Genomic DNA, 46,585 nt, shown 5'->3' with positions numbered 1-46,585 from the left:
GGTGCGGGCGGGGGTGCCGTCGGGGGTCTCCTCCGGCTCGTCGAGGAGCTCGAAGATGCGCTCGGCCGACGCCACGCCGGAGATCAGCATGTTGGACATGCCGGCGATCTGCCCAAGCGGCTGGTTGAACTCGCGCGAGTACTGGATGAACGCGGTCACGGCGCCGAGGGTCATCTGCCCGTTGGCCACGCGCAGGCCGCCGACCACCGCGATGCCCACGTAGCCCAGCCAGTTCACCCACTGCATGATCGGCATGATCATCCCCGAGTAGAACTGCGCCGTGAACGCGGCCTCGTACAGCTCCTCGTTGCGCTCGTCGAAGCGCGCGGCCATGTCCCGCTGACGGCCGAACACGGTCACCAGCTCGTGCCCCGTGAACGACTCCTCGATGTGCCCGTTGAGCCGGCCCGTCTCCCGCCACTGCGCGGAGAAGAGCGCCTGGGACTTCTTGCCGATCACGCCCACCACCACACCGGCCACCGGCAGGGCGACCAGGGCGATGAGCGCGAGCTGCCAGGACAGCCAGAACATCATGCCGACGATGCCGATCACGGTCAGCACCGAGTACACGAGCGAGGCGAACGCCTGCTGGAGGGCCTGCTGGACGTTGTCCACGTCGTTGGTGGCGCGGGAGAGCAGGTCGCCGCGCTGCCCGCGGTCGAAGTAACTCAGCGGCAGCCGGTTGATCTTGGCCTCGATCTCCTCGCGCAGGCGGAAGACGATGCGCATGACGATGTCATTGAGCACGCGGCCCTGCAGCCACATGAAGGTCTGCGCCACCAGGTACATGCCCAGGACGATGAGGATCAGCCGGCCCAGCTCGGTGAAGTCGATCCCCTCGCCCGGCGTGAACGCCATGCCGGAGAGCATCTCTGCGGCCTGGTCCTCGCCCTGGGCGCGCAGCCCGTCGATGACCTGCTCGCGGCTCAGCCCGCCGGGCATCTGCGCGGAGACCACGCCGCCGAAGATCACGTCCATCGCCCGGCCCAGGACGTGCGGGGCCCACACGTTGAGCACGACGGCGACCAGCACCATCAGCGCGACCACCACCAGGCCCAGCTTCTCCGTGCGGAACAGGCTCATGAGCCGCTTCGCGGACGGCCAGAACGCCTTGGCCTTGCGGGCCGGCCCGCCGCCCCAGTCGTCGGTGGCGCCCTGCTCCTGGATCTCGAGGATCTCCTCGTCCGTCAGGTGCTCGCTCATGCCACGTCCTCCGCGGTCAGCTGGGAGTCCACGATCTCCCGGTAGGTCTGGTTGTCCGCCAGCAGCTCGGCGTGGGTGCCGCGGCCGACCACGCGGCCCTCGTCCAGCACGATGATCTGGTCGGCGTCGGTGATGGTGGCCACCCGCTGGGCGACGACGATCCGAGTCACCCCGGCCGCCGCGCGGTCGAGCGCCGCCCGCAGCCGCGCGTCGGTGGTGACGTCCAGCGCGGAGAACGAGTCGTCGAACACGAGGATCCGCGGCTCGGCCACGAGGGCACGCGCGATGGACAGGCGCTGGCGCTGGCCACCGGAGACGTCCGTGCCGCCCTGGGAGAGGCGCGAGTCCAGACCGGAGGCCGCCGTCTCTGCCTTGCCGGTGGTGCGGGCGCGCACGAAGTCGGCGGCCTGGGCCGTCTCGAGGGCCGCCCAGATGCGCTCGTCCGAGGCGTCCGGGGCCCCGAACTGCATGTTTTCCCGCACGGTGCCCGAGAACAGGTACGGCTTCTGCGGCACGAGGGCCACGGCCTCGGTCAGCTCGGCCCGGGCCAGGTCGGTCACCGGCACACCGTCCACGAGCACCTCGCCGGACGTCGCGTCGTACAGCCGCGGCAGCAGGCTGATCAGCGTGGACTTGCCGGAGCCGGTCGAGCCGATGATCGCCGTCGTGGTGCCGGGGGCGACGGCGAAGCTGACGTCGTCGAGCACCGGCGCCTCGGCGCCGGGGTACTGGAAGGTGACGTGGCGCAGCTCCACGGCGCCGTCGCGACGCGCGGGGGTCACCGGGCGGACCGGCTCAGCGAGCGTGGGGACGGTGTCCAGGACCTCGCCGATGCGGCGGGCGGAGATCACGGCGCGCGGGAGCATCATCATCATGAAGGTGCCCATCATCACCGCCATGAGGATCTGCAGCAGGTACTGCATGAACGCGGTGAGCGCGCCGACCTGCACGAGCCCCGCGTCCACGCGCTCGCCGCCGAACCACAGGACGGCGGCGGTGGCGAGGTGGAGGATCATCGTGATGACCGGGCCGAGCAGCACGAACAGCCGGCCGATCCGCACGGACGTCTCCGTCAGGGCGGCGTTGGCGTCCGTGAACCGGCGTGTCTCGTGGCGCTCGCGCACGAACGCGCGGACCACGCGGATGCCCTGGATCTGCTCGCGCATCACGCCGTTGACGTCGTCGATGTTGTCCTGCATCCGCTGGAACAGCGGCATGAGACGGGCGACGATCCACGCCACGATCACCAGCAGCACCGGCACGGAGACCCACACGAGCCAGGACAGGCCCGGGTCCTCGCGGATGGCCATGATGATGCCGCCGACCGCCATGATCGGCACGGCCACCATGAAGTTCAGGGCCATGAGGGTGAGCATCTGGACCTGGTTGACGTCGTTGGTGCCGCGCGTGATGAGGGTCGCGGCGCCGAAGCGGCCGAGCTCCTCCGCGGAGAACGCGTCCACGCGGGTGTAGACGGCGCGGCGCAGGTCCCGGCCGACGCCCATCGAGGCCTTCGCCCCGAACCACACGGCGGCGATCGCGGCGACCACCTGCACCAGCGCGACGCCGAGCATCACGAGGCCGATGTCCCAGATGCGGGCGGTGTCACCGCGGGCTACGCCCTCGTCGATGATGCGGGCGTTGAGGCTGGGCAGGTACAGCATGGCCAGCGTGCTGATCAGCTGCAGCACGACGACGGCCGCGACGGCGCCGCGATAGCGCCGGCCGTGACGGCGGAGCAGGGTCCAGAGCATGGGGCTCCCAGGGAGTCGGGATGGGCGCGCGGCCGCGTGGGGCCGCAGTGAGGTGGGCCGACGTGGGCCGGGTTCATTGTGCCCCAGCCGCGGGCGAGGAGGTCGGGCAGCAGCCGTCGTCGTCGGACGCCGCGGGCGCACCCCGGACAGCCGGCTGCCGAACCACCCGCTGGCGGACCCGTACGAGGACTGAGCGACGCCAGACGGGGGGCGTGAGCCAGACGTTTCCGCGGCTGAGGGTCCCTCAGAACAGCACGAACATCTGGCTCACGCCCCCGGAACGCCTGGCTCAGCGCCCGAAGAGCCTCGCGAAGAACCTTGCGGCCCCGGCACGGCCCGCGCGGGCTGCGTCGCGCTCGGCATCAGGGTGACGGCCATCGCACCACTGCGCCGCGGGGACGACGGCCTTGAGGGACTCGACGTGCCGGCCGCATCCGGCCCAGGTGGCCCTGCGGCAGACGGGTCAGCGCGCCGGACGGCACATGAGGGATCCTTTCGGCGAGGGGGCTTCGGGGTGGCCGGTCAGGCCAGGGTCATGAAGAGCTTCTCGAGCTCGGCGACGGTGAGCTTCTCCTCGTCCTCCGCCTTCTCGGGGTCGGCGAGGCAATACTGCATGGCGGATGAGACGACCGCGAAGCCGGCGCGATCCAGCGCGGTGGAGACGGCGGAGAGCTGCGTGACCACGTCCTTGCAGCGACCCTCGCCCTCGACCTCGCGGATGACGGCGTCCAGCTGGCCGCGGGCCCGCTTGAGGCGGTTGAGGATCTTGCGCTGGGTCTCGGCGTCGGCGGTGCGCACGGCGACCTCCTTTGTCACGGTGGCGGGGAGGGGAATCATATCCCCAGGGGTATCCGGCGACGTCGCCGGATGTCACACGAGGAGACCGATGAGCTCCCGGACGAGGATCACCAGGCCCATGGCCAGCACGAACCAGCCGAAGCCCTTCTTCAGCGCCTTCTCCGGGACCCGCTTCATGAGCGGAACGCCGATCAGCGCACCGACCACGGCCACACCGGTGACCCACAGCAGCAGGTCCCACGGCAGCGTCACGCTGGTCAGGTAGCCGCCGAGGCCCGCGAAGGACTTCATGGCGATCACCAGCAGGGACGTGCCCACCGCAGCGGACATCGGCAGGCCGCCGAGCAGGACCAGCGCAGGGACCACGAGGAACCCGCCGCCGGCGCCGACGATGCCCGTGACGAAGCCGACGACGACGCCCTCCAGCAGGATCTTCCCGAGCGGGTGGCGGCGGGGCTCGACGTCAGCCGAGGCCTCCACTGAGGGGGCGGCCGCCGGCTGCGTCTTCTTGGGCCGGATCATGGCCCACGCCGTGAAGAGCATCATCACCGCGAAGGCGATCAGCAGCAGGGTCCCCGGCAGGAAGCCGCCGACGACGCCGCCCAGGAGGGCACCCACCATCGAGGCCGCGCCGAAGATCAGGCCGGTGCGCCACCGGACGGTGCCGTGCCGCGAGTGCAGCAGCACTGAGACCAGCGAGGTCACACCCACCACGAACAGGGAGCCCGCGATGGCCTGCTTCGGCTCGAGGCCGGCCACGTACGTCAGCAGGGGCACCATCAGGATCGACCCGCCGCCACCCATGAGGCCGAGCAGCAGGCCGACCACGAGGGCCAGGGCGAGGACGATCCACATCACGGGTCAGCTCCGCTTCCCCGCGCCGGTGGGGATGCGGCCGATCACGTCGCCCGCGGAGCGCTCCTGCGCGGGGCGGTTCCACGGCATCTTGGCCAGCACGGACGCCATGGCGCACGTGTTGGACACGGCGGAGAAGGACAGGCCCGCGCCGATCGCGGCGGGGATGAGGCCGAACCGCTTCGAGCCGACCTGGGAGGCCACGGCCCCGACCAGCGCGATGGACCCGGCGGTCATGCGGACCTGACGGTCCATGGACCAGCGGTTGCCGCTGCGGACGACCTCGCTGCCGGCCTCGGCGTAGGCGGAGATGCCGCCCTGCAGGACGCGCGCGGAGGTGAAGCCGGCCTGGGCCAGACGGTCCTGGGCGGTGCCGGCCCGGCTGCCGGACTGGCAGACGAGCACCGCGGTGCCGTCCAGGCGGGCGGCGACCTCGTCCGCGTGCTCCTGGAGCAGGTCCAGCGGCACGTTGTAGGAGCCGGCGATGTGCTCGGTCTCGAACTCGCCGGGGGTGCGCACGTCCAGCACGACGGCGTCGGGGCGGGCGGCCAGCTCGGCCTTCAGGTCGCGCGGGGCGACGGGGGACAGGGTGACGCTCATGGGAGGGGCTCCTCGGGGTTGGTCTGGGGGTGTGTCAGGACTGCTGCCAGGCGGCGTAGCTGCCCTCGAGCTCGATCACGTCGAACCCGGCGCGGCGCAGCGCCTGGGCGGCCACGATGTTGCGCAGGCCGGACTGGCAGAAGGTCACCAGGGTCTTGTCCTTCGGCAGCTCCTCCTGGTGGAAGAGCACCTTGCCGGCGTTCAGCTGCCGGGCGTCCGCCACGGTGCCGTGGGAGAACTCGGTCTTGTTGCGCACGTCCACCAGCACGGTGTCCTGCTCCGCGCCGACCTCGCCGGCCTCGATGCGGGACCGCAGCTCGTCGGCCTGCACGGTGGGCACCGGCTCCAACGTGAGGCCGTCCACGGAGGTGGTGAACGCGGCGGCGGCGTCGACGCCCACGCGGATCATGTGGTCGCGCATCGTGTGCGCGTCCTCGCGGTCCTCGGCGAGCAGGACGAGGGCGGCGTCGTCGCTCTCCGGGTCGTAGGCCCAGCCGGCGTGCGTGGCGACCTTGCCGCGGGACGGAAAGGCCAGCGCGCCCGGCACGGTGCCGGCGAGGATCTCGTCCACACCGCGGGTGTCCGCGAACACGGCGCCCTCGGCGAGCGTCGCCTGCACGCCCCCGGCGTCCAGCTCCTCGAGCTCGGGCAGCTCGCCCAGGATGGCTGGCCCCTGCTTGTTCTGGCGCTTCATGCGGGCGAAGTAGGCGTGGGCGTCGGGCTGGCCGTCGAGCAGCTCGTCGATGAAGCCCTGCTCGTCGTCGTTCTTCAGGTAGTCGGACCACCACGCGTACTTGCGCTCGTAGCCGACCGTGGTGGAGGGCAGCGCGCCGAGTGCCTTGCCGCAGGCGGAGCCGGCGCCGTGGGCCGGGAACACCTGCACGTGGTCCGGGAGGGTCAGGAACTTCGCCTTGAGGGAGGCGAAGAGCTGCTGGGCGCCCTCGAAGCGGGTGTCGACGCCGCCGGCGGCCTCGTCCAGCAGGTCCGGGCGGCCGAGGTCGCCGGAGAACACGAAGTCGCCGGTGAGCATGTAGCCCGGGGCGTCCGCGAAGGCGCCGTCGGTGACGAGGAAGGACAGGTGCTCGGGGGTGTGGCCCGGGGTGTGCACGGCCTCGACGGTGATGTTGCCGAGCGTCACCGTGTCGCCGTCCTTGAGGAGGTTGCCCTCGAAGCCGTAGGCCCAGTCCTCGCCGCCCTCGCCGGACAGGTGGATCTGGGCGCCGGTGGCGTGGGCCAGCTCGCGGGTGCCGGAGAGGTAGTCCGCGTGGATGTGGGTCTCGGTCACGTGGGTGATGGTCATGCCGTTCTTGGCGGCCAGGTCCAGGTACACCTGGATGTCGCGGCGGGGGTCCACCACCATCGCCTCGTTCTTCGCCTGGCAGCCGATCACGTAGCTGGCCTGGGCGAGGTCCTCGTCGTAGATGCGCTCGAGCAGCATGGTTCTCCTCCGGGTCGGGGGGTCTCGATGTCCATCCGATACCCCCTGGGGTATGTCGAGAACGAGCGTAGGGTATACCCCCAGGGGTATGCAAGAGAGAGGGTGAGCCCGGGCGGCGACGGGAAGGGACGGCACGGTCGGGAGACGTCGCCAGGGGGCGTGAGCCAGATGATTCCGCTGCGGATCGGGCGTCAGAACGGCAGAAACGTCTGGCTCACGCGGCGGGGGGCGTGAGCCAGATGATTCCGCTGCGGATCGGGCGTCAGAACTGCAGAAACGTCTGGCTCAGCGCCCGGGGTCCTCAGAGCAGGGGACGCAGTGGTACCAGCAGGGCCTCGACCACGCGGGCGAGGCCGTGACGGTCCTCCCAGCGCGGGGTGTCGATCCGGACGGCCCGCTGGGCGTCGAGAGCGAAGATCTCCTCCATCCGGGCGGCGAAGTCGCGGTCCACGACCACCACGTTGGACTCGTAGTTGAAGCCCAGGGAGAGGCGGTCGACGTTGGCCGAGCCCACGGTGGACCAGATGCCGTCCACGGTGGCGGTCTTCGCGTGGATCATGCTGGCCCTGTACAGCAGGATCGTGATGCCGGCCTCGAGCATCTTCCCGAAGAAGCCGCGCGAGGCCCAGTCCGCCACGATGTGGTTGGAGTCCTCCGGCACCATCACCTGCACGTCCACCCCGCGCCGGGCCGCGTGCAGCAGCGCCTCGAGGACCTGCTGGTCCGGGATGAAGTACGGCGTGTTGATGAGGATGCGGTGCTGCGCCCGCTGGATGGCGTCGAGGTAGCTCAGCCGGATCGGGTAGACCAGGAGCGGCGGCTGGTTCGCGGCCACGGTGACGCGCGGGTCCCACGTGTCCGGGGGGCGCCAGGACATCTGCTCGCCCGCGCGGTGGTGGGCGTTCCACTTGATGGAGATCGACTGGCCCAGCGCCCACACCGCCGGGCCGCGCTCACGCACGTGGGTGTCCCGCCACAGGCGGGCGTAGTCGTCGCCGATGTTGAAGCCGCCGGCGAAGCCGACCTCGTCGTCCACCACCATGATCTTCGAGTGGTTGAACCCGCTGTGCCGGACCACGCCTCGCCAGATCGGGCGGGCGAAGGCCGGCAGCCGGAACACGTGGATGCGCGGGTCCAGCTGACGGTAGAAGCGGGGCGGGACCACGAGGTTCCCGAACCCGTCGTAGGAGACGTAGACCTCCACGCCGCGCGCGGCCGCCCGGTTGAAGGCGTCCATGAACCGCTGGCCCGTGGGGTCGCCCTTCCAGATGAAGGTCTCGAACTTGATGATCCGCTGCGCTCCGTCGATCGCGGCGATCATCTCCTTGTAGAGGTCCTCACCCGAGGTGAAGATGCGCAGCTCGGAGCCCTCCACGTGGGCGTCAAACACGCCGGGGTTCGGCGCGGGTCGGCGCACTCGGCCGCCGCGCTTGACCATGTCCACGCCGGTGAGCCCGGCGGCGACCGTCAGCGGCAGTCCCACGAGACCGACGCCCGCGGCCACGGCCGCTCCCCGGAGGAGACGACGGACCGGCAGGCGGGACAGGGACGGCAGGGACGGTCGACGCATTCGCTCAGTCTACTCAGGGCCCCGTCAGCGCGGATCGGTCGAGCGGCGCATCTCGGTCCAGGCCGCGCTCACCTCGGAGCGCATGCGCACGAGTTCGATCGCCGTCTCCTGCAGCCTCCGGGCGCTCTCGCTCTCGGGGATGTACTGCCGCACCGGCTGGGCCTGGCCCTCCGCGGAGACGTCCACCATGACGGCGATCGAGTGCGCCACCAGGCGGGACTCCGCCCCGGTGCGTCGGCTCGCGTAGACGCGCAGCGCCACGTGCATGGACCGCTCCGTGGTGTTCACCAGGAGGGCCTCCACGCGCACGAGGTCGCCCACGTGGATGTTCCGCACGAAGCGCACGCCGCCGCCGAACACCGCGACCACGGATTCATGGCCGGTCCAGCGGGCGGCGCAGACGGCGGCCGCCTCGTCCACCCAGCGCAGGATCGCGCCCGCGTTGATGGTGCCGCCCACGGTGGCCTCCGCGTTGGGGGCCAGGAACGCGAGGGTGCTCATCTCCTCGGGGGCCTCCCCGGGCGCGGGGAACGGCAGTCGGGCCATGCCGCGCTCGACGGCGCGGCGGGCCACGGTGGAGCGGCGGGCCTGTTCGTCGCGCTCGATCTGGCCGGGGGTCGAGGGCTCCCAGGCCGGCACGGTCACGGGCACCCCGTCCTCCTCCGCGGCGTAGACCACGAGGGACGAGGTGGCGACCACGGGGTCGCCGTCGTCGTCGCGAATCTCCGGCAGCAGCAGGCGGGTCTGGACGTGCACCTCGGCGCCGTCCGTGTGGACCACGCGCGCCTGCACCACGGCACGGCGGTCCACCGGCACGGGGTGCCGGAACTGGGTGTGCCCCATGTAGCGGGCACGCACGAACGTCCCGGCCCAGCTCGCCGCGACGGCGTAGCCGGCCTTCTCGATCCAGGAGACGACGGTGCCGGCGTCCACCAGGCCGGTGGGATGGTCGAAGCTGTCCGCCCGGAATTCGAGGGCGAGGGCTCCGGGGGGTCTCATGCCGTCGAACGTATCACCCGAGTCCGGGCCCTGTGCGGCCGGTCACGCCCCGTCCAGGAGTCTGCGGGGAACCTCCCGGCCGCGCCCCAGGCGGGTCCGCGCACGGGGGACAATGGACCCATGACCGCCTTCGACCGTCTCCCCCTGCCCGCGGAGCCCCAGACCCCCCACGACCGCCTGCGCCGCCGCACCGAGGCCGCCGTCGCCGAGCGCGGGGAGGCCGCCGTCGCCGGGCTGGCGGTGCGCCTGATGACCGGCGCGGCCACCCCGGAGGACGTCACCTCGGGTGCCGCCCGCGCCCTCACCGGCGACGACGGCGACCTCAGCCCCGCCGCGACCGGCGCGCTGGCCCTGATGCACGCGTGGCACCGCAGCGCGCTGCCCGCCCTGACCGGGGCGCTCACCGCCCCCGAGGCGGACGTCCGCTCGGCGGCCCACCTCGTGCTCGCCTCCCGCGCCGGCTCGCTGCGCCGCGATGCCGCCGTCGACCGCACCCTCGTGGACGCGGTGCGGGCCGGTTGTGCCGACCCGGACCCGGAGGTCCGCGCGTCGGCCGCGTCCGCACTGGGTGCCCTCGCCCGCCCCGAGGACCTCGAGTCCGCCCTGCCCGTGCTCACCGGCATGGTGATGGACGTGGACGCGGACCTGGCCGCGGCCGCCGAGCTGGCCCTCGAGCAGCTCGCGATCCGCCTGGACCGGCCCGGCCTGCGGGTCAGCCTCGAGGGCTGAGGCGACGCCCGTGCAGTGCCCCCACTTCGACGTCGGCGAGTGCCGTTCCTGCCCGCTGATGGGCGTGCCGTACGCCCGGCAGCTCGCGGACAAGCAGGCCGCGGTCCTGGCCGCCCTGGCGGACGCGGTCGACGCGGACACGGTCGTGGCCGAGCCGTTCGCCTCCGCGGAGGCCGGATTCCGGAACAAGGCGAAGCTCGTGGTCACGGGGTCGGCGGCGGCGCCGCGGCTGGGCATCCTGGACCCGCGCCAGCACCCCCGGCATCACGACGGCGCCGGCGTGGACCTGCGCGACTGCGGCCTGTACGAGGCCGGCATGGAAGGCGTGTTCGACGCGTGCGCGGCGGCGGTGACGGCGGCCGGGCTGGAGCCCTACGACGTCGCCGCCCGCACGGGCGAGCTGAAGAACGTGATCGTGACGCTCTCCCCCGACCGGGAGGCGATGGTCCGGTTCGTGCTGCGCTCCGCCGACCGGCTGGACGCGCTGCGCGCGGCGGTGCCGGGGCTGCTGGACGACCTCGCGGCGCGCGGGACACCCGCCGCCGTGGTGAGCGCGAACCTGCTGCCCGAGCACGTGGCCCTGCCCGAGGGCGACGAGGAGATCGTGCTCGCCGGCGGGCCGACCCTGCGGATGGAACTGAACGGGATCGGCCTGCGGCTGCGCCCGCAGGGGTTCTTCCAGACGAACACCGCGGTGACCGAGGGGCTGTACGCGACGGCGGCGGCGTGGGTCGCCGAGGGCGGTGTGCCGGCGTCGGCGTGGGACCTGTACTGCGGGGTGGGCGGGTTCGCGTTCCACCTGGCCCGGGCCGGCGTGCGCGACGTGTGGGGCATGGAGTCCTCCGCCGAGGCGGTGGCCGCGGCCCGGGAGACGGCCGCGGAGCTCGGCCTGGCCGACCGGGCGCGCTTCTCCGACGGCGACGCCACCTCCGCGCTTTCGTTCGAGAAACGGCGGGCTCCGGAGGCGCTTTCGTCCAAGAAACGGCGGCCCCGCCCGGACGCCGTCGTCGTGAATCCGCCGCGGCGGGGCATCGGCGCCGAGCTGGCGGACGCGCTGGAGGACTCGGGTGTGCCCACCGTCCTGTACTCCAGCTGCAACCCGGCGACGCTCGCGCAGGACCTGGCCCGGATGCCGAGCTATCGGGTGGCGCGGGTGCAGGTGTTCGACATGTTCCCCCAGACCCGGCACGCGGAGGTGCTCACGCTGCTGACCCGGCGGTGACGGAAGCCGGGGCGCGTCACCGCGGGCTCCCCGCCCGACGGTTCCGCTTCTTCAACTCGACGAAGACCTGCAGCAGCGTCAGAGCCGACGGCGCGAGCGCGGGTTGCGTGAGCACGAGCGGTTGCGCACGGGTCAACCCGCCACCCTGCAACGGCCGTCCCGAGTCCCACCGGTTGGCCTTGCGCAGACCACCCTCGTTCCACAGCCGCTCGTCCACCTTGAGCGCCACCTTCATCGTGTGCTCCGACTCTGGCGCCACAGCACGGACTTCCTTCACGTCCGCCCAGTCCACGGACCAGTCCCGCGTCCACACCCGTCGCTCATCGAACGTGACATGCCGAGGCCGGAACAGACCCATCGTCGCGGCGGGAAGCACCGCCAACGCCAGCGCCAACCCGATGAACGACGCCACACGCCACACCCCGAACCCGGCCGAGACATCCTCCGGCGGCCGGAAGATCACCCACACGAACACCGCGATGCACACCACGACGATCAGCCACAGGAGCAACCACCGCGCCGGACGCACCCGCGCCTGCACCGGCAGACTCGCCAGGATCTCCTCCCGCGTCGCCTTCTTCCGCAACCGCGTCGGCTTCGCATCCATCACTTGCTCATCATCCAGTTCATGAGCCCTTCGCCCCCCGGCCATCTCCGCCGAGTGTGTCCTGCTCGTTCCCGGGCCACGCTTCCGGCGCGCGGGGGCACACGTCCGCCCCGTCGGCACGACCCTATTCCCGGAACCCACCGCGCCGCAGCGACATCACCGCAGCTGAGAACCGCTGTGATGTCGCTGCGGTGCGGTCGGCCGGAACGACGGCGCGCTCGCTGCGGTGAACATCGCCGCGGCACTCCCCGTGCGGCCCCACTTCCCCGCCCGTAGGCTGGTTCCCATGTCGCAGACGCTCACCCCCGCCGCTCCGCAGGACCTGAACGCCCGCCGTCACCGGCTCCGCCGCTACCGCGCCGTCATCTTCGACATGGACGGGGTCATCACGGACACCGCCGGCGTGCACGCGCAGGCGTGGAAGGAGCTCTTCGACGGGGCGCTGCCCGCCGTGGGCGCGCTGCCCGCCAACGCCGCCGTCGTCGCCGCGGACCCGGACGTGCTGCGTCCCTTCGACGCCGCCGCCGACTACCTGCACCACGTGGACGGGCGCCCCCGCGAGGACGGGGTCCGCACGTTCTTCGCCTCCCGCGGCCTGAGGGTGCCGGAGGCCGACGCCCCCGAGGCGGACGCCGCCCCGGAGCTGACCGTCCTCGCCCTCGCCGAGCGCAAGCAGGGCTACTTCGAGCAGGTCCTCGAGCGCGACGGCGTCCGCGTGTTCCCGGAGGCCCAGGACCTCCTCGAGCGGCTGCGGGCCAAGGGTGTGCCGGTCGCACTGGTCACCAGCTCCAAGAACTCCCGCGCCGTGCTCACGGCCGGCGGCGTGCTGGACTTCTTCCCCGTGATCGTGGACGGGAACACCGCCGTCGAGCGCGGGCTGCCGGGCAAGCCGGACCCGGCGATGTTCTGGGAGGCCGCCCGCGAGCTGGGCGTCGACGTCGCGGACGCGATGGTCCTCGAGGACGCCGTCTCCGGCGTGAAGGCCGCCTCGGACGGCCGCTTCGGCCTCGTGATCGGCGTGGACCGCGAGCCCGAGCTCGGCAAGGGCCGACTCAAGGCGGCCGGCGCCCACCTGGTGGTCCAGGACTACGGGACCCTGCATCTGGAGGACCGCACCACCACCCCGTTCGACCCCGCGTGGGTGCTGCGCTGGGACCGCTTCGACCCGGCCTCCGAGGGCACGCGCGAGGTGCTGTGCACCCTGGCCAACGGGTACTGGGGCACCCGCGGCGCTGTGCCCGGCACGCACATCTCCTCCGTCCACTACCCCGGCACCTACATGGCCGGGGTGTTCAACCGGCTGACCTCGATGGTCCAGGGCCGGGTCGTGGAGACCGAGCACATGGTCAACATCCAGGACTGGACCCCGCTCGTGGTGACCCCGCGCCACGGCCGCCCGCTGCTGCCGGGTGAGGAGAACCTCGTGGAGTACGGCCAGGAGATGGACCTGCGCCGCGGCGTGCTCTCCCGCACCATGACCTTCGAGGACGAGCAGGGCCGGCGCACCACGGTCCACACCCGACAGTTCACCTCGCTGGCCAACCGGCACCTCGCCGCGATCGAGCTGACCGTCGTGGCGGAGAACTGGTCCGGGGACCTCACGGTGCGCTCGAAGATCGAGGGCCGCGTGGCCAACCTCAACGTCTCCGACGACCGCACCCTCGCCAACCAGCACCTCGAGCCGGTCCAGGCCCGGGAGATCGACGGCGAGACCGTCCTGCTCGAGACCGCCACCAACCAGTCCGGCATCCACGTGGCCGTGGCCACCCGCACCCGCCAGGTGGCGCCGGTGGGCCACCACGAGCCCATCCGCCGCCCCGTGGACGGCTCGGACCTGGTGGTCGGCCAGGACATCCTCCTCCACGTGGACGAGGGCGTGCCGCTCGTGCTGGAGAAGATCGCCGCCGTCGCCACGAGCCACGACCACGCCAACGCCTCCGTGTGGGAGTCGGCGGTGAAGGACGTCCAGCGCGCCCAGAACTTCCGCAACCTGCTGACCCTGCACGAGCAGCGCTGGGGCACCAACTGGGACCGGTTCTCCGTGCGCATCGACCTGGCCGAGCCGTACCGGCATCAGCGCCGCTCCACGGCGGCGGAGGCCGGCGGCGAATACGCGCCGCCCGTCGTCGACGCCGGCCACTCGGCCCCGGTGGGGTCCGCGGTCCCGATGGGCAAGGACGGCGCGTCGCTGCGCCAGCAGCTCGCCCTGAACCTGCACACGTTCCACGTGCTCCAGACGGCCTACGGCCGCCGCCGGGACCTGGACGCCTCCGTGGGGGCACGCGGCCTGCACGGCGAGGGCTACCGCGGCCACATCTTCTGGGACGAGATCTACGTCTACCCGATGCTCACGCTGCGCCGCCCCGAGATCACCCGGGGCCTGCTGATGTACCGCTACCGGCGTCTCAACGAGGCCCGCGCCAACGCCCAGGCCGAGGGCTGGGCCGGTGCCATGTACCCGTGGCAGTCCGGGGCGGACGGCTCCGAGGAGACGCCCACCGAGCTGTGGAACCCGCGCTCGCGCATGTGGATGCCGGACAACTCCCACAACCAGCGGCACGTCTCCCTGGACATCGCCTACTCGGTGCTGCGGTACATCGAGATCACGAAGGACACGTCCTTCATCTCGGACTACGGCGCGGAGATGCTCGTGGAGATCTCCCGGTTCTTCATGTCCATGACCCTGCACAACGCCGTCACGGACCGCTACGAGATCCACGGCGTCATGGGCCCGGACGAGTTCCACGACGGCTATCCCGAGACCCCCGGCTCCGGCCTGCGCAACAACGCGTACACGAACGTGCTGACCTCGTGGGTGCTCGCGGAGACCGCCCGCCTGGTCCGCTGGCTGGACACGATCGACGACGGCCTGCCCGAGCTCATGGAGATCTCCGAGGAGGAGATCGAGCGCTGGGAGGAGGTCAGCACCCGCCTGACCGTGCCGTTCTTCGAGGAGGGCGAGGAGGCCGGCATCCTCGCCCAGTTCGAGGGCTACCAGGACCTGCTCGAGTTCGACTGGGAGGCCTACCGCGCCAAGTACGGGAACATCGGCCGCATGGACCTGATCCTGCAGGCCGAGGGCGACGCCACCAACCGGTACAAGCTCTCCAAGCAGGCCGACACCCTCATGCTCGGCTACCTGTTCTCCTCCGAGGAGCTGGACCGGATCCTGCGCCGCATGGGCTACGAGCTGCCGCAGGAGGCGTTCGAGCGGATGGTCACGTACTACGAGGCCCGCTCGACGCACGGTTCCACGCTCTCCCGCCTGGTGCACGCGTGGGTGGCGGCCCGCACGGACCCGGACCGGTCCTGGGACCTGTTCACGGAGGCCCTCGAGTCGGACCTCTCGGACACGCAGGGCGGCACCACCAAGGAGGGCATCCACCTGGGCCTGATGGCGGGCACCGTGGACACGGTGATCCGCTGCTACGCGGGCCTCGAGACGCGCGACGACGTCGTCCGGCTGCACCCCCGCATGCCCGCCCAGCTGCCCGGCGCCCGCTTCACCATCCGGTTCCGCCAGCAGCCCGTGGTCATCCACATGACCCAGCGGGAGGTGACGGTGGCCGCGGGCGAGGGCATGTGGCACGACGTGCCGATGATCATCGCCGGCCGCGAGCACACCCTCTCCCCCGGCGAGAAGCTGACGGTCCCGCTGGACTGAGGGCCGCCGTCGTCGGCCACCCCACCCCGTCCCTTTGGGGGCGAAAGTGGGCGGTATCCCGCGCGGATACCGCCCACTTTCGCCCCCGGACGCGGGAGGACGCGGGAGGACGCGGGAGGACGCGGCTGCCGCCCCGGCTCAGCGCAGCGGCAGCTCGGCGCGGACCACCCAGCAGCCGCCCAGCGGGCCGGCCGTGAGGGTGCCGCCGAACACGGCCACGCGCTCGCGCATGCCGGCCAGGCCGAAGCCGCTGGCCATCGCGACCACCACGCGGTCGCGGCGGGGCTCGCCCTCATCCATCGGGCTGGCGATGCGCAGCACGAGGCGGTCCGCGCCCTCGAGCTCCGAGGCCAGGTGCACGGTGCCGCGGCGCGGGGCGTGCTTGAGGATGTTCGTCACCGACTCCTGCACCACGCGCAGCACGGTCAGCTCCAGGGAGCGCGGCAGCTCGTCCAGCTCGGTCAGCGAGCGCTCCACCGCGAACCCGGCCGCGTGCAGGCGGGCCTCGAACTCGTCGAGGCGGGCCGGCAGGTCCACGACGGCGTCCCCCTCCGCCGTCTGCGCGTTGCGGGAGGAGCCGCGTAGCGCGGTGAGCATGCGGCGCAGGTCCACGAGGGACTGTCGGGCGGCCTGCTCGATGGCCTTCTCCGCGGCGGCCCGTTTGTCCGGGTCCCTCTGGGTGGGCAGCATGGCGGCCTGCATCGAGATCACGGTGAGCCCGTGCGCGACGACGTCGTGCAGCTCCGCCGCGATCCGCTGCCGCTCGGCCTCCGCGGCGCAGGCGGCGGCCTCCTCGGCCCGGCGCAGGGCCGCCTCGCGGTCCCGGGCCCGATGCCGGGATCGGCGGATCATGAAGGCCGGCACCGCCACGCACAGCGCGACGATGAGCGTGATGACCATGACGCCCTTGAGGCTGTCCTCGTCCGCCCACGTGCCGTCGGTGAGGACCTCGCCCGCGACGGTGAGCAGGATGAGGGCGCCCAGGGCGAACCAGACGAACACCCGGTGCGAGTACCGCGTCACCATGGCCGCGCCCAGGACGACCCCGCCACTGAACGCCTGCGGGGTGAGGTGCGCGTGGTCCGCCTCCACGAGGCCCACCAGACCGAACGTGCACCCGAGCAGCACGAACACCGCCGCGAGGGTGGGCTGCCACCCGAACAGCAGCGTGACCAGCACGCTCGCCAGGAACAGGACCCAGCGCAGGAGCGGCTCCCGCCCCTCACCCGTCAGCCCGCCGTCCTCCTCGAGGATGCCCGCGAGTTCGGGGTCGGCGCTCAGCCCGGCGGCCACCGTGGGCCCCAGCATCAGGGTGAGGATCTCCCCCAGCACCATGAGCCCGACGATCACATAGAGGACGATCCGCGTGTGCCGGGAGACGGGTTCCGTGCGCAGGATCGCCGGCAGGCGGGAGCCCAGGGGAGACTCGGCAGGCGGGGGCGACGTCGCCGTCGTCGTCCGAGCCGGGGCGGGCGCCGCGATGCTCATCCGATGTCCACGAGGCCCGCGCGGGCGGCGCGGATGAGGATCTGCACGCGGTCACGGACCTGCCACTTGTCCAGGACCTTGCCGATGTGGGACTTCACCGTGGCCTCCGCGAGGAACAGGGCGCCGGCGATCTCCGCGTTGGAGGCGCCCTTGGCGAGCTCGCGGACCACGTCCAGCTCGCGCTCGGTGAGGCGCTCGTGCGGGGCGAGGGGCTCGGCCGGGCACGGGGCGGCGTGTTCGGGGGCCGCGGTGACGGCCTCCACCAGGTCCGCGGCCACGCGGGCGGAGAACACGGCGTCCCCGGCGTGGACGCGGCGGATGGCGTCCACGACCTCGGCCGGCGGTGCGTCCTTCACGAGGTAGCCTGCGGCGCCGGCGCGCAGGGCGGGCACGAGGTACTGCTCGGAGGAGAAGGTGGTGATCGCCAGGACGCGCACGCCCGGGGCCTCGGCGGAGATGCGCGCGGTGGCCTCGACGCCGTCCATGCGGGGCATCTGCATGTCCATCAGCACGACGTCGGGGGCCAGCGTGCGGGCCGCCTCGAGGGCCTGGACCCCGTCCTCGGCGGAGCCGACCACCTCGAGGTCCTCAGCCTGGGCCACGAAGTGCTCGAGGGCGGTGCGCATCAACGCCTGGTCGTCGGCCACGACTACTCGGATCATGGCGTCCAGCCTAGGAGGCGCACAGGCCGCCGCGCGTCCACCGAAGGTCGACGTCGGCCCCCGCCTCGGGGCGGACCGGGCCGGCTCCCGCGCCCGGCCGGCCACCGCAGTCCCGGCGCCTCCGTGGGCAGAACCCACAACCCCATCGCCTCCGTGGGCAGAAGCGCCCTCTCTTCTGCCCACGGATGTTGCGTGGGCGGAACTCCTCGCAGTTCTGCCCACCGAGCCATGACGACGTCGTCCCGGCGGGACAACCGGCCGCCGCCGAGTCCTGCACAGCCGGCCCACCCCGCGCCGGTGTGCACAGACACGCGGCCCGCCCGGCCGTCGTCAGGCCGACCGCGTCAAGGTCGACCCATGTCCTTCGCCCCCGATCTCCCCCTCGTCCCCGTCTTCACCACCCGCGACGTGCTCGAACGCGGTCTGCCGCCCAGCCGGGTGCGGCGGTCCGACGTCCTCCGCCTCGCCCGCGGCATCCACCGTCGCCGTGACATGCCGCTGCGCACCTGGGAGTCTGCCGGGCTCCCGCCGCCGCACCACGGGGTCGGCCTCGACCTGCTGACCGCCCTCCTGCGGTCCCGTCCCGACGCCGTTCTCTCCCACGAGACGGCGGCGCACCTCCACGGCCTCCCGCTTCCCCCGGGCGGGGCCACGCGACGCGCCGCCGTCGAGATCACGTTGCACCGCGGCACCGCACGGGCGCGGATCCCCGGCGTCATGGAGCACCGCAGACCCCTGCCCGCCGGCCACGTCACCTCCGTGCTCGGGCTACGGGTGACGACGCCGGAACGGACCTGGCTCGATCTGTGCTCGATCGGCCACCCCTGGGACGAGGCATCCCTCGTGTCGGCGGGTGACCACCTGGTCCGTCACCCCTGGTCCCCGCGCGGCCGGCGGCCTCCCATCACCACGGTCACCGCGCTGCACGAGGCGATGCGGCCGCTCGGGCGGTTCGTCGGAAGACCGCGGGCGACGGCGGCGCTCGAGCGCGTACGGGTGGGTGCCGACTCGCCGCAGGAGACCCGGCTGAGGCTGGCGCTCGTCGAGGCGGGGCTGGGCGAGCCGACGCTGCAGCACGTGTTCGACCCCGGGCGGCGGGACGCCCCCGAGGCCGATCTGTGGTTCGAGGACTGCCGGCTCGTCCTCCAGTACGACGGCGAGGTGCACCGGAGTGCCGAGCAACACGCCCGGGACGCCCGGCGAGACCAGTACTACGCGGAGCGTGGGCAGATGACCCTGCACGTCACGAGCCGGGACGTCGGCGAGGGATACGCGCGGGTGATCGAGGCCGTCCTCAGACGACGGGCACAGGTCTCGAACGGCTGGGATGCCTGACGTCGTCGTCGCGTATGGCCCTGCCGTCCATGCGCAGGGGTTCCGTGGGCAGAAGCGAGGGTGCTTCTGCCCACGGAACCTGGAAACACGCGGGTTCTGCCCCCGGAAGGCGAGACCCGGCGGGTTCTGCCCACGGAACGCTCGCGTCGGCCGGGCACCCGACCCCCGCCCGGACCGACCCGGGCCGGCCTCACCGTCGCCCCGCTCAGTAGTACACGGCCAGCGGCCCGTGCGGTCCGTCCACCACGCTGCAGGGGGTCTTGAAGATCCGCTCCAGCACCTCAGGGCACAGGATCTCGGCCGGGGTGCCGGTCTCCACCACCTGGCCGTCGCCCATGGCCACGATCCGGTCGGCGTAGTGGGCGGCGAAGTTGATGTCGTGCAGCACGATCACCACGGTCCGGCCCAGCTCGTCGGCGGCCCGGCGCAACTGCTGCATCATCTGCACCGAATGCTGCATGTCCAGGTTGTTCAGCGGCTCGTCCAGCAGCACGTACTCGGTGTTCTGCGCCAGCACCATCGCCACGTACGCGCGCTGCCGCTGGCCGCCCGAGAGCTGGTCGAGGTACCGGTTCTCGAACGGGCCGAGGTTGAGGAAGTCGATCGCGTCGGACACGTGCCGCTCGTCCTCCAGGGTCAGCCGGCCGCGCGTGTACGGGTAGCGCCCGAACCCCACGAGCTGCCGCACGGTCAGCCGCGTCACGAAGTGGTTCTCCTGCCGCAGGATGGACAGGGTCTGCGCGATCTTCCGGGACGGCGTCGTGGTGATGTCGTGCCCGCCCACGGCGATCGTCCCGGCGTCGGCGTCCTGCAGCCGGCCGATCATCGTCAGCAGCGTGGACTTGCCCGCCCCGTTGGGCCCCACGAGCGCGGTCACTCCCCCGGCCTGGATGTCCAGGTCCACGGGTCCGATGCACACCTCATCGCTGTGGCGCTTCACCACGCCGCGCAGCTCGATCACAGACGTCCCTTTCTCATCACGACGACCAGGAAGGTGATGCCGCCGATCAGCTCGATGACCACCGTGACCGCACCCCCCGCGTAGAACACGTGCCGCAGCACGAAGTAGGCGCTCGTGAGCACCGCGTACCCGGCCAGCGCCGCCACCGGGAGGATGAACCGGTGGTCGTGGGTGTCGACGAGGCTGTACGCCAGCGTCGCCACGAGGAAGCCGAGGAACGTCATCGGGCCCACGAGCGCGGTGGTCATGGCCATCAGCACGGAGACCAGCAGCAGCGTCACCATGAGCTCGCGCCGGTGGTGCAGGCCCAGGTTGGTCGCGGCGTCGGCGCCGAGCGCCACCGTGTTCAGGCGGCGGGAGCGCAGCCACAGCAGCGCGCACACGACGACGGCGATGGGCGCGGCGATCGCCACGTACTCGGTCCGGGCGTTCGAGATGTTGCCGAAGAGCCGCGCGCTCAGCAGGTCGAACGAGTTCGGGTCCAGCAGTCGCTGCATGAACGTGCTCAGCGCGGCCAACCCGCCGCCCAGCACCACGCCCACGAGCAGCATCAGATGGACGCTGCCGTAGGGCCGGGAGAGCAGCCACGAGTACAGGGCCGTCGCCAGCGCCACCATGAGCGCGGCCTGGGCGAGGAACGGCCCCACCCCGGTCAGCACCGCGACGCCCGCGGCTCCCAGCACGTACACGGCGACGGTCGACACGGCGGTGTAGAGCGCCTCGAACCCCATGATCGAGGGCGTGATGATGCGGTTGCCCGTCACCGTGTGGAAGGTGACGGTCGCGAAGGAGTGGCACAGCGCCACGATCCCGATCACGCCCAGGGACTCCACGCGCATCCGCGCGATCATCCAGAACGCGCGCGAACCGGGTTCGGCCTCGTTGCCCCACAGCAGGATCCCGGCGGTGGAGAGCACGGCGACGGCGGCCAGCACGGCGACGACGACCGCATACCTCCGGCGGTCGGCGGCGGTGACGAACGCGCCGGACCGGCGCGGGGCGTCGGCCTCGACGGGCCCGGCCGCGGTGGCGCCACCGGGCGGGGCGGGGATGCGACCCGGGGCGGTCGCGAGCGGCTCAGCCATGCTTGGCCTGCCTCAGCAGCAGGGCGAGGAACACGATCGCGCCCACGAGGCCCAGGATCAGCGAGATGGGCACCTCGAACGGGGCGATCACGGTGCGCCCGATCAGGTCGCAGACGATCACGATCCACACGCCGACCATGACCACCCAGGGCAGGTTCGTCCGCAGGTTGTCGCCGCGCACCATGGACACGAGGTTGGGGACCACGAGCCCCAGGAACGGGAGGGCCCCGATCACCACGGTGACCACGCCGGTGGCCACGGCCACCATGGCCACGCCGGTGAGGATCACGGCGTCGTAGTTGAGGCCGACGTTCGTGGCGACGTCCTTGCCGAGGCCGGCCACGGTGAAGCGGTCCGCGATGACGAAGACCGCCACGCACACGATCAGCACGAGGAAGAGCAGCTCATACCGGCCGCGGACCACGGAGGTGAACGAGCCCGCGAACCACGCGCCCACCTGCTGCAGCATGTCCGTCTGGAGGGCGAGGAACGTCGAGGCGGCGCCCACGACGGCGCCGAGCATGATGCCCACGATCGGCACGATGAGGGAGGACTGCAGGCGCACACGCCGCAGGAAGAGGAAGAACACGAGGGTGCCGACGAAGGCGAAGAGGATGGCCCCGGCCATCCGGGTCACCAGGCCCGCCCCCGGCACGAGCACCATGGTCACCAACAGGCCGAGACCGGCCCACTCGGTGGTGCCCGTGGTGCTGGGCTCCACGAAGCGGTTCTGCGTCATGAGCTGCATGATCAGCCCGCACATCGCCATCGAGGCGCCGGCCAGCACGAGGGCGACCGTGCGCGGCACGCGCGTGATGGCGAACATCTCGCGTCCGCCCTCCGCGCCGACGTCGTACACGCCCACGAACAGCGAGACCACGACGAGGACCGCGGTCACCACGATGCCGGCCAGCAGCGGCCAAGTGCGCTGCCAGCGGGTGCGCTCGGGCCGCAGGACGGCGGGCGGGACCCAGCACACGCGGTCGCCCCGCCCCGGCTCCTCGAGCCGGGGCGGGGCGTCGGCGACGTGGTGACGCACGTCGAGAATCACTGCGCGCCTTCGAAGGCCTTCGCGAGGTCTTCCATGACGGTGGTGTGGTTCTGGATGTCCTCGGCGACGTAGAAGTCGGTGGGCAGGTACACGATGTTGCCCTCCTTCACCGCGGTCACGTCCTGGAGGGCCTCGGAGCGCTCGATCAGCTCGGCAGCGGTGGCGTTCTCCTCGCCGACGGCGGCGTCACGGTCCATGACGATCAGCCAGTCCGGGTTCGACTTCGCGATGGCCTCGACGGAGATGTCGTCGCCCTGGTGGTTGTCGGTGCCCGACTGCTCGAGGGCCGGGGTCAGCTCCAGCATGTCGAAGAACGGGCCGATGGCGCGACCGGTGCTGGGCGCGACGTACGACAGCTCGCCGCCCGAGGCGATGAGGCCCATGACGGTCTGCTCGGGGTCGTAGGCGTCCTTGGCGCGCTGGGTGGCGGCGTCGAAGTCGGCGATGAGCTTCTCGGCATCGGCCTCGTGGCCGGTGGCCTCGCCCAGCAGGGTGGTCAGCTCCTTCAGGCCCTCGTCCATGGGGGTCTGCGTGACGTCGAAGTCCGTGTCCACGACGGCGGCGTCGCCGGTCAGCTCGTCGATCTCGGCCTTGCGCTCGTTGAACCGCTGGCCGTTGAACACGACGTCCGGCTCAGCCGTGACGAACAGCTCCATGTCCGGCTCCCGGTGATTGCCGATGTCGGCGACCGAGTCGTCCTGGAGGTAGGAGGGCCCGCCCTCGCCCTTGTACATGATCTGCTTCGGCGCGGCCGACAGCTCGACTCCCCAGTCGTCCAGGGTGCGGAAGGTGCGGTTGTCCGTGGCGATGACGGAGTCGACCTCCTCCGGCAGGGTGACCTCGGCGCCGGACATGTCGGTGACGGTGACCCCGGTCGCGATGCCGCCCGAGGCGGCCGAGGAGCCGCCGGCGGCGCTCGCGGAGGCCGAGGACTCGCCGGAGGCGCTCGCGGAGGCCGAGGACTCGCCGGAGGCGCTCGCGGAGGACGAGCCCGTGGCCGCGCCGCCGGCGGAGCAGCCGACGAGGGCGAGGGCCGCCACCGAGGTCAGGGCGAGACGGGCGAGGCGGGGGGCGCGGGCGGAACTCGGCATGGTTCTCCTTCTGGGCGGCGGGGCTGCCCCGGGATGAGCAGTCGGGGTGGTGGGCGCGCTCCCGTGGAGGTGAGCCTTGCCTCAGTCGAATACCGTACACGAGGGTGCCGTAATCCCCCAACGGGGGTTCGACGGCTCCCGCCGCCCGGGGCCCGCGGCCTCGAGCCCCGTCAGTCCAACGGCGTCACCTCGAGGGCGAACCGCGACCGACCCACGCGCGCCAGCACGAGGGTGGCGTGCCGTCCGGCCCCGCCACGCCGGCCCGGCTTCGCCCCGCCGAGGACGGCGCGACGCACCTCCTCGGGCGTCTCGCGGATGCCCCGCTTCTTCACGTCCAGCCGGCCCACCCCGGTCTCCTTCGCCCAGCGCCGCAGGGAGGCCAGGTGGAAGCCGTGCACCGCCTCGATCCGATGGGCGCGGGCCAGGCCGTCCCGCACCGGCTCGGGCGCGACGAGGTAGGCCAGGTGGGGGTCCAGCTGCCGCGTCGGCACGGGCCAGGACGCGGCCAGGTCCGTCACGAGTCCGGCCCGGATGACGGCGCCGTCCGGCTCGTGCAGGACCGCGCCGACGAGCCCTGCCATGCCCTCCTCCCCCACGGCCTCGACCTCGGGCGAGTCGCCGAAGTCCGCGCCGGAGACGAGCTGCGCCGTCGTCGTCTCCCCACCCCGGACGGTCATGACGCGCGCCGCCCGCCGCACCCCGGGGCGGGCCGCCGCGTTGAACCACAGGGCGGCCTCCACGACGTCGCCGTCGACGCTCACCCACTCGGCCTCGGCGCCCTCCGGCACGGCCTCGTGCGGAAGCCCCGGGCCGAGCTTGACCCCGACCGGCACGCCCGTCGCGGCAATGTCCGTCACGACGCTCAGGGGCGGGGAGAACGCCTCGGGGTCGAACACGCGCGCGGACCCGCCCCCGCCGACCTGACGGCGGGCGGGGTCCAGCCACACCGCGTCCGCCTCGGCGGGCACGTGGGCGCGGGCCCAGGCCACGGCGTCGCCGTGCACCACACGCGCACCGCGGTGGCCGGCGAGGTTCACCTCGGCGGCCGCGGCGACGACGGCGTCCCGCTCCACCGCCACGACGTCCAGGCCCCGGTCGGCGAAGGCGCGCGCGTCCAGGCCGAGACCGCAGCCGAGGTCGGCGACGCGCCGGGCCCCCGCGGCCGCCAGCCGGTCCGCATGCAGGCCCGCGACCAGCGGGCGGGTGGCCTGCTCCAGGCCGTCGCGCGTGAACAGCATCCGGCGCGCCTCCGGCCCGAGGCGGGCCTCCGCCCGGGACCGCAGCGCGGCCTGGGTCAGCGCGGCGGCCACGCGCTCGGGCGGGTGCCCCGCGGCGCGCAGGCGGGAGGAGACCGCGAGCGCGTCGGCCTCGCGGTACCCGGCGAGGGAGTCGAGCAGTGCGCGGCCCTCCGGCTCGAGGACGGGGGCCAGGGCGGTGTCGTCCGCCTCCGAGGCAGCGGCCGTGGGGCGCGGCGAGCGGGAGGCGGGGCGGGGACGGGCCATGCCCCACACCCTAGGTCCGGAGCGTGGACACCGGGCACAGACCGGGCCGGGGCTTCTAGGATGGGCGGCATGACTCTGCCCTTCGCCGACTCCGCGCAGTCCACTCTCGGAATCGAGTGGGAGCTCGCGCTCGTGGATGCCGTGTCCGGCGAGCTGCGCTCCGAGGCCCCGGACCTGCTGCGCACCCTGCATGCGACCGAGGGCCTCGCCGAGGACGACGTGAACCCGCACATGACCAGCGAGCTGCTGCAGAACACGGTGGAGCTCGTCACGGGCGTGCACGAGCGCGTGGACGCCGCGACGGCGGACCTCGGCCGGATCGCCGCGCGCGTGGCGGACGCCGCGGCTGCGCGGGGCATCTCCCTGTTCTGCCAGGGCACGCACCCGTTCGCGGACGCGATCGCGCAGCCCTCGACGCCCAGTGAGCGCTACGACCGCATGCTGGATCTCACCCAGTACTGGGGTCGGCAGCTGCTGATCTTCGGCGTGCACGTGCACGTGGGCCTGGACGACGTCTCCAAGGCCATGCCGGTGGTGAACGGCCTGGTCAACCGCGTGCCGCACCTGCTCGCACTCTCGGCCTCGTCCCCCTTCTGGGCGGGCACGGACACGGGCTACCAGTCCCAGCGCACCCTCCTGTTCCAGCAGCTGCCCACGGCCGGCCTGCCGTTCCAGTTCCAGGAGTGGGAGGGCTTCGAGCGCTGCGTGGCCCAGATGGAGCAGGTGGGCATGATCGCGGACGTCACCGAGTGCCGCTGGGACGTGCGGGCCGTGCCCCGCCTGGGCACGGTGGAGATGCGCGCGTGCGACGGCCTGGCCACGCTCGAGGAGATCGCCGCCGTGACCGCCTACACGCAGTGCCTCGTGGATGACCTGTCCGCGAGCCTGGAGCGCGGTGAGACGGTCGAGGTCCTGCCGCCGTGGCACGTGCAGGAGAACAAGTGGCGCGCCGCCCGGTACGGCATGGACGCCACCGTGATCGTGGACGCCCGGGGCACCCAGGTCCCGCTGGCGGAGCACCTGCCGGCGGAGATCGAGCGACTGACCCCGGTCGCCGAGCGGCTGGGCTGCGCGGCGGAGCTCGCCGGCGTCCAGGCGATGATCGACGACGGTGGCGCCGCGCGTCAGCGTCGCGTGGAGGCACAGGCCCTGGCCGGCCCGCCGGCCGCGGGTGAGGACACGGATGACGCGGTGGCCCCGTTGCGCGCGGTCGTGCTGGACGCCGCCGCCCGCACCCGCGCGTCGCTGGACGGCCGCACCGGCTGAGCGGCCGCTCCCCCGGCGAGGTGGCGGCCCTGCCGCGTCTCCATGCTTCCCCCGGCCCGTCCGGCGCGTCTACGGTCGCACCATGCGAGCACTCACATGGCAGGGAAAGCGCAACGTCGCCGTCGAGGACGTCCCGGATCCGCGGATCCAGGAGCCGACGGACGCGATCATCGAGGTCACGTCGACCGGCATCTGCGGGTCGGACCTGCATCTGTACGAGGTCCTGGGGCCGTTCATGGACGCGGGGGACGTGATCGGTCACGAGCCGATGGGCATCGTCCGCGAGGTCGGGTCCGAGGTCACCCACATCCGGCCCGGTGACCGGGTGGTCGTGCCCTTCACCATCTCCTGCGGCCGGTGCTGGATGTGTCAGCGCGGGCTGCAGTCGCAGTGCGAGACCACCCAGGTGCGGGAGCAGGGCTCCGGCGCCGCGCTCTTCGGCTACTCCCGGCTCTACGGTTCCGTCCCCGGCGGACAGGCCGAGCTGCTGCGCGTGCCCCACGCGGACTACGGCCCCGTGAAGGTGCCGCACACCGGCCCGGATGAGCAGTGGCTGTTCCTCTCGGACGTCGTCCCCACCGCCTGGCAGGGGGTCCAGTACGCGAACGTCCCCGACGGCGGCACGCTCGCGGTGCTCGGCCTCGGCCCCATCGGCCAGCTGGCGGCACGCATCGGCGTGCACCTGGGGTACCGGGTGATCGGCGTCGACCCGGTCCCCGAGCGCCGCGCGATGGCGGCCCGGCACGGCATCGAGGTCCTGGACGCCGACGGTGGCGAGGCCGAGGTGCTCCGCGAGCGCACCGGCGGCCGCGGCCCCGACGGGGTCGTGGACGCGGTCGGCATGGAGGCGCACGCCTCCCCGGCGGGGCATGCGGCCCACACCGCCGTGGGCCTGCTGCCCGACGCGCTCGGCCGGGCGGCCATGAAGACCGCCGGCGTCGACCGCCTGAGCGCCCTCCACACCGCGATCGACGCGGTCCGGCGCGGCGGCACGGTGTCGCTCTCCGGGGTCTACGGCGGCATGAAGGACCCGATGCCGATGCTCACCCTGTTCGACAAGCAGGTCACCCTGACGATGGGCCAGTGCAACGTCCGTCGCTGGGTGGACGACCTGCTGCCCCTGCTCGACGACCCGTCCGATCCCCTCGGCGTGCTCGACCTGGCCACGCACACCGCCCCGCTCGAGGACGCGCCCGCCCTCTATGAGACGTTCCAGAAGAAGGAGGACGGCTGCATCAAGGTGGTCCTGAAGCCGTGAGGATCGTCGTCCTGGGCGCGACGGGCAACGTCGGCACCGCTGTCCTGCACCGCCTCCAGGCCGCGGCCGAGGTGAGCTCGATCGTGGGCGTGAGCCGGCGCGGCCCGGACCGGGCCGGAGCGCCCTACGACGGCGTCGAGTGGCACCGCCTGGACGTGGCGGAGCCCACGGCGGCGGGGCGGCTGCGCGAGATCGTGGCCGGCGCCGACGCCGTTGTCGACCTGGTGTGGGTGATCCGCCCCAACCGCGACCGCGACCACCTGCGCGCCGTCAACGTGGCCGGCAACGAGCGGGTGTTCCGGGCCGTGGCCGAGGCGGGCGTGCCCCACCTGGTCTACGCGTCCTCGGTGGGCGCGTACGGGCCCGGGCCGAAGGGCCGCGCCGTGCCCGAGTCCCATCCCACCACCGGGGTCCCCACCTCGCACTACGCCGCGCAGAAGGCCGAGGTCGAGTCGATCCTCGACCGCGTGCAGGCCGAGCACCCTGAGCTGCTCGTGACCCGGCTGCGCCCCGGGCTGATCTTCCAGTCCGCCGCCGGGCCCGAGATCAAGGACTACTTCCTGGGCGACCTCGTCCCCGCCCGGCTGGTCGCCCGCCTGCGCACTCCGGTGCTTCCGTTCCCGCGGGGCCTGCGATTCCAGGCGCTCACGGCCCAGGACGTGGCGGACGCGTACTGGCGCGTGATCGTCCACCGGGCAGGCGGCGCCTTCAATGTGGCCGCCGACCCCGTGCTGGACGCGCACACCATGGGCACCGTCCTCGGGGCGCGCCGCATCCTGGAGCTGCCCGTGGGCCTGTTCCGCGCGGCCGCGGCGCTGAGCTACCGGGCACGGCTGCAGCCCACCGACCCGGGGTGGGTGGACATGGCCGCAGCGGTGCCCATCATGGACACCACGGCCCTGCGCGCCGCGACCGGTTGGTCCGAGACCACCGACGCCCGGGAGGCGGTCCGCCTCGTGCTCGACCATCTCGACGGCGCCGAAGGCCTCGGCAACGCCGGGCACCGCTCGCACTCGCCCACGGAATGAGGACGATGACCATCACCCGCCGGGCCGCCCTGGCGGGCCTGCTCGGGGGCGCCGCCCTCGGGTTCACCGCCTGCACCTCCTCCGGCTACCCCGCCGACCCGGACGGCACCCTGGACCGCGTCACGGGCGGGGTGCTGCGCGCCGGCGTCGTGCACCACCCGCCCCACGTGGACGCCTCGGGCGCCGAGCCCGTCGGCCCCGAGCCCGACCTGATCCGCGGCTTCGCGGCGGCGCACGACGCACGCGTCGAGTGGACCGTGGCCGGGGAGGAGGCGCTCATGACCGCGCTGGAGAAGGGTGACATGGACCTGGTGGCCGGTGGCCTGACCTCGGCGTCCCCGTGGACGTCGCACGCGAGCATCACCCGCGACTACGCCGAGGCGGAGGGCCCGGACGGCGAGCCGGTGAAGCTCGTGATGGCCGTGCCCCTGGGTGAGAATCAGATGCTCACGGCACTCGAGGCGTACTTCGACCAGCGCGCAGCGGAGGAGGCCCGATGACGCGGCAGGACACCCGGGAGACGGGGCCGAGCGGGCGCCGGTTCGGCGCCACGGAGCTGCCCCCGGAGATCGAGCGCGTGGTCCAGCAGGCCAAGCGGCTCGAATGGGTGACGCTGGGGGTGATCGTGGTCACGATCGTCCTCGTGGCGATCGTGATGGGCTCCTCGCAGGCCATGCGGGCCGCGTGGATCGAGGACCTGCTGTCCCTGATCCCGCCGATCGCGTTCCTCATCGCCCTGCGCGTGGCCCGCATGGCCCCGACGCGGGCCCGGCCCTACGGCTCTCACCGGTCCGTCGGGGTGGGACACCTCGTGGCCGCCGTCGCCCTGTCCGTGATGGGCGTGGTCCTCGTCGGCGACTCCCTCCTGGGCCTGGTGACGGCGGAGCACCCACCCATCGGCACGTTCGACCTGTTCGGGCACACCGTGTGGCAGGGCTGGTTCATGATGGCCGTGATGGCCCTGTCCGTGCCCGGGCCCATGATCCTCGGCCACAAGAAGCTCACGCTGGCCGAGCAGCTCCACGACCGCGTGCTGTACGCGGACGCGGACATGAACAAGGCGGACTGGCAGACGGGCGTGGCCACCATCGTCGGCGTGGCCGGCATCGGCCTGGGCTGGTGGTGGGCGGACTCCGCTGCGGCGATCTTCGTGGGAGTGAGCATCGTGCTGGACGGCTGGAAGAACCTCAAGGAGGCCGTCACGAACCTGGCGGACCGCCGCGCCACCACGATCGACGGCGCCCGGCCGCACCCGCTCATCGACCGTGCCGAGCGGGTCGCCTGGGCGGAGCCGTGGGTGCGCCATGCGGGCGCCCGCGTCCGAGACGAGGGCCACGTGTTCCACGTCGAGATGTTCGTGGTGCCGCACGAGGGGGCGGACGTGACGGTGGCCCGCTGCTGCGCGCTGCGGGACGCGATCGCCGCCCTGGACTGGAAGCTGCAGGACGTCGTCGTCGCCCCGGTGGACGAGCTGCCCGCCGAGGTGCACGGCGGTCGGTCCGGGGAGCATCAGACGGGCGAGGAGTAGCCCGGGCCTCAGCCGGCCAGGAACCGGCCCTCGAGGGTGGCGGAGGTGATGCGCTGGACCTCGCGCTGCTGGTCGGCGGCCCTCTGACGCAGTGCCTGCATCTCGGCGGCGTCGACCGCCGGCAGGTGCGGCGCGAGCTGTTCGAGGACGTGCCACATCGCGGACTTGGCCTGGAGCATGCCCTGCAGCAGGTCCAGTTCGATCTGCGTCCAGCCGGAGCCGCGCGTGCGCAGCGCGTTCACGGGGTTGAGGCGTCCGCCGACCTCGGCCGCCGCGCCGGCGGCCCGGTCCACCAGCGGGGTGCGGAGACCCAGTTCGCCGATGAGCGCCTCCAGGCGGTCCTGGTCGTCCTGGACGGCGTCGCCGAGGCGGCGCAGCGCGGCCTCCTGCGGGGTGCCGGCCCAGGTCTGCTCGGCGGCGCGGAACGCCTTCACGCCCGAGCGGGAGCCGAGCAGGTGCTGATTGAGGAAGTCCTCCAGCATCTGCTCGTCCACGGCGGCGGAGGTGGACTCGGGGCGGGGGTGCTCATGGCCGGTCATGGGCCCTATCTACGGAACGTGTGGGCGTGGCGGCAAGGGGCCGGGCGCGCTCAGACGCTGACGACCTCGACCGGCTGTCCCGGGTCCGCGCCGAACCACGCGTCGGAGGGGGCGACGCCGTCGCGCACCAGGCGTGCGCCGAGCGCGGCGACCATCGCCCCGTTGTCGGTGCACAGGTTCACGGGCGGGACGGTCAGCTCGATGCCGGCGGAGCGGCACCGGTCGGCGAGCAGGGCGCGCAGGCGCGAGTTCGCCGCGACGCCGCCGCCGAGCATCAGGTGGGTGAGCCCGTGCTCGCGGCAGGCGCGGACGGCCTTGGCGGTGATCACGTCCGCGACGGCCTCCTGGAAGGAGGCGGCGATGTCCGCGCGCGGCACCTCGAGGCCGCGGGCCTCGAACTGCTCCACGGCGCGGGAGACGGCGGTCTTCAGCCCGGAGAAGGACCAGTCGTGCCGGTGCGGGCCGGGCTCCTCGGCGCTGCCGACGAACTTGCCCGCGGTGAGCCCCCGCGGGAAGCGGAAGGCCGTCGGGTCGCCCTCGGCGGCGAGCCGGTCGATCACGGGGCCCCCGGGGTAGCCCGCCCCGATGAGCCGGGCGACCTTGTCGTACGCCTCGCCGGCCGCGTCGTCGATGGTCGAGCCCAGCAGCTCGACCTCGGAGCTGATCCGGCCCACGCGCAGGATCTCGGTGTGCCCGCCGGAGACGAGCAGCGCGCCCAGGTCCGCGGGCAGGTCGTCCCACTGCGCGGGCCGCACGCCGTCCAGCATGCCGACGCCCACGTGCGCCACGAGGTGGTTGATGCCGTAGAGGGGCGTGCCGAGGGCCGTGGCCAGCGCCTTCGCCCCCGCGACCCCCACCATGAGCGCGCCCGCCAGACCCGGGCCGGAGGTGACGGCGATCGCGTCGAGGTCCGCGAGGGTGACGTCGGCGGTGTCCAGCGCGCGGCGGATCGTGGGCACGAGGGCCTCGAGGTGGGCGCGGGCGGCGATCTCCGGGATCACGCCGCCGAAGCGCACGTGCTCCTCCACGGAGGAGGCGACCTCGTGGGCCAGCAGGGCGGTGCCGCGGACGACGCCGACGCCGGTCTCGTCGCAGGAGGACTCGATGCCGAGCACGAGGGGGGCTGCGGTGGCGGTGGGCATGGGCTCCAGTCTAGTGAGCGGCCCGGTCACAGGGCCTTGCGCATGATCACGGCGTCCTCGCCGCCCGGGTAGTAGCGGCGGCGCACATGCAGCTCCTCGAATCCGTGGCGCGCGTAGAGTCGCCGGGCGGCGGCGTTGGAGGCCCGGACCTCGAGCATGAGCGAGCTCGCACCGCGCGCCGCGGCCTCCGCGGCCATCCAGCGCAGCTGGGCCGCCCCGATCCCCCGCCCCTGCGCCGCCGCGACCGTGCCCACGGTCTGCACGTCGGCGACGTCGCCGACCACCATGATCCCGCCGTAGCCGACGATCTCGCCGGGGGCGGGGCCGTCGTCGTCCGCGGAGCCGGGCGCGGGCACGTCGCGGACGACCACGCGGTAGTCCCGGGTGGGCGGGCGGCCGTGCGCGTCCCGTCCGCCGGCGGGGCCGGTCTGGGCGAGCTCCTCCTCGTAGAAGTGCGCGGGCCAGGCGTCGAGCGGGAAGAGGGTGGCCTCGTGGGCGAGCACCTCGGGGATGTCCCACACGGTCATGGGGCGCAGCAGGTATCCGGGCGGCAGCCCGTGCTCGTCCTCGGCGGGGCGCCCGTCGTCGGTCGGGGCCGGCTCGGCCGGGCTCACGCGCCTGCCCGCTTGCGGGGGCCGGGGACCTTGGCGTCGGACTCGCGCAGGTAGAGCGGCTCGGCGGGCACGAGGCCGCGGCCGCGCCGCAGGGCGAGCTCGGCCACCTGCCCCACCCCGACGGCGGACGGCGTGGCCGTCTCCCAGTCCGGCACCGCGCGCAGCGCCTCGGGGTAGAGCCCGGCCCCCGCGCCGTAGACGGGCAGCGGGGTGACCTCGTCCGCCGGCGAGACGAAGGGGCCGTGCAGCAGCGTCGGCTGCCCGCCGACCTGCGCGTAGTGGGCCCAGTAGACCTCGCGGCGGCGGGCGTCCGTGGCGACCACGAACTCCTCGATCCCGTGGCGGAAGGCGTCGACGCCGGCCGCGTGGGCGAGCGCGTCGAGGCTGCGGACCCCGTGCACGGGCACGTCCCACGCCAGGCCGAGGGCGGCCGCGGTCGCCAGACCCGCGCGCAGCCCCGTGAAGGGTCCGGGGCCGACGCCGACCGCGAGCGCGTCCAGCGCGGTGCCGGTGACGCCGGCCTCGCCGAGCACGGTCTGCACCGCGGGGGCGAGCACCTCGGCGTGGGCGTGGGTGTCGTCCGTGGCCCAGTGCGCGAGCTCCTCACCGTCCCGCAGGACGGCGACGGAGGCGGCGGCGGAGGAGTCGATCGCGAGGAGCAGGGCCATGGCCGCCAGTCTACGGAAGCACGACGCCGACCCAGCGCGGGCCGCGGCCGGTCACGACGGCCGAACGCAGCTCCTCGGCCTGGCCCCCGTCCTCGTCGGAGAAGTCGGTGACGATGCCGTCCTCGCCCTCCCCCGCCGGGGCCGCGGGGGCGTCCTCACCCCCGCGGGCCCGGACGATCTCGATGTCCAGCCACGAGGCGTCCGGGTCCTCGGGGAACCCGGCGAGGGACTCGGCCATGCCCCGGCCCCACTCGACGACGGTCACGGAGCGGTCCACGCTCGCGTCGAGGTCGAGGTCCGTGAGCTCCCCCGCCGAGCGCAGCCGGTACGCGTCCACGTGCACGAGGTCCGGGGTGCCCGCCGGGGCGTCGGCCGGGGCGGGGTGGACGCGGGAGAGGACGAACGTCGGCGAGACCACGCCGGAGGCCACGCCGAATCCGCTGGCCAGCCCCTGGGTGAAGGTCGTCTTGCCCGCGCCGAGGTCGCCCGTGAGGATCAGCACGTCGCCGGCGCGGAGCACCCCGGCGAGGGCGCGGCCGAACGCCCGGGTGCCGTCGGCGCCCTCGAGCGGGACCGTCGCCGTCAGCACGGGCTCGGGCAGGGTCGCGCCGGGGGCGGGGATCGCGTGGTCGCTCATGGGCGGGCCTCCTGGGTCGGCGTGGGGTCCACGTGCTGCCGGTCCACGCGGCCTCCGATGCGGGTCACCAGCTCGTAGTTGATCGTCCCGGCGGCCGCGGCCCACTCCTCCACCGGAATGCCGGAGGCCGGTCCGAACAGCTCGACGGCGTCGCCGGGCGCGTCCGCGGCGTCCGGGCCGAGGTCCACCACGAACTGGTCCATCGCGATGCGGCCCACCACGGGGACGGTCCGGCCGCCGACGTGGACGCGCGTGCCCTCGACGACGCGCGGGACGCCGTCGGCGTAGCCGAGGGGCACGAGCCCGAGGGTGGTGGGCTCCGCCGTAACGTGGCGGAACCCGTAGGACACGCCCTGCCCGGCGGGGACGGCCTTGACGTTGGCCAGGACGGTGACGAAGGACATGGCCGGGCGCAGTCCGAACTCGGCCGCGGTGACGTCCGCGAACGGGGAGAGCCCGTACAGGCCCAGGCCGACGCGCACCATGTCCAGGTGCGTGTCCGGCCGGGCGAGGGCGGCGGGCGTGTTGGCCAGGTGGCGCAGCAGCGGGTGGCCGAGCGTCTCGGCGGCCTCGGCGGCCATCCGTTCGAACCGCAGCAGCTGCGCCGTGGTCTCGGCGGCCCGGTCCGGCTCGTCCGCCACGCCGAGGTGGGAGAACACGCCCTCCACCCGCACGAGGCCCGCGGCCTCGAGCTCGGCGGCGCGCGCGACGAGCGCGGGCCACCGCTCGGGCGTGCAGCCGTGGCGGCCCAGGCCGGTGTCCGCCTTCAGATGCAGGACCGCGCGGGCCTCGGGTCCGGCCCCGCCACGGGCCCGCAGCCCGCGGACGGCGTCGGCGACGGCGTCGAGGTCCCAGCCCGAGACGCCGAGGGTCACCTCCGCCTCCACCGCGGCGGCGAAGTCCGTGGCCCCGGTGTGCAGCCACGCGAGCACGGGCAGGGGCACCCCCGCCGCGCGCAGGGCCAGGGCCTCGCGCACGTGGGCCACCCCGAGCCGGTCCGCGCCGGCGGCCGCGGCGGCGCGGGCGACGGCCACCGCGCCGTGGCCGTAGGCGTCGGCCTTGACGACGGCGGTCAGCAGCGGCCGGCTGCCGTCGGGGCGCCGGATCCGCTCCCGCAGCACGCCCACGTTGTGCCGGACGGCCGCCAGGTCGATGCGTGCGGCGCGCTCGGTGTCCGCCGGGTTGACGTCGGCGCGGCTCATCGGACGGCCTCCGGCTCGGCGTCGTCCGGCCACCACAGGTGCGCGACGCGCGCGCCCAGCGCGGTCGGCAGCGTGGCCGTGGTGATCCGCCCGGCGCGGGCCTGGTCGGCCCCGGCCCGGGCGTGCAGCCAGGCGGCGGCGGCCGCGAGCCGGGCCGTGGGCGCCGGGCCGGGATCCTCCCCGGCCCGGCGCGCCCGCGAGCGCCGCGCCACGTCCGCGGCCAGGACGGCACCGATCGCCCCGGAGAGCACGTCGCCGGTGCCGCCCATCGCGAGGTCGGGCCCGCCGCCGGTCACGACCCACGCCTCGCCGTCCGGGGCGACCACGAGGGTGCGCGGGCCCTTGAACAGGACCGTGGCGCCGTGTTCGGACGTCCACGCCCGCAGCGCGGCGAGCGGGTCGGCGGCGTCGGCACCGTCCGCGGGGACGCGCTCGCGCAGGCGGGACCACTCCCCGGCGTGCGGCGTCAGGACCACGGGCGTGCCGGCCGCGCGCAGCGACCGCAGCTCGGCGGCGGTGACCAGGTCCAGGGCCGAGGCGTCGGCGACCAGGGCCGCCTCCGGCCGCTCCTCGAGCGCGGCGAGGACGCCGGCCCAGCGCCGCCGCGCGTCGTGCTCGGTGTCCAGGCCGGGGCCGGCCACCCAGGCGTCCGCGCGCGACGGCTCGGGCCCCTCCGCCGAGACCAGCGCCTCGGGGTGGGCGGCGAGCACCAGGTCCCGGGTGGTCTGCGGCCCGGCGTGGTGCACCATGCCCGCGCCCGTGTGCAGCGCGCCCGCGCTCGCGAGCACGGCGGCCCCCGGGTAGCGCTCCGATCCGGCGACGACGGCCACCACGCCGCGCGTGTACTTGTGGGCCTCGGCCGCGGGGGCCGGGTGGGCGGTCCGTGCGGCGGCCTCGTCCATCACGCCCAGCCGCGCGGCCGGCGACGTCGGCAGGTGCGGTCCCAGCCCGATGTCCGCCACGTGCACGGTGCCCGCGCGGCCTGCCCCCTCCCCGAGGACGAGGCCGGACTTGAGGGCGCCGAACGTCACGGTCGCGGCCGCGCGGAGGGCCTCCCCCCGCACCTCGCCGGTGTCCGCGTCGACGCCGGAGGGCACGTCGCACGCCAGCACGAGCGCATCCGCCGGCAACGCGCGCGCCGCGGCGGGCAGCGCATACTCTCCGCTGAAGCCCGTGCCGAGCACGCCGTCCACCACGAGCGCCGCCTCGAAGGGCACCGCATCGGCGCAGCGCCCCCCGACCGCCCGCAGCGCGGCCCAGCCCTCGGCGTGCCAGCGCGGGGCGCCGTCGTCGTCCCGGCGGACGGGCACGGCGACCGCGGCCACGCCGCGGCGCCGCAGGAACGCGAGCGCGAACAGCGCGTCCCCGCCGTTGTTGCCGGGGCCGACGAGGGCGGCCACGGTCGTCCCGGCCACCGGGCCACGTTCGCGCAGCAGGGCGGCGGCGTGCCCGGCCAGGGCCCAGGCGGCGGCGCGCATCAGCTCCGGGCCGCGGCCGGCCGCGAGCAGGGGCTCCTCGGCCGTGCGCACGGCCGAGCCGGTCACGGCGATGCGGGTCAGGTCATCGGCGGTCATGCGGACTCCTCCTCGGCCGCGCGGCGTTCGGCGACCACGTAGGCGGTGGCGACGTCCCCGTCATGGCTGAGGGAGAGGTGCCAGTGGGTGATGCCCAGGGCCTCGGCCTGGGCCTGCACGGTGCCGGTCAGGTGCACGGTGGGGCGGCCGTCGCCGTGGTCCGGGCGCGGGATCCAGCAGTGGTGCCACATCATCCCGGGCGGGGCGCCCATGGCCTTGGCGATCGCCTCCTTGGCGGCGAAGCGCGCGGCCAGCGAGCGCAGCGGCAGGTCCCGCTCATCCTCGGTGAACAGGCGTGCGCGCAGCGCCGGGGTGCGCTCGAGCTGCGCCCGGAACCGCGGGACGTCCACCACGTCCACCCCCACGCCGACGATCACACCGCCCCCGCCCGCCGGGCGCCCACGACGACGGCGCCGGCCTCGTCCCCGACGGGCTGCCCGCGCAGTCGCTTGGCCAGGTCGAGCGGCCACTGCAGCACGCCGGGCAGCTGCTGGTCGCAGCCCGGCGTGAGCATCGCCTTCCCGTAGGCCAGCACGCCGTAGACGCCGTGCTGCAGGCGGCCGAGCCGGTCGAAGCCGGCGTCGAACGCGTACAGGGACACACGGCCCTCCTCGGGGGTGAAGCACCGCTCCGCCAGCAGCCGCGCGCGCTCCACGTGCTGGTGGAAGGTGAGCACGCCCAGGTGGTGCAGGCCGAGCTCGCGCATGCGTTCGCCCGCGTGGATGACCTCGCCCTGGGTGGTCACCGGATCGGGCGCGAAGCACTCGACGGTGACGCCGGCCAGCCGCGGGTCGCGCTCCTCCGGGCCGCCGCACAGCTTCTCGTGCCCGTCCGGCCCCAGGTACGCGGAGACGAAGAGCCGGTCGGTGAGGCCGGACGCGGCGAGCTCGATCGCGGCGTCGTAGACGCGGGGCTGGCTGTAGAGGACGAGGAGGGCGTCCACACGCGGTGCGTCGTCCGGGTGCGGGTCCGTCACGGCGTGCGTGGCCCACCCCGCGCCGAAGGCCAGTGCCAGCGCCGCCAGGGTGGCCACGGTGGCGCAGAGGGCCCGCGCCCACCGCGGCAGGCTACGGCGGACGCGCCCCCGGTCGACCCGCTCGTTCATGCGCCCTCGGGCACCTGCCGCAGCACGACGGTGGAGCGGGCCGGGAGCTCAAGCACGTCCCCGGCACGCACGCGGGGGCGGGTGCCGTCCGGGGCGACGTGGGACGAGGTGTCCACGACGACCTCCCACTCCGCCGGGAACGTGGGCCCGGGCAGGGTGTACGGCACGGGCTCCCACCACGCGTTCATGAGGACGTAGAAGTCCCGGTAGGGCTCCTCCCCTTCCTCGTCCCCGCGGGTGAGCATGTGCCCGTTGAGGTAGAAGCCGATCGACCGGGCCTCGGCGCCCCAGTCGTCCTCCGTCTTGGCGGTCGCGTCCGGCTCGAGCCACACGATGTCCGGCAGGGGCGCCTCGACGTCGCGGGCCGCGGGGCGACCGTCGAAGTGGTGGCGACGGCGGAACACCGCGTGGTCACGGCGCAGCGCGATCAGGTCGCGGGTGAACGCCACGAGCGAGTCGTCCATGGCGGACCAGTCGATCCACGAGATCTCGTTGTCCTGGCAGTAGACGTTGTTGTTGCCGCCCTGGGTGCGGCCCAGCTCGTCGCCGTGGCTGATCATGGGCACGCCCTGGCTGATCAGCAGGGTGGCCAGGAAGTTGCGGCGCTGGCGGGCGCGGAGCGTCACGACCTCGGGGTCGTCGGTCTCCCCCTCCACGCCGCAGTTCCACGAGCGGTTGTGCGCCTCGCCGTCGTTGTTGTCCTCGCCGTTGGCCTCGTTGTGCTTCTCGTTGTAGGAGACGAGGTCGCGCAGCGTGAAGCCGTCGTGGGCCGTGACGAAGTTCACGGACGCACCGGGGCCGCGCCCGTCCCCCTCATACAGGTCGGCCGAGCCGGTCAGGCGGGTGGCGAACTCGCCGAGGGTGCCGGGCTCGCCGCGCCAGAAGTCGCGTACCGCGTCCCGGTACATGCCGTTCCACTCGGACCAGAGGCCGGGGAAGTTGCCCACCTGGTAGCCGCCCCAGCCCACGTCCCACGGCTCGGCGATGAGCTTGACGGTGCGCAGCACCGGGTCCTGGCGGACCACGTCGAAGAACCCGGAGAACATGTCCGGGCCCTGCTCCCCCTCCACCCGGGTGAGGGTGGTGGCCAGGTCGAACCGGAAGCCGTCCACGTGCATCTCGGTGACCCAGTAGCGCAGGGAGTCCATGACCAGCTGGAGGGCCTTGGGGCTGGAGAGGTCCACCGAGTTCCCGGTGCCCGTGTAGTCCATGTAGTGCCGCTCGTCACCCTCGACGAGGTGGTAGTAGCCGGCGTTGTCCAGCCCGCGCAGGCTGAGCATGGGGCCCTTGTCGTTGCCCTCGGCCGTGTGGTTGTAGACCACGTCGAGGATCACCTCGAGACCGGCGGCATGCAGGTCCTTCACCATCTGCTTGAACTCGCGGACCTGGCCGCCCACCTCCGAGGAGGAGGCGTAGGCGGCGTGCGGGGCGAAGAAGCCGAGCGTGTTGTAGCCCCAGTAGTTGCTCAGCCCCTTCTCCTGCAGGGTGGCGTCGTTGACGAACTGGTGCACGGGCATCAGCTCGACGGCGGTCACCCCGAGCTCGGTCAGGTGGCGGACCACCTCCGGGTGGGCCATGCCCGCGTAGGTGCCGCGCAGCTCCTCCGGGACGGCGGGGTGCAGCTTGGTCATGCCCTTGACGTGGGTCTCGTAGATCACCGTGTCCGTGAGCTCGACGGCGGGTGGGGCGTCATCGCCCCAGTCGAAGTCCTCGGCGACGACGACGCCGAGCATGCTCGTGCCCAGGTTGTCCGAGGTGTCGATGCGGTCCGGCTCGTCGAAGTCGTACGAGTGGTGCTGCTGGCCCCACTCGTAGTCGCCGGTGAACGCCCGCGCGTACGGGTCCACGAGGATCTTGGCCGGGTTGTGCCACAGGCCGCGGGCGGGGTCCCAGGGGCCGTGCACGCGGTAGCCGTAGCGCTGCCCGTGGCCGATGCCCGCCACGTGGGCGTGCCACGTGGTGCCGTGCCGCTCCTCGAGAGGGATGCGCGTCTCCGTGCCGTCGTCGGCGACGAGGCACAGCTCGACCGCCTCCACCTCGCGGGAGACCGCGAGGGCGAAGTTGGTGCCGGTTTCGTCCACGGTGGCCCCGAGGGGGTACGGCTGGCCGATCTCCACTGTGTGCATGACTCTCCGGGGTCTCGTCGTGCGGCCCGCCGGGTGCGGCGGGCCTCCTCGGGGAGTCTACTGGGGCGGGAGGACACCGTCCCGGACGCGTCGCGGGCCCGGCCGCTGTGTGGCGGCCGGGCCCGGCAGGAGAGGTCTCGGTGGCCTCAGCGGCGGATCACTCCACCGTGACGGACTTGGCGAGGTTGCGCGGCTGGTCCACGTCGTAGCCCTTCGCCGTGGCGAGCTCGAGGGCGAAGATCTGCAGCGGGACCGTGGTCAGCAGCGGCATGAGCATCGGCTGGGTCTCGGGGACCTCGAAGACGACCTCGGCCTGGCCGCGCACGGCCGCGTCGCCGCGCTCGGCGACGGCGAAGGTGCGGGCGCCGCGGGCGCGGACCTCCTGGATGTTCGAGACCACCTTGGCGTGCAGCGAGTGACGGTCCAGGGGCGAGGGCATGACCACGAAGACCGGCTGGCCGTCGTCGATCAGGGCGATCGGGCCGTGCTTGAGCTCGCCCGCGGCGAAGCCCTCGGCGTGGATGTAGGCGAGCTCCTTGAGCTTGAGCGCGCCCTCCATGGCCACCGGGTAGCCGACGTTGCGGCCGAGGAACAGGACGGAGGTGGCGTCGGCCATGGAGCGGGCGAGCTCCTTGACCTGGTCCTTGGCGGCGAGGATCTCCTCGATCTTGCCGGGGATCGCCCCGAGGTCCGCCAGGATGTCCTTGATCTGGCCGCTGAACAGCTTCTTGTTCAGCTGGGCCAGGTACAGGCCCAGCAGGTAGGCGGCGGTGATCTGCGCCAGGAACGCCTTGGTGGAGGCGACGGCGATCTCGGGGCCGGCGTGCGTGTAGAGCACGGCGTCCGACTCGCGCGGGATCGTGGAGCCGTTGGTGTTGCAGATGGACACGGTGCGGGCGCCCTGCTCCTTGGCGTAGCGGACCGCCATGAGGGTGTCCATGGTCTCGCCGGACTGGGAGATGGACACCACGAGGGTGTGCGGGTCGATGATCGGGTCGCGGTAGCGGAACTCGTGGGAGAGCTCCACCTCCACGGGGATCCGGCACCAGTGCTCGATGGCGTACTTGGCCACCGTGCCCGCATAGGCGGACGTGCCGCACGCCAGGACGATGATCTTGTCGACGGCCTTGAGCTCCTCGGGGTCGATCCGCAGCTCGTCCAGCATCAGGGCGCCGGCGGCGTCCGTGCGGCCCAGCAGGGTGTCCTGCACGGCCTGGGGCTGGTCGTGGATCTCCTTCTCCATGAAGGTCTCGAAGCCGCCCTTCTCCGCGGCCGAGGCGTCCCAGTCCACGGTGAAGCGCTTGCCGTCGGCGGGGCCGCCCCGGAAGTCCGAGATCTCGACGGCGTCGGCCGTGATCGTCACGACCTGGTCCTGCTCGAGCTCGATGGCCTCGCGGGTGAAGTCGATGAAGCCGGAGACGTCCGAGCCGAGGAAGTTCTCCCCCTCGCCCAGGCCGACGACGAGCGGCGAGTTGCGGCGCGAGGCCACCACGCGGTCCGGGTGGTCCACGTGCACGGCCAGCAGGGTGAAGGCACCCTCGAGGCGCTGGGAGGCCAGCTGCATGGCGCGGGTCAGGTCCTGGCCGGCCGCGTGCCGGTAGACGTCGGCGAGGAGGTGGGCGGCCACCTCGGTGTCCGTCTCGGAGAGGAACTCGACCCCCTTCGCGAGCAGCTCCTCGCGCAGCTCGGCGTAGTTCTCGATGATGCCGTTGTGGATGAGCGCCAGCCGGCCCTCGTCCGCCACATGCGGGTGGGCGTTGCGGTCGGTGGGGCCGCCGTGGGTGGCCCACCGGGTGTGGCCGATGCCGACGAGGCCGGTGGGGATGGGGTGCTCGGCGAGCTCCTCGGCGAGGTTGGCGAGCTTGCCCGCCTTCTTCCGGTGGTACAGCTGACCGCCGTCCACCACGGCCACACCGGCGGAGTCGTATCCGCGGTATTCGAGACGACGCAGGCCCTCCATCAGGACGTCGAGAGCGCCGTGCTCACGATCCGACTGGGGCTGGCCGATGTATCCGACGATTCCGCACATGCGCACGAGAATACCGGGCCGGACCCGTCTTCCGCGCACGGCGGGCCGGCTCACTCCGCCCGGGACGAGAACCCCGCGGGATTGGCCTCCTGCCAGGCCCAGAGGTCCCGCACCATCGCGGTCACATCGCGCCGGGCGTGCCAGCCCACCTCGGCGCCGATCGCGTCCACGGCCGCGCACGACTCGGCGATGTCCCCGGGCCGGCGCTCGACCACGCGGTAGGGGATGCGGCCGCCCGTGACCGCCTCGAAGGCGCGCACCATCTCGAACACGGTGACGCCCTCGCCCCGGCCGATGTTCCAGACCCGGGTCGTCGTACCGCCCCCGGTCGCCACCCGGGCCGCGAGCCATTCGAGCCCGGCCACGTGCGCCTCCGCGAGGTCCATCACGTGGATGAAGTCGCGCACGGCGCTGCCGTCGCGCGTGTCGAAGTCCGCGCCGAACACCCGCAGCTCGGGGTACGCGCCGGAGGCCACCCGCGCCACGAAGGGCATGAGGTTCGCCGGCACCCCGCTCGGGTCCTCGCCCAGCCGCCCGGAGGGATGCGCGCCGACCGGGTTGAAGTAGCGCAGCATCGCCAGCCCGCCGCCGTCGACCGTGGCGCAGACGTCGCGCAGCACCTGCTCCGCCATGAGCTTGGAGTGCCCGTAGGGCGAGACCGGGTCCGTGGCCGCGTCCTCGGCGACCGGCACCGGCGCGCGGTCGCCGTACACGGTCGCGGAGGAGGAGAACAGGACCGTGCGGACGCCGGCCGCGAGCGCGGCCTCGGCGACGGCGGCCGTGCCGCCCACGTTCACGTCGTAGTAGGCGGCGGGGCGGGTCATCGACTCGGTGGGCGACTTCAGCCCGGCGAAGTGCACGAGTGCGGCCGGGCCGAAGTCCGCGAGCGCCCCGCGGTAGTCCTCGGGGCGGCGGATGTCGGCCACGTGCAGGCGCAGCCGCGACCCGCCCAGACGCGTTCCGGCGAGCTCGGCGACGCGCTCCAGCGACGTCGTCGTCGCCGTGACCAGGCTGTCCAGGACGAGGACGTCGTGGCCCGCCTCGAGCAGCGTGAGCACGGTGTGGGATCCGAGGTATCCGGCACCGCCGGTCACGAGAACGCGCATGGGCCGATCCTATCCGGGCCCTGTGACGTCACGCGGGGGCCCGCTCCGGGCGGGCCGCGGCCATAATGGATCGGGTGACCTACACCCCCCCGACCTCCGAGCTGCCCCTCGTGGGCCCCGAGGAGCCCGCGGACGCCGTGCCCGACGGCCACCAGCGCTCCCCCTTCGTGGAGCTGGACCGCCAGACCTGGGCCCGTCTCGCCTCGGAGATGGCGCAGCCCTTCGACCAGGCGGACGTGGAGCGTCTGCGCGGCCTCGGCGAGCATCTGTCCCTGCGCGAGGTTGCCGAGGTCTACCTTCCGCTCTCGCGCCTGCTGAGCATCAACGTGGAGGCCTCCGCGGCCCTGCGCAGCGCGACCAACGCGTTCCTCGGCGAGCGGACGGGGCGCACCCCGTACGTGATCGGGGTGGCCGGGTCGGTCGCCGTCGGCAAGTCGACGACGGCGCGCGTGCTCCAGGAGATGCTGCGCCGCTGGCCGACCACACCGCGCGTCGAGCTGGTCACCACGGACGGCTTCCTGCACCCCAACGCGGTGCTGCACGAGCGCGGCATCATGTCCCGCAAGGGCTTCCCCGAGTCCTACGACCGCCGCGCGCTGCTGCGCTTCATGGCGGACGTCAAGTCCGGGGCGCAGGAGGTGCGCGCGCCCGTGTACTCGCACATCACCTACGACATCGTGCCGGGCGAGGAACAGGTGGTGCACCGTCCCGACGTGCTGATCGTGGAGGGACTCAACGTGCTGGCCCCGCCGCGCACCCGGGCCGACGGCACCGCCGGGCTCTCCGTCTCCGACTTCTTCGACTTCTCGGTGTACGTGGACGCGCGCGCGTCCTGGATCCGGTCCTGGTACATCGACCGGTTCATGGGTCTGCGCTCGGGGGCCTTCGCCGACCCGCGCAGCTACTTCCACCGGTACTCCTCCCTGTCGGACGCCGAGGCTCAGGCGACGGCCGAGTCCATCTGGGACTCCATCAACGGCCCGAACCTCGAGCAGAACGTGCGCCCGACCCGCGGGCGCGCCCGGCTGGTGCTCACGAAGAACGCGCACCACGAGGTGACCCGCGTGCTGCTGAGGAAGGTCTGACCCATGCGTCGCACCCTCCCTCTCGCCGCGCTGGCCGCGCTCGCGCTGCTCGCGGCCGGTTGCGGCACGCCCGCCGCGGGCCCGTCCTCGACGCCGACGACGCCGACGTCCGGCTCCGCGAGCGCGGCCGCGTCGTCCCGCGCCGCCTCGAGCACGGCGCCGTCGTCGGGCACGCACGCCGACCCGGCCACCCTCGACGTCGTCGTGAACAAGACCCGCCCCGTGGCCCCGCCCGACTGGGCGCCCTCGGATCTGGTGGCCGTGCCCGGCAGCGAGCTGCCCCTGCGGGCGGAGGCCGCGACGGCGGCCGCTGACCTGCTGGATGCCGCCGCGGCGGCGGGCCACCGCCTCACCACCCTGAGCGCCTACCGCTCGTACGACTACCAGGTCCGGACGTACGGCCACTGGGTCGACGAGCTGGGCCGCGCCGAGGCCGACCGCGTCTCCGCGCGTCCGGGGTACTCCGAGCACCAGACCGGCCTGGCCTGGGACGTGGGCGACGCCGCGACCCCCGCGTGTGACCTGGAAGCGTGCTTCGGCGACACCGCCGCGGGCCGTTGGGTGGCCGCGCACGCCGCCGAGTACGGGTTCGTCATCCGCTATCCCGCCGGGGCCGAGGACGTGACGGGCTTCGATCACGAGCCGTGGCACCTGCGCTACGTCGGGTCCGCGGAGGCGGCCCGGGTCGAGGCGGCCGGCGGCGTCCTCGAGACCGCGTGGGGTCTGCCGCCGGCGCCGGACTACGCGGACTGAGACGCACGACCCTGTACCGCGCCGCCTTCGTGACACGTAGGATTCTCCCCATGCTCCAGGGATTCAAAGACTTCATCATGAAGGGCAACGTCCTCGACCTTGCCGTCGCCGTCATCATCGGCGCCGCCTTCGGCAAGATCGTGAACGCGCTCGTCGAGGCGGTCCTCATGCCGCTCATCGCCGCCGCCGTGGGCTCGCCGAACTTCGACTCGTTCGCCGTGCTGACGGTCAACGGCAACGACGTGAAGTTCGGCGTGCTGCTCACCGCCATCGTCAACTTCCTGCTCATCGCCGCGGCCGTGTACTTCGCCATCGTGATGCCGATGAACAAGATGATCGAGGCCCGCAACCGCCGCCTCGGCATCGACCCCGCCGAGGAGGAGGTGGCCGCCGACGTCGCCGTGCTCACCGAGATCCGCGACCTGCTCGCCGAGCGCCGCGGCGGCCCCACCTCCGGGACCACCGCCCTCTGATCTCCCCCTGTCCGACGCCGAAGGGCCCGGGACGACTCACGCGAGTCGCCCCGGGCCCTTCCTTCATGCCCGCGGCGGCGCGGGGGCCGTGCCCTCAGGGACGCGACGTCGTCCGGTCCGCGCTGGACCCGGCGTCCGGGGCGACCTCCGAGTCCTGCCGGTCCGGATCCAGGCACGGCAACCACTCCACGGGGGCGCTCTGCCGCGCGCACACGGGCGCGTCCACGGCGAGGAACGCGGCCGACCACAGGACCGCCAGCCCCGCGAGCAGCCCCGCGAACAGGGTCCAGCGGCGGGGCCGGGGGGCCGCGTCCGACGTCATCGGTCCGGTCAGTCGTGCAGGCGCAGCTCGCGCTGCACGACGTCGGCCAGCACCTGGGCCTCCCGGCCGGCGGTCTCCTCGTCCGGGGCCTCGACCATGACGCGCACGACCGGTTCCGTGCCCGACGGGCGCAGCAGCACGCGGCCGGTCTCGCCGAGGCGGGCCTCCGCCTCGGCCACCGCCGCCTGGACGGCCTCGTCCTCGGCGGCGCGGGACTTGTCCACGCCGCGCACGTTCACGAGGACCTGGGGCAGCCGGTCCATCACCGCGGCCAGCTCGGAGAGCGGGGTGCCGGTCTCGGCGACGCGCGAGGCGAGCTGCAGGCCGGTGAGGACACCGTCACCGGTGGTGGCGTGGTCCGAGAAGATCACGTGGCCGGACTGCTCGCCGCCGAGCGAGTAGTCGCCGAGCTTCATGCCGGCCAGGACGTAGCGGTCGCCCACCTGGGTCTCGACGAGCTGGACGCCCTCCCGGCCCATGGCCAGCTTCAGGCCCAGGTTGGACATGACGGTCACGACCAGGGTGTCGTCGCGCAGGACGCCGCGGTCCTTGAGTGCCACGGCCATGACGCCCATGATCTGGTCGCCGTCGACGACCTCGCCGCGCTCGTCCACGGCGAGGCACCGGTCGGCGTCGCCGTCGTGCGCGATGCCGAGGTCCGCGCCGTGCTCGCGCACGGCCGCCTGGAGCTTCTCGAGGTGGGTGGAGCCGTAGCCGTCGTTGATGTTGAGTCCGTCCGGGGACGCGCCGATCACCACGACCTCCGCGCCGGCGGCGCGGAACGCCTCGGGCGAGCAGCCGGCGGCCGCGCCGTGTGCGCAGTCCAGGACGACCTTGAGCCCGTCCAGCCGGTGCGGGAGGGTCTGCAGGAGGTGGAGGACGTAGCGGTCCTCGGCGTCCGCGAAGACGCGCACGCGGCCCACGTCCGCGCCCTGGGGCCGCCGCGGCGTCACGCCCTCGAGGTGACGGATGATCTCGTCCTCCTGCGCGTCGGTCAGCTTCTCGCCGCCGCGCGCGAGGAACTTGATGCCGTTGTCCGGGGCCGGGTTGTGGGAGGCGGAGATCATCACGCCGAAGTCGGCGTCCAGGTCCCCCACGAGATAGGCGGCGGCGGGAGTCGGCAGCACGCCGGCGTCCCACACGTCCACGCCCGAGGACGCCAGACCCGCCTGCACGGCGGCCGCGATGAACTCGCCGCTGATGCGCGGGTCCCGGGCCACGACGGCGACCGGGCGTCGGCCGGCGTCGAAGGCCTCCGCGCCGAGGACGGGCGAGGCGGCCTGGGCCAGCTGGACGGACAACTCCACGGTGAGGGTCTCGTTGGCCAGGCCACGGACGCCATCGGTTCCGAACAATCTCGACATGATCAGTCAGTGTAGGGGCCGCCCCTGCGGCCTGCATCACGGGAGGGTCACGAAACGGGCCCGGGGGCGGTAGCATCGGACCGGTCGAGCCCCCGCGGCCGCGCGCCCGTCCGCTCACATCCGCCCGGGAGGCCCCGCCCCGAACCCGAAGG

42 protein-coding genes are annotated in these 46,585 nt (G+C 73.4%); 12 read left to right on the top strand and 30 right to left on the bottom strand.

Features of this window, described 5'->3' with window-relative positions:
* The 8 genes from QL983_RS00830 to QL983_RS00790 all read right to left on the bottom strand — a co-directional run.
* Positions 1–1,203: ABC transporter ATP-binding protein (locus tag QL983_RS00830; RefSeq protein ID WP_201294453.1), on the bottom strand; the 1,203-nt coding region annotated here is incomplete at its 3' end.
* Positions 1,200–2,957, bottom strand: a complete 1,758-nt coding sequence (locus tag QL983_RS00825) for an ABC transporter ATP-binding protein (RefSeq protein WP_036384543.1) — start codon at positions 2,955–2,957, stop codon at positions 1,200–1,202. The genes QL983_RS00825 and QL983_RS00830, both read right to left, overlap by 4 nt.
* 522 nt (positions 2,958–3,479) lie before the next feature.
* On the bottom strand, positions 3,480–3,755 hold the full coding sequence (locus tag QL983_RS00815) for a metal-sensitive transcriptional regulator (protein WP_044659303.1): 276 nt from the start codon (positions 3,753–3,755) through the stop codon (positions 3,480–3,482).
* Between the two features lie 72 nt (positions 3,756–3,827).
* Complete coding sequence (locus tag QL983_RS00810; protein WP_080696032.1) at positions 3,828–4,610, bottom strand: sulfite exporter TauE/SafE family protein; 783 nt, start codon at positions 4,608–4,610, stop codon at positions 3,828–3,830.
* A 6-nt stretch (positions 4,611–4,616) separates the two neighbouring features.
* Positions 4,617–5,210 (bottom strand): rhodanese-like domain-containing protein, encoded by a 594-nt coding sequence (locus tag QL983_RS00805; RefSeq protein ID WP_134417019.1) that lies wholly within the window; start codon positions 5,208–5,210, stop codon positions 4,617–4,619.
* Positions 5,211–5,244: 34 nt separating this feature from the next.
* Positions 5,245–6,648, bottom strand: coding sequence for an MBL fold metallo-hydrolase (locus QL983_RS00800; protein ID WP_036384546.1), 1,404 nt, complete (start codon positions 6,646–6,648; stop codon positions 5,245–5,247).
* Positions 6,649–6,949: 301 nt separating this feature from the next.
* Positions 6,950–8,218: a phospholipase D-like domain-containing protein gene (locus tag QL983_RS00795; RefSeq protein ID WP_036316196.1), complete on the bottom strand. Its 1,269-nt coding sequence runs from the start codon at positions 8,216–8,218 to the stop codon at positions 6,950–6,952.
* A gap of 24 nt (positions 8,219–8,242) precedes the next feature.
* Positions 8,243–9,217, bottom strand: coding sequence for a hotdog domain-containing protein (locus QL983_RS00790; protein ID WP_129866968.1), 975 nt, complete (start codon positions 9,215–9,217; stop codon positions 8,243–8,245).
* Between the two features lie 120 nt (positions 9,218–9,337).
* Here QL983_RS00790 and QL983_RS00785 point away from each other — a divergent pair, with 120 nt between their 5' ends.
* Positions 9,338–9,946, top strand: a complete 609-nt coding sequence (locus QL983_RS00785; RefSeq protein WP_129866967.1) for a HEAT repeat domain-containing protein — start codon at positions 9,338–9,340, stop codon at positions 9,944–9,946.
* Between the two features lie 10 nt (positions 9,947–9,956).
* Entirely contained in the window at positions 9,957–11,168 is a 1,212-nt protein-coding gene (gene rlmC / locus QL983_RS00780; RefSeq protein WP_036316199.1) for a 23S rRNA (uracil(747)-C(5))-methyltransferase RlmC, read from the top strand.
* Positions 11,169–11,184: 16 nt separating this feature from the next.
* Here the strand turns inward: rlmC and QL983_RS00775 are convergent, their stop codons facing one another.
* Entirely contained in the window at positions 11,185–11,775 is a 591-nt protein-coding gene (locus tag QL983_RS00775; RefSeq protein WP_036316210.1) for a hypothetical protein, read from the bottom strand.
* A 286-nt stretch (positions 11,776–12,061) separates the two neighbouring features.
* On the opposite strand from QL983_RS00775, the gene QL983_RS00770 reads away from it, so the two are divergent.
* The gene (locus QL983_RS00770; protein ID WP_290151054.1) at positions 12,062–15,439 is read left to right on the top strand and encodes a beta-phosphoglucomutase family hydrolase; all 3,378 of its coding nucleotides are present in this window, start codon (positions 12,062–12,064) and stop codon (positions 15,437–15,439) included.
* A 138-nt stretch (positions 15,440–15,577) separates the two neighbouring features.
* Here the strand turns inward: QL983_RS00770 and QL983_RS00765 are convergent, their stop codons facing one another.
* Together QL983_RS00765 and QL983_RS00760 are read right to left on the bottom strand one after the other, a co-directional pair.
* A complete protein-coding gene (locus tag QL983_RS00765; protein ID WP_063189416.1) occupies positions 15,578–16,927 on the bottom strand; it encodes a histidine kinase in 1,350 nt (449 codons plus the stop codon).
* Positions 16,924–17,589, bottom strand: a complete 666-nt coding sequence (locus QL983_RS00760; protein ID WP_063189414.1) for a response regulator transcription factor — start codon at positions 17,587–17,589, stop codon at positions 16,924–16,926. The genes QL983_RS00765 and QL983_RS00760 overlap by 4 nt, the downstream gene beginning before the upstream one ends.
* Before the next feature lie 357 nt (positions 17,590–17,946).
* Between QL983_RS00760 and QL983_RS00755 the strand changes: the two genes are divergently transcribed.
* Positions 17,947–18,924, top strand: a complete 978-nt coding sequence (locus QL983_RS00755) for a hypothetical protein (protein WP_036315903.1) — start codon at positions 17,947–17,949, stop codon at positions 18,922–18,924.
* Between the two features lie 205 nt (positions 18,925–19,129).
* Here the strand turns inward: QL983_RS00755 and QL983_RS00750 are convergent, their stop codons facing one another.
* From QL983_RS00750 to QL983_RS00730, 5 genes are all read right to left on the bottom strand, one after another.
* On the bottom strand, positions 19,130–19,885 hold the full coding sequence (locus tag QL983_RS00750) for an ATP-binding cassette domain-containing protein (protein WP_036315901.1): 756 nt from the start codon (positions 19,883–19,885) through the stop codon (positions 19,130–19,132).
* Positions 19,882–20,970, bottom strand: a complete 1,089-nt coding sequence (locus QL983_RS00745) for an iron chelate uptake ABC transporter family permease subunit (protein WP_036315899.1) — start codon at positions 20,968–20,970, stop codon at positions 19,882–19,884. Before QL983_RS00745 ends, QL983_RS00750 begins: the two co-directional genes overlap by 4 nt.
* Positions 20,963–22,021: an iron chelate uptake ABC transporter family permease subunit gene (locus QL983_RS00740; RefSeq protein ID WP_080695885.1), complete on the bottom strand. Its 1,059-nt coding sequence runs from the start codon at positions 22,019–22,021 to the stop codon at positions 20,963–20,965. Before QL983_RS00740 ends, QL983_RS00745 begins: the two co-directional genes overlap by 8 nt.
* Positions 22,018–23,112 (bottom strand): ABC transporter substrate-binding protein, encoded by a 1,095-nt coding sequence (locus QL983_RS00735; RefSeq protein WP_036315897.1) that lies wholly within the window; start codon positions 23,110–23,112, stop codon positions 22,018–22,020. The genes QL983_RS00740 and QL983_RS00735 overlap by 4 nt, the downstream gene beginning before the upstream one ends.
* 170 nt (positions 23,113–23,282) lie before the next feature.
* A complete protein-coding gene (locus tag QL983_RS00730; protein ID WP_122054524.1) occupies positions 23,283–24,614 on the bottom strand; it encodes a methyltransferase in 1,332 nt (443 codons plus the stop codon).
* Positions 24,615–24,683: 69 nt separating this feature from the next.
* Between QL983_RS00730 and QL983_RS00725 the strand changes: the two genes are divergently transcribed.
* The 5 genes from QL983_RS00725 to QL983_RS00705 all read left to right on the top strand — a co-directional run bounded on the left by QL983_RS00725 (position 24,684) and on the right by QL983_RS00705 (position 29,694).
* Positions 24,684–25,880 carry a glutamate--cysteine ligase gene (locus tag QL983_RS00725; RefSeq protein ID WP_044659442.1) on the top strand — a complete coding sequence of 399 codons (1,197 nt, stop codon included), beginning with the start codon at positions 24,684–24,686 and terminating at the stop codon, positions 25,878–25,880.
* 82 nt (positions 25,881–25,962) lie between these two features.
* A complete protein-coding gene (locus QL983_RS00720; protein WP_102708508.1) occupies positions 25,963–27,138 on the top strand; it encodes a zinc-dependent alcohol dehydrogenase in 1,176 nt (391 codons plus the stop codon).
* Entirely contained in the window at positions 27,135–28,166 is a 1,032-nt protein-coding gene (locus QL983_RS00715) for an NAD-dependent epimerase/dehydratase family protein (RefSeq protein ID WP_061867100.1), read from the top strand. Before QL983_RS00720 ends, QL983_RS00715 begins: the two co-directional genes overlap by 4 nt.
* 5 nt (positions 28,167–28,171) lie before the next feature.
* Complete coding sequence (locus QL983_RS00710) at positions 28,172–28,666, top strand: hypothetical protein (RefSeq protein ID WP_061867101.1); 495 nt, start codon at positions 28,172–28,174, stop codon at positions 28,664–28,666.
* Positions 28,663–29,694, top strand: coding sequence for a cation transporter (locus QL983_RS00705; RefSeq protein ID WP_122054526.1), 1,032 nt, complete (start codon positions 28,663–28,665; stop codon positions 29,692–29,694). The genes QL983_RS00710 and QL983_RS00705 overlap by 4 nt, the downstream gene beginning before the upstream one ends.
* Positions 29,695–29,702: 8 nt before the next feature.
* On the opposite strand, the gene QL983_RS00700 is transcribed toward QL983_RS00705, so the two are convergent.
* From QL983_RS00700 to galE, 12 genes are all read right to left on the bottom strand, one after another.
* The gene (locus QL983_RS00700; RefSeq protein WP_049146667.1) at positions 29,703–30,233 is read right to left on the bottom strand and encodes a hypothetical protein; all 531 of its coding nucleotides are present in this window, start codon (positions 30,231–30,233) and stop codon (positions 29,703–29,705) included.
* 50 nt (positions 30,234–30,283) lie between these two features.
* Positions 30,284–31,375 carry a tRNA (adenosine(37)-N6)-threonylcarbamoyltransferase complex transferase subunit TsaD gene (tsaD, locus tag QL983_RS00695; RefSeq protein ID WP_122054531.1) on the bottom strand — a complete coding sequence of 364 codons (1,092 nt, stop codon included), beginning with the start codon at positions 31,373–31,375 and terminating at the stop codon, positions 30,284–30,286.
* Positions 31,376–31,401: 26 nt separating this feature from the next.
* Positions 31,402–31,989 (bottom strand): GNAT family N-acetyltransferase, encoded by a 588-nt coding sequence (locus tag QL983_RS00690; RefSeq protein ID WP_123243873.1) that lies wholly within the window; start codon positions 31,987–31,989, stop codon positions 31,402–31,404.
* Entirely contained in the window at positions 31,986–32,657 is a 672-nt protein-coding gene (gene tsaB / locus QL983_RS00685) for a tRNA (adenosine(37)-N6)-threonylcarbamoyltransferase complex dimerization subunit type 1 TsaB (protein WP_044659434.1), read from the bottom strand. The genes QL983_RS00690 and tsaB overlap by 4 nt, the downstream gene beginning before the upstream one ends.
* Before the next feature lie 10 nt (positions 32,658–32,667).
* Complete coding sequence (gene tsaE, locus QL983_RS00680; RefSeq protein WP_122054536.1) at positions 32,668–33,294, bottom strand: tRNA (adenosine(37)-N6)-threonylcarbamoyltransferase complex ATPase subunit type 1 TsaE; 627 nt, start codon at positions 33,292–33,294, stop codon at positions 32,668–32,670.
* Positions 33,291–34,496 carry an alanine racemase gene (gene alr / locus QL983_RS00675; RefSeq protein ID WP_290151035.1) on the bottom strand — a complete coding sequence of 402 codons (1,206 nt, stop codon included), beginning with the start codon at positions 34,494–34,496 and terminating at the stop codon, positions 33,291–33,293. The genes tsaE and alr overlap by 4 nt, the downstream gene beginning before the upstream one ends.
* A complete protein-coding gene (locus QL983_RS00670) occupies positions 34,493–36,070 on the bottom strand; it encodes an NAD(P)H-hydrate dehydratase (protein WP_290151033.1) in 1,578 nt (525 codons plus the stop codon). Before QL983_RS00670 ends, alr begins: the two co-directional genes overlap by 4 nt.
* The gene (locus QL983_RS00665; protein WP_010080417.1) at positions 36,067–36,447 is read right to left on the bottom strand and encodes a holo-ACP synthase; all 381 of its coding nucleotides are present in this window, start codon (positions 36,445–36,447) and stop codon (positions 36,067–36,069) included. The genes QL983_RS00670 and QL983_RS00665 overlap by 4 nt, the downstream gene beginning before the upstream one ends.
* Positions 36,444–37,103: a hypothetical protein gene (locus QL983_RS00660; protein WP_290151029.1), complete on the bottom strand. Its 660-nt coding sequence runs from the start codon at positions 37,101–37,103 to the stop codon at positions 36,444–36,446. The genes QL983_RS00665 and QL983_RS00660 overlap by 4 nt, the downstream gene beginning before the upstream one ends.
* 68 nt (positions 37,104–37,171) lie before the next feature.
* Positions 37,172–39,301 carry a glycogen debranching protein GlgX gene (gene glgX / locus QL983_RS00655; protein WP_036315853.1) on the bottom strand — a complete coding sequence of 710 codons (2,130 nt, stop codon included), beginning with the start codon at positions 39,299–39,301 and terminating at the stop codon, positions 37,172–37,174.
* Positions 39,302–39,458: 157 nt separating this feature from the next.
* Complete coding sequence (gene glmS, locus QL983_RS00650; protein WP_036315850.1) at positions 39,459–41,330, bottom strand: glutamine--fructose-6-phosphate transaminase (isomerizing); 1,872 nt, start codon at positions 41,328–41,330, stop codon at positions 39,459–39,461.
* A gap of 50 nt (positions 41,331–41,380) precedes the next feature.
* Entirely contained in the window at positions 41,381–42,436 is a 1,056-nt protein-coding gene (galE, locus tag QL983_RS00645) for a UDP-glucose 4-epimerase GalE (RefSeq protein ID WP_036315848.1), read from the bottom strand.
* Positions 42,437–42,546: 110 nt separating this feature from the next.
* Between galE and coaA the strand changes: the two genes are divergently transcribed.
* From coaA to mscL, 3 genes are read left to right on the top strand one after another with little or no spacing between them, the layout of a single operon-like run.
* On the top strand, positions 42,547–43,521 hold the full coding sequence (coaA, locus tag QL983_RS00640) for a type I pantothenate kinase (protein ID WP_235187741.1): 975 nt from the start codon (positions 42,547–42,549) through the stop codon (positions 43,519–43,521).
* 3 nt (positions 43,522–43,524) lie between these two features.
* Positions 43,525–44,274, top strand: a complete 750-nt coding sequence (locus QL983_RS00635; RefSeq protein WP_036315844.1) for a M15 family metallopeptidase — start codon at positions 43,525–43,527, stop codon at positions 44,272–44,274.
* A 50-nt stretch (positions 44,275–44,324) separates the two neighbouring features.
* A complete protein-coding gene (gene mscL / locus QL983_RS00630) occupies positions 44,325–44,747 on the top strand; it encodes a large conductance mechanosensitive channel protein MscL (protein ID WP_036315841.1) in 423 nt (140 codons plus the stop codon).
* Between the two features lie 94 nt (positions 44,748–44,841).
* Here mscL and QL983_RS00625 read toward each other — a convergent pair whose 3' ends face one another.
* Together QL983_RS00625 and glmM are read right to left on the bottom strand one after the other, a co-directional pair.
* Entirely contained in the window at positions 44,842–45,069 is a 228-nt protein-coding gene (locus QL983_RS00625) for a hypothetical protein (RefSeq protein ID WP_010080407.1), read from the bottom strand.
* 8 nt (positions 45,070–45,077) lie between these two features.
* A complete protein-coding gene (glmM, locus tag QL983_RS00620) occupies positions 45,078–46,433 on the bottom strand; it encodes a phosphoglucosamine mutase (protein ID WP_029248315.1) in 1,356 nt (451 codons plus the stop codon).
* Positions 46,434–46,585: the final 152 nt, after the last annotated feature.

This window comes from Micrococcus sp. APC 4021 (genome assembly GCF_030407635.1).
Lineage (GTDB): Bacteria > Actinomycetota > Actinomycetes > Actinomycetales > Micrococcaceae > Micrococcus > Micrococcus luteus.
This window is presented reverse-complemented; position numbering and strand designations above follow the sequence as displayed.

Bases quoted from the DNA above. Each gene is read 5' to 3' on its own strand.
- QL983_RS00785 (WP_129866967.1), top strand. From the start codon at position 9,338: ATGACCGCCTTCGACCGTCTCCCCCTGCCCGCGGAGCCCCAGACCCCC.
- alr (WP_290151035.1), bottom strand. From the start codon at position 34,496: ATGAGCCGCGCCGACGTCAACCCGGCGGACACCGAGCGCGCCGCACGC.
- QL983_RS00790 (WP_129866968.1), bottom strand. From the start codon at position 9,217: ATGAGACCCCCCGGAGCCCTCGCCCTCGAATTCCGGGCGGACAGCTTC.
- tsaB (WP_044659434.1), bottom strand. From the start codon at position 32,657: ATGGCCCTGCTCCTCGCGATCGACTCCTCCGCCGCCGCCTCCGTCGCC.
- QL983_RS00710 (WP_061867101.1), top strand. From the start codon at position 28,172: ATGACCATCACCCGCCGGGCCGCCCTGGCGGGCCTGCTCGGGGGCGCC.
- glmM (WP_029248315.1), bottom strand. From the start codon at position 46,433: ATGTCGAGATTGTTCGGAACCGATGGCGTCCGTGGCCTGGCCAACGAG.
- QL983_RS00625 (WP_010080407.1), bottom strand. From the start codon at position 45,069: ATGACGTCGGACGCGGCCCCCCGGCCCCGCCGCTGGACCCTGTTCGCG.
- QL983_RS00730 (WP_122054524.1), bottom strand. From the start codon at position 24,614: ATGGCCCGTCCCCGCCCCGCCTCCCGCTCGCCGCGCCCCACGGCCGCT.
- QL983_RS00725 (WP_044659442.1), top strand. From the start codon at position 24,684: ATGACTCTGCCCTTCGCCGACTCCGCGCAGTCCACTCTCGGAATCGAG.
- QL983_RS00795 (WP_036316196.1), bottom strand. From the start codon at position 8,218: ATGCGTCGACCGTCCCTGCCGTCCCTGTCCCGCCTGCCGGTCCGTCGT.
- QL983_RS00705 (WP_122054526.1), top strand. From the start codon at position 28,663: ATGACGCGGCAGGACACCCGGGAGACGGGGCCGAGCGGGCGCCGGTTC.
- QL983_RS00745 (WP_036315899.1), bottom strand. From the start codon at position 20,970: ATGGCTGAGCCGCTCGCGACCGCCCCGGGTCGCATCCCCGCCCCGCCC.
- tsaE (WP_122054536.1), bottom strand. From the start codon at position 33,294: ATGAGCGACCACGCGATCCCCGCCCCCGGCGCGACCCTGCCCGAGCCC.
- glmS (WP_036315850.1), bottom strand. From the start codon at position 41,330: ATGTGCGGAATCGTCGGATACATCGGCCAGCCCCAGTCGGATCGTGAG.
- glgX (WP_036315853.1), bottom strand. From the start codon at position 39,301: ATGCACACAGTGGAGATCGGCCAGCCGTACCCCCTCGGGGCCACCGTG.
- QL983_RS00775 (WP_036316210.1), bottom strand. From the start codon at position 11,775: ATGGATGCGAAGCCGACGCGGTTGCGGAAGAAGGCGACGCGGGAGGAG.
- QL983_RS00770 (WP_290151054.1), top strand. From the start codon at position 12,062: ATGTCGCAGACGCTCACCCCCGCCGCTCCGCAGGACCTGAACGCCCGC.
- QL983_RS00760 (WP_063189414.1), bottom strand. From the start codon at position 17,589: ATGATCCGAGTAGTCGTGGCCGACGACCAGGCGTTGATGCGCACCGCC.
- tsaD (WP_122054531.1), bottom strand. From the start codon at position 31,375: ATGCCCACCGCCACCGCAGCCCCCCTCGTGCTCGGCATCGAGTCCTCC.
- QL983_RS00670 (WP_290151033.1), bottom strand. From the start codon at position 36,070: ATGACCGCCGATGACCTGACCCGCATCGCCGTGACCGGCTCGGCCGTG.
- QL983_RS00810 (WP_080696032.1), bottom strand. From the start codon at position 4,610: ATGTGGATCGTCCTCGCCCTGGCCCTCGTGGTCGGCCTGCTGCTCGGC.
- mscL (WP_036315841.1), top strand. From the start codon at position 44,325: ATGCTCCAGGGATTCAAAGACTTCATCATGAAGGGCAACGTCCTCGAC.
- QL983_RS00700 (WP_049146667.1), bottom strand. From the start codon at position 30,233: ATGACCGGCCATGAGCACCCCCGCCCCGAGTCCACCTCCGCCGCCGTG.
- QL983_RS00635 (WP_036315844.1), top strand. From the start codon at position 43,525: ATGCGTCGCACCCTCCCTCTCGCCGCGCTGGCCGCGCTCGCGCTGCTC.
- QL983_RS00800 (WP_036384546.1), bottom strand. From the start codon at position 6,648: ATGCTGCTCGAGCGCATCTACGACGAGGACCTCGCCCAGGCCAGCTAC.
- QL983_RS00735 (WP_036315897.1), bottom strand. From the start codon at position 23,112: ATGCCGAGTTCCGCCCGCGCCCCCCGCCTCGCCCGTCTCGCCCTGACC.
- QL983_RS00720 (WP_102708508.1), top strand. From the start codon at position 25,963: ATGCGAGCACTCACATGGCAGGGAAAGCGCAACGTCGCCGTCGAGGAC.
- galE (WP_036315848.1), bottom strand. From the start codon at position 42,436: ATGCGCGTTCTCGTGACCGGCGGTGCCGGATACCTCGGATCCCACACC.
- QL983_RS00805 (WP_134417019.1), bottom strand. From the start codon at position 5,210: ATGAGCGTCACCCTGTCCCCCGTCGCCCCGCGCGACCTGAAGGCCGAG.
- QL983_RS00765 (WP_063189416.1), bottom strand. From the start codon at position 16,927: ATGAGCATCGCGGCGCCCGCCCCGGCTCGGACGACGACGGCGACGTCG.
- QL983_RS00755 (WP_036315903.1), top strand. From the start codon at position 17,947: ATGTCCTTCGCCCCCGATCTCCCCCTCGTCCCCGTCTTCACCACCCGC.
- QL983_RS00825 (WP_036384543.1), bottom strand. From the start codon at position 2,957: ATGCTCTGGACCCTGCTCCGCCGTCACGGCCGGCGCTATCGCGGCGCC.